58 protein-coding genes and 1 pseudogene (1 of these 59 only partly in view) are annotated in these 56230 nt (G+C 72.9%); 41 read left to right on the forward strand and 18 right to left on the reverse strand.

Going from position 1 to position 56230, the window contains the following annotated elements; all coding sequences use genetic code 11:
• The 3 genes from ABD223_RS35905 to ABD223_RS35915 form a co-directional block, all read right to left on the reverse strand.
• Positions 1-475, reverse strand: partial view of a hypothetical protein gene (locus ABD223_RS35905; protein ID WP_344041311.1) — the 5' portion only. 1178 nt of this gene lie to the left of the window's left edge; 475 of the gene's 1653 nt are visible here — the first part of the coding sequence; its start codon is at positions 473-475; its stop codon lies beyond the left edge, outside the window.
• Positions 472-1692: a vWA domain-containing protein gene (locus ABD223_RS35910; protein WP_344041313.1), complete on the reverse strand. Its 1221-nt coding sequence runs from the start codon at positions 1690-1692 to the stop codon at positions 472-474. Before ABD223_RS35910 ends, ABD223_RS35905 begins: the two co-directional genes overlap by 4 nt.
• Positions 1693-1836: 144 nt before the next feature.
• Positions 1837-2517 (reverse strand): hypothetical protein, encoded by a 681-nt coding sequence (locus tag ABD223_RS35915; RefSeq protein WP_344041315.1) that lies wholly within the window; start codon positions 2515-2517, stop codon positions 1837-1839.
• Positions 2518-2583: 66 nt separating this feature from the next.
• Here ABD223_RS35915 and ABD223_RS35920 point away from each other — a divergent pair, with 66 nt between their 5' ends.
• The 11 genes from ABD223_RS35920 (at position 2584) to atpD (ending at position 12416) form a co-directional block, all read left to right on the forward strand.
• The gene (locus ABD223_RS35920; RefSeq protein WP_344041317.1) at positions 2584-3216 is read left to right on the forward strand and encodes a hypothetical protein; all 633 of its coding nucleotides are present in this window, start codon (positions 2584-2586) and stop codon (positions 3214-3216) included.
• A gap of 43 nt (positions 3217-3259) precedes the next feature.
• Positions 3260-3910 carry an L-threonylcarbamoyladenylate synthase gene (locus ABD223_RS35925; RefSeq protein WP_344041319.1) on the forward strand — a complete coding sequence of 217 codons (651 nt, stop codon included), beginning with the start codon at positions 3260-3262 and terminating at the stop codon, positions 3908-3910.
• A 71-nt stretch (positions 3911-3981) separates the two neighbouring features.
• On the forward strand, positions 3982-5142 hold the full coding sequence (locus ABD223_RS35930; RefSeq protein WP_344041321.1) for a glycosyltransferase family 4 protein: 1161 nt from the start codon (positions 3982-3984) through the stop codon (positions 5140-5142).
• Between the two features lie 68 nt (positions 5143-5210).
• Positions 5211-5669: a Cg1360 family ATP-synthase-associated protein gene (locus ABD223_RS35935; RefSeq protein ID WP_344041323.1), complete on the forward strand. Its 459-nt coding sequence runs from the start codon at positions 5211-5213 to the stop codon at positions 5667-5669.
• 151 nt (positions 5670-5820) lie between these two features.
• Complete coding sequence (gene atpB, locus ABD223_RS35940) at positions 5821-6600, forward strand: F0F1 ATP synthase subunit A (RefSeq protein WP_344041325.1); 780 nt, start codon at positions 5821-5823, stop codon at positions 6598-6600.
• 64 nt (positions 6601-6664) lie between these two features.
• Positions 6665-6922 carry an ATP synthase subunit c family protein gene (locus ABD223_RS35945; RefSeq protein WP_344041327.1) on the forward strand — a complete coding sequence of 86 codons (258 nt, stop codon included), beginning with the start codon at positions 6665-6667 and terminating at the stop codon, positions 6920-6922.
• 27 nt (positions 6923-6949) lie between these two features.
• Positions 6950-7495 (forward strand): F0F1 ATP synthase subunit B, encoded by a 546-nt coding sequence (locus ABD223_RS35950; RefSeq protein WP_344041329.1) that lies wholly within the window; start codon positions 6950-6952, stop codon positions 7493-7495.
• A 9-nt stretch (positions 7496-7504) separates the two neighbouring features.
• Positions 7505-8332 carry a F0F1 ATP synthase subunit delta gene (locus ABD223_RS35955; protein WP_344041331.1) on the forward strand — a complete coding sequence of 276 codons (828 nt, stop codon included), beginning with the start codon at positions 7505-7507 and terminating at the stop codon, positions 8330-8332.
• Between the two features lie 59 nt (positions 8333-8391).
• The gene (atpA, locus tag ABD223_RS35960; RefSeq protein WP_344041333.1) at positions 8392-10038 is read left to right on the forward strand and encodes a F0F1 ATP synthase subunit alpha; all 1647 of its coding nucleotides are present in this window, start codon (positions 8392-8394) and stop codon (positions 10036-10038) included.
• 7 nt (positions 10039-10045) lie between these two features.
• Positions 10046-10981, forward strand: a complete 936-nt coding sequence (locus tag ABD223_RS35965) for a F0F1 ATP synthase subunit gamma (RefSeq protein WP_344041335.1) — start codon at positions 10046-10048, stop codon at positions 10979-10981.
• Position 10982: 1 nt separating this feature from the next.
• Positions 10983-12416, forward strand: a complete 1434-nt coding sequence (atpD, locus tag ABD223_RS35970; RefSeq protein WP_344041337.1) for a F0F1 ATP synthase subunit beta — start codon at positions 10983-10985, stop codon at positions 12414-12416.
• Positions 12417-12595: 179 nt separating this feature from the next.
• On the opposite strand, the gene ABD223_RS35975 is transcribed toward atpD, so the two are convergent.
• Positions 12596-13339 carry an IclR family transcriptional regulator gene (locus tag ABD223_RS35975; RefSeq protein WP_344041339.1) on the reverse strand — a complete coding sequence of 248 codons (744 nt, stop codon included), beginning with the start codon at positions 13337-13339 and terminating at the stop codon, positions 12596-12598.
• Between the two features lie 443 nt (positions 13340-13782).
• Between ABD223_RS35975 and ABD223_RS35980 the strand changes: the two genes are divergently transcribed.
• The gene (locus ABD223_RS35980) at positions 13783-14139 is read left to right on the forward strand and encodes a F0F1 ATP synthase subunit epsilon (protein ID WP_344041471.1); all 357 of its coding nucleotides are present in this window, start codon (positions 13783-13785) and stop codon (positions 14137-14139) included.
• 22 nt (positions 14140-14161) lie between these two features.
• The gene (locus ABD223_RS35985) at positions 14162-14593 is read left to right on the forward strand and encodes a DUF2550 domain-containing protein (RefSeq protein WP_344041341.1); all 432 of its coding nucleotides are present in this window, start codon (positions 14162-14164) and stop codon (positions 14591-14593) included.
• Positions 14594-14652: 59 nt separating this feature from the next.
• On the opposite strand, the gene ABD223_RS35990 is transcribed toward ABD223_RS35985, so the two are convergent.
• Positions 14653-15225, reverse strand: a complete 573-nt coding sequence (locus ABD223_RS35990) for a cob(I)yrinic acid a,c-diamide adenosyltransferase (protein ID WP_344041343.1) — start codon at positions 15223-15225, stop codon at positions 14653-14655.
• A 103-nt stretch (positions 15226-15328) separates the two neighbouring features.
• On the opposite strand from ABD223_RS35990, the gene murA reads away from it, so the two are divergent.
• Positions 15329-16588 (forward strand): UDP-N-acetylglucosamine 1-carboxyvinyltransferase, encoded by a 1260-nt coding sequence (murA, locus tag ABD223_RS35995; RefSeq protein WP_344041345.1) that lies wholly within the window; start codon positions 15329-15331, stop codon positions 16586-16588.
• A 72-nt stretch (positions 16589-16660) separates the two neighbouring features.
• On the opposite strand, the gene ABD223_RS36000 is transcribed toward murA, so the two are convergent.
• On the reverse strand, positions 16661-16957 hold the full coding sequence (locus ABD223_RS36000; protein ID WP_344041347.1) for an SPOR domain-containing protein: 297 nt from the start codon (positions 16955-16957) through the stop codon (positions 16661-16663).
• Between the two features lie 91 nt (positions 16958-17048).
• Between ABD223_RS36000 and ABD223_RS36005 the strand changes: the two genes are divergently transcribed.
• Positions 17049-19040, forward strand: a complete 1992-nt coding sequence (locus tag ABD223_RS36005) for a protein meaA (protein WP_344041349.1) — start codon at positions 17049-17051, stop codon at positions 19038-19040.
• A gap of 78 nt (positions 19041-19118) precedes the next feature.
• On the opposite strand, the gene ABD223_RS36010 is transcribed toward ABD223_RS36005, so the two are convergent.
• Positions 19119-19676: a cysteine hydrolase family protein gene (locus ABD223_RS36010; RefSeq protein ID WP_344041351.1), complete on the reverse strand. Its 558-nt coding sequence runs from the start codon at positions 19674-19676 to the stop codon at positions 19119-19121.
• Between the two features lie 72 nt (positions 19677-19748).
• Between ABD223_RS36010 and ABD223_RS36015 the strand changes: the two genes are divergently transcribed.
• Both ABD223_RS36015 and ABD223_RS36020 read left to right on the forward strand, forming a co-directional pair.
• Positions 19749-20696: a GlxA family transcriptional regulator gene (locus ABD223_RS36015; RefSeq protein ID WP_344041353.1), complete on the forward strand. Its 948-nt coding sequence runs from the start codon at positions 19749-19751 to the stop codon at positions 20694-20696.
• Positions 20697-20879: 183 nt separating this feature from the next.
• Positions 20880-21653, forward strand: coding sequence for an enoyl-CoA hydratase-related protein (locus tag ABD223_RS36020; protein ID WP_344041355.1), 774 nt, complete (start codon positions 20880-20882; stop codon positions 21651-21653).
• A gap of 50 nt (positions 21654-21703) precedes the next feature.
• Here ABD223_RS36020 and ABD223_RS36025 read toward each other — a convergent pair whose 3' ends face one another.
• From ABD223_RS36025 to ABD223_RS36035, 3 genes are read right to left on the reverse strand one after another with little or no spacing between them, the layout of a single operon-like run.
• On the reverse strand, positions 21704-22228 hold the full coding sequence (locus ABD223_RS36025; protein WP_344041357.1) for a GNAT family N-acetyltransferase: 525 nt from the start codon (positions 22226-22228) through the stop codon (positions 21704-21706).
• Positions 22225-22761, reverse strand: coding sequence for an NUDIX domain-containing protein (locus tag ABD223_RS36030; RefSeq protein ID WP_344041360.1), 537 nt, complete (start codon positions 22759-22761; stop codon positions 22225-22227). The genes ABD223_RS36025 and ABD223_RS36030 overlap by 4 nt, the downstream gene beginning before the upstream one ends.
• Before the next feature lie 2 nt (positions 22762-22763).
• On the reverse strand, positions 22764-24146 hold the full coding sequence (locus ABD223_RS36035; RefSeq protein ID WP_380645786.1) for an amino acid permease: 1383 nt from the start codon (positions 24144-24146) through the stop codon (positions 22764-22766).
• A 56-nt stretch (positions 24147-24202) separates the two neighbouring features.
• On the opposite strand from ABD223_RS36035, the gene nucS reads away from it, so the two are divergent.
• From nucS to ABD223_RS36105, 14 genes and pseudogenes are all read left to right on the forward strand, one after another.
• Positions 24203-24862, forward strand: a complete 660-nt coding sequence (gene nucS, locus ABD223_RS36040; RefSeq protein ID WP_344041362.1) for an endonuclease NucS — start codon at positions 24203-24205, stop codon at positions 24860-24862.
• A gap of 165 nt (positions 24863-25027) precedes the next feature.
• Positions 25028-26086, forward strand: a complete 1059-nt coding sequence (locus tag ABD223_RS36045; protein ID WP_344041364.1) for a cyclic nucleotide-binding domain-containing protein — start codon at positions 25028-25030, stop codon at positions 26084-26086.
• Positions 26087-26096: 10 nt separating this feature from the next.
• Positions 26097-26477: pseudogene (locus ABD223_RS36050) on the forward strand (toll/interleukin-1 receptor domain-containing protein); the annotation flags it as partial.
• A 228-nt stretch (positions 26478-26705) separates the two neighbouring features.
• Positions 26706-28562 carry an NB-ARC domain-containing protein gene (locus ABD223_RS36055; protein WP_344041366.1) on the forward strand — a complete coding sequence of 619 codons (1857 nt, stop codon included), beginning with the start codon at positions 26706-26708 and terminating at the stop codon, positions 28560-28562.
• 94 nt (positions 28563-28656) lie between these two features.
• Positions 28657-29106, forward strand: coding sequence for a hypothetical protein (locus ABD223_RS36060; protein ID WP_344041368.1), 450 nt, complete (start codon positions 28657-28659; stop codon positions 29104-29106).
• A gap of 150 nt (positions 29107-29256) precedes the next feature.
• Complete coding sequence (locus tag ABD223_RS36065; RefSeq protein ID WP_344041370.1) at positions 29257-30942, forward strand: sodium:solute symporter family protein; 1686 nt, start codon at positions 29257-29259, stop codon at positions 30940-30942.
• 25 nt (positions 30943-30967) lie between these two features.
• The gene (locus tag ABD223_RS36070; protein WP_344041372.1) at positions 30968-31225 is read left to right on the forward strand and encodes a hypothetical protein; all 258 of its coding nucleotides are present in this window, start codon (positions 30968-30970) and stop codon (positions 31223-31225) included.
• Positions 31226-31422: 197 nt separating this feature from the next.
• Positions 31423-32421: a DUF3558 domain-containing protein gene (locus tag ABD223_RS36075; protein WP_344041374.1), complete on the forward strand. Its 999-nt coding sequence runs from the start codon at positions 31423-31425 to the stop codon at positions 32419-32421.
• A gap of 106 nt (positions 32422-32527) precedes the next feature.
• Complete coding sequence (locus tag ABD223_RS36080) at positions 32528-34033, forward strand: aldehyde dehydrogenase family protein (protein ID WP_344041376.1); 1506 nt, start codon at positions 32528-32530, stop codon at positions 34031-34033.
• A gap of 93 nt (positions 34034-34126) precedes the next feature.
• Entirely contained in the window at positions 34127-35128 is a 1002-nt protein-coding gene (gene dhaK, locus ABD223_RS36085; RefSeq protein ID WP_344041378.1) for a dihydroxyacetone kinase subunit DhaK, read from the forward strand.
• 13 nt (positions 35129-35141) lie between these two features.
• Complete coding sequence (gene dhaL / locus ABD223_RS36090) at positions 35142-35771, forward strand: dihydroxyacetone kinase subunit DhaL (RefSeq protein ID WP_344041475.1); 630 nt, start codon at positions 35142-35144, stop codon at positions 35769-35771.
• A complete protein-coding gene (locus tag ABD223_RS36095; protein ID WP_344041380.1) occupies positions 35768-36586 on the forward strand; it encodes an HPr family phosphocarrier protein in 819 nt (272 codons plus the stop codon). The genes dhaL and ABD223_RS36095 overlap by 4 nt, the downstream gene beginning before the upstream one ends.
• A gap of 134 nt (positions 36587-36720) precedes the next feature.
• Positions 36721-38499, forward strand: a complete 1779-nt coding sequence (locus ABD223_RS36100; RefSeq protein WP_344041382.1) for a 3-hydroxyacyl-CoA dehydrogenase family protein — start codon at positions 36721-36723, stop codon at positions 38497-38499.
• A gap of 38 nt (positions 38500-38537) precedes the next feature.
• Entirely contained in the window at positions 38538-39152 is a 615-nt protein-coding gene (locus ABD223_RS36105) for a DUF3558 family protein (RefSeq protein WP_344041384.1), read from the forward strand.
• Between the two features lie 463 nt (positions 39153-39615).
• On the opposite strand, the gene ABD223_RS36110 is transcribed toward ABD223_RS36105, so the two are convergent.
• Both ABD223_RS36110 and ABD223_RS36115 read right to left on the reverse strand, forming a co-directional pair.
• On the reverse strand, positions 39616-39828 hold the full coding sequence (locus tag ABD223_RS36110) for an FmdB family zinc ribbon protein (protein WP_344041386.1): 213 nt from the start codon (positions 39826-39828) through the stop codon (positions 39616-39618).
• A 4-nt stretch (positions 39829-39832) separates the two neighbouring features.
• Positions 39833-40249, reverse strand: a complete 417-nt coding sequence (locus ABD223_RS36115) for a hypothetical protein (RefSeq protein WP_344041388.1) — start codon at positions 40247-40249, stop codon at positions 39833-39835.
• Positions 40250-40300: 51 nt separating this feature from the next.
• Between ABD223_RS36115 and ABD223_RS36120 the strand changes: the two genes are divergently transcribed.
• Positions 40301-40594, forward strand: a complete 294-nt coding sequence (locus ABD223_RS36120) for a hypothetical protein (RefSeq protein WP_344041390.1) — start codon at positions 40301-40303, stop codon at positions 40592-40594.
• A 470-nt stretch (positions 40595-41064) separates the two neighbouring features.
• Positions 41065-41823, forward strand: coding sequence for an alpha/beta hydrolase (locus ABD223_RS36125; RefSeq protein ID WP_344041392.1), 759 nt, complete (start codon positions 41065-41067; stop codon positions 41821-41823).
• On the opposite strand, the gene ABD223_RS36130 is transcribed toward ABD223_RS36125, so the two are convergent.
• On the reverse strand, positions 41799-42329 hold the full coding sequence (locus tag ABD223_RS36130; protein WP_344041394.1) for a GNAT family N-acetyltransferase: 531 nt from the start codon (positions 42327-42329) through the stop codon (positions 41799-41801). The two genes, ABD223_RS36125 and ABD223_RS36130, sit on opposite strands and share 25 nt — an antisense overlap.
• Here ABD223_RS36130 and ABD223_RS36135 point away from each other — a divergent pair.
• Entirely contained in the window at positions 42328-43077 is a 750-nt protein-coding gene (locus tag ABD223_RS36135) for an alpha/beta fold hydrolase (RefSeq protein ID WP_425564075.1), read from the forward strand. The two genes, ABD223_RS36130 and ABD223_RS36135, sit on opposite strands and share 2 nt — an antisense overlap.
• Before the next feature lie 196 nt (positions 43078-43273).
• Here the strand turns inward: ABD223_RS36135 and ABD223_RS36140 are convergent, their stop codons facing one another.
• The 3 genes from ABD223_RS36140 to mce all read right to left on the reverse strand — a co-directional run bounded on the left by ABD223_RS36140 (position 43274) and on the right by mce (position 46714).
• The gene (locus ABD223_RS36140) at positions 43274-44524 is read right to left on the reverse strand and encodes a chromosome segregation protein (RefSeq protein ID WP_344041398.1); all 1251 of its coding nucleotides are present in this window, start codon (positions 44522-44524) and stop codon (positions 43274-43276) included.
• A gap of 65 nt (positions 44525-44589) precedes the next feature.
• Positions 44590-45903 carry a crotonyl-CoA carboxylase/reductase gene (ccrA, locus tag ABD223_RS36145; protein ID WP_344041400.1) on the reverse strand — a complete coding sequence of 438 codons (1314 nt, stop codon included), beginning with the start codon at positions 45901-45903 and terminating at the stop codon, positions 44590-44592.
• 367 nt (positions 45904-46270) lie between these two features.
• The gene (gene mce / locus ABD223_RS36150) at positions 46271-46714 is read right to left on the reverse strand and encodes a methylmalonyl-CoA epimerase (RefSeq protein ID WP_344041402.1); all 444 of its coding nucleotides are present in this window, start codon (positions 46712-46714) and stop codon (positions 46271-46273) included.
• Positions 46715-46839: 125 nt separating this feature from the next.
• Between mce and ABD223_RS36155 the strand changes: the two genes are divergently transcribed.
• The 6 genes from ABD223_RS36155 to ABD223_RS36180 all read left to right on the forward strand — a co-directional run bounded on the left by ABD223_RS36155 (position 46840) and on the right by ABD223_RS36180 (position 52410).
• Positions 46840-48027: an acetyl-CoA C-acetyltransferase gene (locus ABD223_RS36155; protein ID WP_344041404.1), complete on the forward strand. Its 1188-nt coding sequence runs from the start codon at positions 46840-46842 to the stop codon at positions 48025-48027.
• Between the two features lie 21 nt (positions 48028-48048).
• Complete coding sequence (gene meaB / locus ABD223_RS36160) at positions 48049-49014, forward strand: methylmalonyl Co-A mutase-associated GTPase MeaB (RefSeq protein ID WP_344041406.1); 966 nt, start codon at positions 48049-48051, stop codon at positions 49012-49014.
• Complete coding sequence (locus ABD223_RS36165) at positions 49011-49592, forward strand: hypothetical protein (protein WP_344041408.1); 582 nt, start codon at positions 49011-49013, stop codon at positions 49590-49592. Before meaB ends, ABD223_RS36165 begins: the two co-directional genes overlap by 4 nt.
• Before the next feature lie 121 nt (positions 49593-49713).
• Positions 49714-50130 (forward strand): pyridoxamine 5'-phosphate oxidase family protein, encoded by a 417-nt coding sequence (locus tag ABD223_RS36170; RefSeq protein WP_344041410.1) that lies wholly within the window; start codon positions 49714-49716, stop codon positions 50128-50130.
• Positions 50131-50174: 44 nt separating this feature from the next.
• Positions 50175-51746, forward strand: a complete 1572-nt coding sequence (locus ABD223_RS36175; protein WP_344041412.1) for a GAF domain-containing protein — start codon at positions 50175-50177, stop codon at positions 51744-51746.
• Between the two features lie 10 nt (positions 51747-51756).
• Positions 51757-52410 carry a response regulator gene (locus ABD223_RS36180; RefSeq protein ID WP_344041414.1) on the forward strand — a complete coding sequence of 218 codons (654 nt, stop codon included), beginning with the start codon at positions 51757-51759 and terminating at the stop codon, positions 52408-52410.
• Between the two features lie 115 nt (positions 52411-52525).
• Here ABD223_RS36180 and ABD223_RS36185 read toward each other — a convergent pair whose 3' ends face one another.
• Entirely contained in the window at positions 52526-54058 is a 1533-nt protein-coding gene (locus ABD223_RS36185) for an alpha/beta hydrolase (RefSeq protein ID WP_344041416.1), read from the reverse strand.
• Positions 54059-54186: 128 nt separating this feature from the next.
• Between ABD223_RS36185 and ABD223_RS36190 the strand changes: the two genes are divergently transcribed.
• Positions 54187-55212, forward strand: coding sequence for a hypothetical protein (locus ABD223_RS36190; protein WP_344041418.1), 1026 nt, complete (start codon positions 54187-54189; stop codon positions 55210-55212).
• 39 nt (positions 55213-55251) lie between these two features.
• On the opposite strand, the gene ABD223_RS36195 is transcribed toward ABD223_RS36190, so the two are convergent.
• Entirely contained in the window at positions 55252-56217 is a 966-nt protein-coding gene (locus ABD223_RS36195) for an ABC transporter substrate-binding protein (RefSeq protein ID WP_344041420.1), read from the reverse strand.
• Positions 56218-56230: the final 13 nt, after the last annotated feature.

Here is a 56230-nt window from a genome sequence, read left to right on the forward strand (position 1 = left end):
CGGCCACGCGTTCGCGGATGGCGCGGGAGGCCTCCTGGGGGTCGGTGGTGCAGGCGTCGACGCCGGTGGAGGAGACCACGATGATCCGGTTGCGCTGCGAGCCCCGGAACGGGTAGATCCCGGAGTAGTCGTCGATGGCGGCCAGCACGCCGCTGAGCAGCGTGGCCCGCCCCGACGGGGCCAACCCGCGCACCGCGCCCGGCACCTCGTCGGCCTCGTCGGCGACCTCGGCGGTGTTGTCGGCGGCCCCGCACTCCCCGCCGAACCTGCGCAGCGCCAGCGCGTCGCCGCTGCCGGTGTTGTGCGCGACCGCCTCCACCGCTTCGGCCACGGCCCCGAACCCGCTCCCGGGCGCGGAGGTGTCGACCAGCAGCGTGGTCCGGTGCTCGGGCGCCGACCGCACCACGACATAGACCACCACGCACGCCGCCAGCACCACCGCGACCACCGCGCCGATGATCAGCTCCCGCTTCACCTGGTCGCCCCCGGGCTCGTGGCGCGCAGCGCGGCGAGGACCTCGTTGACCGCGTCCACCTGCGCGTTGTAGTCCTCGGCCGCCCGCCGGAACGCCTCGAACCGCTCGTCGAACGGCGTGCCGGACCTGGCCGCGTCGAGCAGCTGCCGCGCCGCCTCGATGACGCGGGCCTGCCGGTCGCGCAGCTGGACGGCCTTCGCGTGCAGGTCGACCGCGGCGGGTGTTCGCGCCCGGCTGCGCAGGTTCTCGAACTCGGCCTCCGCGGTGATCGGGGCGACGTCGTCGATGGCCCGGTCGGCCACGTCCAGGCGGCCGTCCACGATCGCCTGGACGGCCTCGTCGAGCCTGGCCACGGTCGGGTCGAAGATGTCGATGACCTGGCGCGCGGACCGCAGCACGGGTTCGACGTTGGTCACCCACTCCAGCGCGGCGCGCAGCTCGTCGGGCGAGTCGGGCAGCAGCGGCGGCGGCGCGGCCGCGCCGGTGGCGAGCTTGCCCAGGTTGTCCCGGTGGTCGTCGTCGAGCTGGTAGCCCACGAACCGGAACTCGATCGCCAACCCGGCGGCGGCGACCCGGTCGCGCATCTCCTCCTCGACGAAGCCCCGGTCGTCGTCGCAGGCGTCCACGCCGTTGCGGGTGACCACGATGATGCGGTTGACCTGCTTGGCGTCCTGCGAGAACGGCTCCGAGAAGTCGGCGGTGGCCTCCACGACGCCGCGCAGCAGCGTGGCCCGGCCGGACGGGGAGGCGGCGCGCACCGCGTTCCCGACCTCGTCCCGGTTGCCCTTGCCGAACCCGACCAGCTGGGTCGTGTTGTCCTCCGCGCCGCACTCGCCGCCGAACCCGCGCAGCGCGATCGCGTCGTCGTCGCCGGAGTTGCCCAGCGCCTTGCCCAGGGACTCGACGCTCGCCGCGAAGTCCTCCGACGCGGCGCCCGCCCCGGACAGGTCGACCAGGAACTCGGTCTTGTACGTCGGCGCGAACTGCGGCAGCACCCAGGTCAGCGCGGCGTGCGCGCCGCCGGCCAGCAGGGCGGCCACGAGCAGCGCGACCACGGCGTTGCGCACCGCCGGTGGCATCTCGACGGTGAAGCGGTAGAGCCGCCCCGTGACCCCGCCGCGGATGGTGTTCGCCTGGACGACGGTCTCGACGGTCGTCGCCTCCACCGTGTTGTGACTGCCGCCGTTGTGCCTGCCGCCACCCTCCGGCTGCTCCATGCGCCCTGCCCCCTCGGGTGCGCGGAGCCGGGAACCGGCTCCGCGCACCGCATCACCCCTCGGTACCCCGACATGATCGACCGGTGGGCGGCGATCCGATCCGCAGGATTGCGGTCCGGCGGTGGTGCGTTCGGGGGACGAGGGTCAGGGGCGGGCCGCGTCGACCATCGCGGCGAGCAGCGCCCGCGTGTCCGACCAGGCCTCGACCGGCCCGGACGCGTAGACCACGTACTCGATCCCGCCCGTCTCCCAGTACGCGACCGCGACCCGCCCGGCGGCCTCCGCGAACTCCCACCGCACGCCGGGGTGGCCCCGGACCGGGGTCTCCGCCAGCGCCAGCCGCGCGTGGCCGGGTTCCCGCTCCCGGTCCGCGGCCGCCGCGGTGATGCGCTCCAGCAGCGTCCGGCCGGGGTCGGTCACCGGCGCGCCGCCGAACCGGGCCTCCCGCCGCCCGTCCGGCGCGGTGGCGACCAGGGTCGTGGCCACGGTGCCGGGCCCGACCGCCCAGTCGTCCGGCACGACCGTGACCAGGCCGCCGGGCGCCTCCACGGCGCGGAAGCCCGGCGGCGGCGCGGGGGCGGCGGGCGACGACGAGGGCCGGGGCGCCGGGGGAGCGGCCGAAGGGGGAGCGGTCTCCCCTGGCGTGGTGATGACCGGCAACCGCGGCGTCGTGCTCACCCGCGCGACCGGCTGCCCGGACGTGCCCGCGCGCAGGGCCAGCACGCCCGCGCCGCCGCCCACCACGACGTACGCGGCCGTGATCGCGAACGCCAGCGGGAGCGCGCCGAGGCGTCCGGCGCGGGCGTCCCCTGAACGCCTGGCCATCGTGTCTTCCCCCTGCGGCTAGCCTCTGGTGGTCCCAGTCCGCAGCAGTAAACCGGAGGGTCGGCGGTGCCCGTCAACAGCCCGGCCGGATGGGCGCCCGGTGAGCACGAGGAGCTGCGCGAACGCCTCGCCGCGCTCGCCGCCCGCCCCACCGGCCCCGACGACGACGCCGCCGCGCGGTCCCGGGCCGCGCTCGCCGACGCGTTCGCGGGGGGCCGGGCGGCCACGGCGGTGGAGCGGGTGCGCCGCGAGCTGCGCCACGCGGGCCCGTCGCCGGTGCTGCGCGACCACCTGGCCATCGCCCTGGCCGCCCGCAGCGCCGAGGTGCGCGGCGTCGCGGCGGACGGCGCGCTGGTGGTGACCGACCGCGGGCAGCTCGACGCGTGCCGCGCCCTCGCGCACGAGGTCCTGGAGCTGCGCCCGCACCCCGAGCTGGCCGCGTTCGCCTCGGACCTGCTCGACCGGCTGGACCGGGCCGAGCGCCGGCGCTGGGTGGCGCCGGCCTCCCCGCTCGGCGCCGCGGTCGTCGCGCTGGCGGTGCTGGTGCTGCCGTTCGTCGGCGCGGCGGTCGGCAGCGCCGCGGTGACCGCGGGCGGCGTGGCCGCGGGCGCGGCGCTCGTGTTCGGCTCGGTGCTGGCGCACCGCAGGCCGGGGTGGGTCGCGGACGCCGGCGGACCGCTCCGGAGGCCCGGTCCGTGACCTCCGCCGCTGGGCTCCGCCGCGCTGTGCTTGGATCAACCAGGTGAGCACGATCTACGACTGCGCGGTCCAGGACGACCGTGCCGCGGGTCTCTCCGCCGCCGCGGGCGCGGTGCGCTCCGGGCGCCTCGTCGTCCTCCCGACCGACACCGTCTACGGCATCGGCTGCGACGCGTTCGACGCGACCGCCGTGCGCTACCTGCTGGAGGCCAAGGGCCGGGGCCCGGACATGCCGGTGCCCGTCCTGGTCGGCTCCTGGACCACGGTCGACGGCCTGGTGCTGAGCGTGCCCCGCCAGGCCCGCGCGCTGATCGAGGCGTTCTGGCCCGGCGGCCTGTCGCTGGTCCTCCAGCACGCGCCCTCGCTGAACTGGGACCTCGGGCACACCCGCGGCACGGTGATGCTGCGGATGCCGCTGCACCCGGTCGCCCTGGAGCTGCTGCGCGACGTCGGCCCGATGGCCGTCTCCAGCGCCAACAAGTCCGGCTTCCCGCCCGCGGGCACCGCGCAGGAGGCGTGGGACCAGCTCGGCGAGGACGTCGGCGTCTACCTCGACGGCGGTCCCGCGACCGAGAACGTCGCCTCCACCATCGTCGACCTGACCGGGCCGGACCCCGTCGTGCTGCGCGAGGGCGCGGTGCCGGTGTCGGAGGTGTCCGAGGTGCTGGGCGCCGAAGTCGAGGTCGCCCGCTAGTGGATCTTCCCGATCGGAGTAGCGTGGTGCCCACTCCGCCCGACACCCCGTCCCCGAGGGGCTAGTTCACCGTGGGCCAGTTCCCCGCCGTCTCCAACGTCCTCCCCGTCCGGGAGTACCTGCTCGTCGCGCTGACCGCCGCCGTCGTCACGTTCCTGCTCGTGGGGCTGGTCCGCGCGCTGGCGTTCCGGATCGGCGCGGTCGCCTACCCCCGGACCCGGGACGTGCACGTCAAGCCCATGCCCCGGATGGGCGGCCTCGCCATGTACGGCGGGGTGCTCGGCGGCATGTTGCTGGCGCACCAGCTACCCGTGCTGCGGTCGGCGTTCGACTTCTCCAACGACCCGTACGCGGTCATCGTGGGCGGCGGCGTGATCGTCCTGGTGGGCGTGCTCGACGACCGGTTCGAGCTGGACTCGCTGACGAAACTCGCGGGTCAGGTCACCTCGGCGGGCATCCTGGTGCTCTTCGGGCTCCAGTGGCTGCTGTTCTGGGTGCCGTGGGGCGACGACGGCGAGGGCACCGGCTCGCTGCTGTCGCTGGACCAGAACCAGGGCGCGATCCTGAGCGTGCTGCTGGCCGTGACCATGATCAACGCGATGAACTTCGTGGACGGCCTGGACGGGCTGGCCGCCGGCATCGGCCTCATCGCCGCCGCCGCGACCTGCGTGTTCTCCATCGGCCTGCTCGGCAACAACGGCGGTGACGTCGGCGCGTACCCGCCCGCGCTGATCGCCGCCACGCTGGCCGGCGCGTGCCTGGGCTTCCTGCCGCACAACTTCAACCCGGCGCGCATCTTCATGGGCGACTCCGGGTCGATGCTGATCGGCCTGATGCTGTCCGCGGCCACCATCTCGGCCTCCGGCAAGATCAACTACGAGTCGGTGCGCGCCACCGACGTGCTCGGCCTGCTCTCGCCGCTGGTCGTGGTGGCCGCGGTGCTGTTCGTGCCGATGCTCGACCTGCTCATGGCCATCGTGCGGCGCACCCGGCGCGGCGAGAGCCCGTTCTCGGCGGACAAGATGCACCTGCACCACCGCCTGCTGGAGATCGGCCACTCCCAGCGCCGCGCCGTGCTGCTCATCTACCTGTGGGCGGGCGTGCTCGCGTTCGGCGCGGTCGCGCTCACCCTCTTCGACGTCGTGGCCGTGGTGTGGTGCCTGGCCATCGCGCTGCTCCTCGCCCTGCTGGTCTCGCTGGTACCCAGACTTCGCGAAGTGCGACGATCCTGACCCCCGATTGAGGGGTGTCGATCACGCGCCTTTTACACTCGGTGTCGACCGGTGGGAAGGGGTGACACATGAGCCAGGACGAACCTGCGTCGACCGCTGAGTGGACGCACGAAAAGGTCGTGCAGCGCCTCGCGGGCGAGATGTTCCGCGGCGCCCTGTGGGCGGCGCTCGGGACGGTCGTCGTCGCGGCCGCGCTGTGGACCGTGCTCGAAGGGGTCCCCGGCCTGGTCAGCGCCCTCATCGGCGGCGCGCTCGCCTGCCTGTCGTCGGTCGCCACGCTGCTGGTGATGCGCAAGACCGCCGCGCTGCCGCTCCAGTTCATCATGATCGCCGCGTTCGCCGGCTTCCTCGGGAAGCTGCTCCTGCTGATCGCGGTCATGCTGCTCGTGCGGCGGTTCCCCGCGCTGGACGACAACGCGCTGGCGCTCACGATGGTCGCCACCATCGTGGTCGCGACCTTCATGGAGGTGCGCGCTTCCAAGCGCAGTCGCAGTCAGATGGTGGTGCCCACCCCCGGCAACACCTGATCTACCGGCTGGTACGGTGCGCGCAGACGGGACACCCAGGTAGGCGGGGTGCCTCTCGCGGGCGCTTGCGGTCCGTAAGGTACGTTAAGTCCCGATCGTGACGATTCCCCCGGCGGAGTGAACGCCGGCCGGGAGAACCGGAAGGAACACAGTGACCATGACGGTGCTGGCCGCGGGCGATGAGTTCGTCGCTCCCGGCACGAAGGACTTCTTCCCGCCGGCGATCTTCGGCGACGTCACCAAGCCCATGGTGCTGCTGGTGCTGTCGATCGTCATCATCGGGGCGTTCTTCCTCGCCGCGACCCGCAACCTCAAGCTCGTCCCGGGCAAGTTCCAGTTCCTCGGGGAGTCGGCCTACGACCTCGGTCGCAACTCGATCGCCCGCGAGCAGATCGGCGCCAAGGACTTCCAGCCCTTCGTGCCGCTGATCCTCACGGTCTTCAGCTTCATCCTGGTGAACAACCTGTTCGGCCTCGTTCCGTTCATCCAGTTCCCCACGATGTCGCACATCGGGTTCCCGCTCGCGGTCTCCGTGCTGGTGATCTACCCGGTCTACCACTTCGTGGGCTTCCGGCGCCACGGTTTCCTCGGCTACCTGAAGAACCAGACCATGCCGCCCGGCGCGCCGTGGTACGTGCTGATCCTGCTGGTGCCGATCGAGTTCTTCCAGAAGTTCATCCTGAACCCGCTCACGCTCGCGATCCGAGTCTTCGCGGCCATGTTCGCGGGTCACCTGCTCCTGTTGGTGTTCACCTTGGCGGGTGAGTACCTCCTCTTCGCCGGCGGCGTCACCGTGGTGGTCGCGCCGATCGCCTTCGCCTTCGCCATCGCGCTGACCTTCCTGGAAGCGCTGATCATGGTGCTGCAGGCGTACATCTTCGCGCTGCTGTCCGCCAACTACATCGGCGCGGCGCTGGCCGAAGAGCACTGAGAAACCACTCAAAGCCTCCGATCCGCGGGTGTTCCGCGGACCGAAGTGAAAGGGAACAGCACAAGTGAGCGCTATCGTTCTTGCCCAGGAAGCCGCCACCAGTGGTGTCACCAACGCCGGCCTCGCGGCGATCGGCTACGGCCTCGCGGCGATCGGTCCGGGCATCGGCGTGGGCCTGATCTTCTCCTCGGTGATCAGCGGCACCGCCCGCCAGCCCGAGGCCCGCGGCGTGCTGCTCGGCCTCGCCTGGACCACCTTCGCCATCGTCGAGGTCCTGGCGCTGCTCGGCTTCGTCGTCTACTTCCTCGCCTCCGCCGCCTGACGTTCTTCGCCCTAGGAGAAGTCTGAGATGAATACCCTCATCCTGGCTGCGGAAGGCGAGATCAACCCGGTCCTTCCGCACACGTCCGAGATCATCCTCGGTCTCGTCGCGTTCCTGCTGCTGCTCTTCGTCATGAAGAAGTTCGTGGCGCCGCGTTTCGAGGCGCTGTACGCGGAGCGTGCCGCCAAGATCGAGGGTGGCATCGAGAAGGCGGAGCAGGCGCAGGTCGAGGCGCAGAAGCTGCTCGAGGACTACCGCGCGCAGCTCGCCGAGGCCCGTGCCGAGGCGGCCCGCATCCGCGACGACGCCCGCATCGAGGGCGAGCAGATCATCAGCGAGCTGCGCGCCAAGGCCCAGGAGGAATCCGCGCGGATCGTCGCGCAGGGGCAGACCCAGCTGGAGACCCAGCGGTCGCAGATCGTCGCGGAGCTGCGCGGCGAGCTGGGCCGGCTGGCCATCGACCTCGCGGACCGGGTGGTCGGCGAGTCGCTGGAGGACGAGGTGCGCCGCCGGGGCACCGTCGACCGCTTCCTGGCCGACCTCGACGGCACGTCGGCCCCGGCCGCCAAGTGAGGAACGCCGATGACGCTGCACGCCGCTAGCCGAGACGCCCTGGCCGCCGCCGAACTGCGGCTGCTGGAGGTCGTCGACGCCACGAAGAACAGCGCGGCCCTGGGCGAGCTGGGTGACGAGCTGTTCGCGGTCGTCGGCCTGCTGGTCGGCCGGCCCGCGCTGCGCCGCGCGCTGGCCGACAACGCCGCCGAGCCCGCGGTGCGCGAGCAGCTGCTGCGCGGCCTGCTCGGCGACAAGGTCACCGACCCGACGCTCCAGGTGCTGGGCACGGTCGTGACCAGCCGCTGGTCGAGCCCGCGCGAGCTGGTCGACGGCGTCGAGTCCCTGGCCCGCACCACGCTGCTGGTGCGGGCGGAGCGCGACGGCCGGCTCGACGCGGTCGAGGACGAGCTGTTCCGGCTCGGCCGCATCATCGCGGGCAACCACGAGCTGGAGCTGGCCCTGTCCGACCCGGCGGCCGAGCCGGCGGGCAAGGTGGCGCTGGTCGACGGCCTCATCGCGGGCAAGGTCGACGGCACCACCAAGTCCCTGGTCGACCAGCTCGTCCGGGAACCACGGGGGCGGAGCCTCGTCGCCGGTCTGAGCGACCTCGCGGCGCTCGCGGCCAAGCGCCGGGAACGTTCGGTCGCCCACGTCCGTTCTGCTGTTGAGCTCGATGCGGCGCAGCAGGACCGCCTGGAGGCCACGCTGACCCGGATCTACTCGCGACCCATCGCCCTCCACGTCGAGGTCGACCCCGCCCTGCGCGGCGGCCTGCTGATCAAGATCGGTGACGAGGTCATCGACGGCAGCGTGGCGGGTCGGCTCGCGGCACTGCGCCGCGACCTCGCCGGCTGACCGACCGGAACCGCGGCCCACAAGCCCCTTTCCCAGAACGAAGTGAGAGCAGGAACGACATGGCGGAGCTGACGATCTCGTCGGACGAGATCCGCAGTGCGATCGAGAAGTACGTCTCGACCTACTCCCCGGAAGTCAGCCGGGAAGAGGTCGGCGTCGTCGCGGAGACCTACGACGGCATCGCCATCGTCGAGGGTCTGCCCGGCACCATGACCAACGAGCTGCTGGAGTTCCCCGGCGGCGTGCTCGGTGTCGCCCTGAACCTGGAAGTGCGCGAGATCGGCGCCGTCATCCTGGGTGACTTCGACAAGATCGAGGAGGGCCAGGAGGTCAAGCGGACCGGCCAGGTGCTCTCCGTGCCGGTCGGCGACGGCTTCCTGGGTCGCGTGGTCAACCCGCTCGGCCAGCCGATCGACGGCCTCGGCGACGTCGTCGCCGACGACAACCGCGCCCTGGAGCTCCAGGCGGCCTCGGTGCTCCAGCGCCAGCCGGTGGGCGAGCCGATGCAGACCGGCATCAAGGCCATCGACTCGATGACCCCCATCGGCCGCGGCCAGCGCCAGCTGATCATCGGCGACCGCAAGACCGGCAAGACCGCGGTCTGCATCGACACGATCATCAACCAGAAGAAGGCCTGGCAGAGCGGCGACCCGCAGCAGCAGGTCCGCTGCGTCTACGTCGCCATCGGCCAGAAGGGCTCCACCATCGCGGGCGTCAAGACCGCGCTGGAGGAGGCGGGCGCGCTGGAGTACACCACGATCGTGGCGGCGCCGGCGTCGGACTCCGCGGGCTTCAAGTGGCTGGCCCCCTACACCGGCTCCGCCATCGGCCAGCACTGGATGTACCAGGGCAAGCACGTCCTGATCATCTTCGACGACCTGACCAAGCAGGCGGAGGCGTACCGCGCCATCTCGCTGCTGCTGCGCCGCCCGCCGGGCCGCGAGGCGTACCCCGGCGACGTCTTCTACTTGCACTCCCGCCTGCTGGAGCGCTGCGCGAAGCTGTCGGACGACATGGGCGGCGGCTCGATGACCGGCCTGCCGATCATCGAGACCAAGGCCAACGACGTGTCGGCGTACATCCCGACCAACGTCATCTCGATCACCGACGGCCAGTGCTTCCTGGAGTCGGACCTGTTCAACGCCGGTGTGCGCCCGGCCGTCAACGTGGGCATCTCGGTGTCCCGCGTGGGTGGCGCCGCGCAGATCAAGGCGATGAAGACGGTGTCCGGCTCGCTGCGCCTGGACCTGTCCCAGTTCCGCGAGCTGGAGGCGTTCTCCGCGTTCGCGTCCGACCTGGACGCCGCGTCGCGCGCGCAGCTGGACCGCGGCGCCCGCCTGGTCGAGCTGCTCAAGCAGGGCCAGTACCAGCCGGTCCCGGTCGAGGAGCAGGTCGTCTCGATCTACCTCGGCACCAAGGGCCACCTCGACTCCGTCCCGGTCGGCGACGTCCGCCGGTTCGAGTCGGAGTTCCTGGAGCACGTGCGCCGCAACCACGAGGCCATCCTCTCCGGCATCCGCGAGTCCAAGGTGCTCTCGGACGACGCCGAGAAGGGCATCGTCAACGCGGTCGAGTCGTTCAAGCAGCAGTTCACCCAGTCCGGCGGCACCCCGGCGGTCAACGACGCGCCGGCCACCGCCATGGACGCCGACAAGGTCGGGCAGGAGTCGGTGAAGGTCAACCGACCGGCTCCGACCGAGAAGTGACGTAGGCATGGCGGCACAGATCCGAGAGCTGCGCCAGAGGATCCGCACGGTCAACTCGACCAAGAAGATCACCAAGGCGTACGAGCTCATCGCCACGTCGCGGCTGGCCAAGGCCCAGGGACGGGTCGAGGCGTCGCGGCCCTACGCGGAGGAGATCACCGGTGTGCTCTCCTCCCTGGCCACGGCGTCGTCGAACCTCGACCACCCGCTGCTGACCGAGCGCAAGAACCCCAAGCGGGCCGGCGTGCTGGTCATCACCAGCGACAAGGGCATGTGCGGCGGCTACAACGCCAACGTGCTCAAGGCGGCCGAGGAGCTGTTCTCGCTGCTGCGGTCCAAGGGCAAGGAGCCCGTGCTCTTCGTCGTCGGCCGCAAGGGCGTGGGCTACTACCGGTTCCGCCGGCGGGAGATCGCGGGCGACTGGACCGGCTTCTCCCAGCTCCCGCAGTACGTCAACGCCTCCGAGGCCGGTGACGCGCTGGTGAAGGCGTTCGTCGCGGGCAGCGACGACGAGGGCGACGACCCGGGGCCCGACGGTGTCCTGGGCGTGGACGAGCTGCACGTGGTCTACACCGAGTTCAAGTCCATGCTGAGCCAGCAGCCGGTGGCCAAGCGGATCGCGCCGATGGTCGTCGACTACGACCCGGAGCCGCAGAAGCTCCAGTCGGTGTACTCGTTCGAGCCGAGCGCGGAGACGCTGCTGGGCGCGATGCTGCCGAAGTACGTCAAGACCCGGCTCTTCTCGGCGCTGCTGGACGCGGCGGCCTCGGAGTCGGCGGCGCGGCGGACCGCGATGAAGGCGGCGACGGACAACGCCACCGAGTTGGTCCGCACGCTCAGCCGCCAGGCGAACGCGGCTCGCCAGGCCCAGATCACCCAGGAGATCAGCGAGATCGTCGGTGGCGCCTCCGCGCTTACCGGTGGCGCAGGAAGTGACGAGTGACATGACCGCAATTGCTACTCCCACCACCACCCGCACGGGCCGTGTGGTCCGGGTCATCGGTGCCGTCGTCGACGTGGAGTTCCCGCGCGACGCGGTGCCCGAGCTGTTCAACGCCCTGCACTCCGAGATCACCTACGAAGCGGTGGCCAAGACGCTGACCCTGGAGGTCGCCCAGCACCTGGGCGACAACCTGGTCCGCTGCATCTCCATGCAGCCCACCGACGGCCTGGTGCGCGGCGCGGCCGTGACCGACACCGGCGCCGCGATCAGCGTGCCCGTCGGCGACGTCGTCAAGGGCCACGTGTTCAACGCCCTGGGCGACTGCCTCGACCAGCCGGGCCTGGGCCGCGACGGCGAGCAGTGGGGCATCCACCGCAAGGCGCCGGCCTTCGACCAGCTCGAGGGCAAGACCGAGATCCTGGAAACGGGCATCAAGGTCATCGACCTGCTGACCCCGTACGTCAAGGGCGGCAAGATCGGCCTGTTCGGCGGCGCGGGCGTGGGCAAGACGGTGCTCATCCAGGAGATGATCACCCGTATCGCCCGCGAGTTCTCCGGCACGTCGGTGTTCGCCGGCGTCGGCGAGCGCACCCGTGAGGGCACCGACCTCCTCCTGGAGATGGAGGAGATGGGCGTCCTCAACGACACCGCCCTGGTGTTCGGCCAGATGGACGAGCCGCCCGGCACGCGCATGCGCGTCGCGCTCTCGGCGCTGACGATGGCGGAGTACTTCCGCGACGTCCAGGGCCAGGACGTGCTGCTGTTCATCGACAACATCTTCCGCTTCACCCAGGCGGGCTCCGAGGTGTCGACCCTGCTGGGCCGGATGCCGTCCGCCGTGGGCTACCAGCCGACGCTGGCGGACGAGATGGGCGAGCTCCAGGAGCGGATCACCTCGACGCGGGGCAAGTCGATCACCTCGCTCCAGGCGATCTACGTGCCGGCGGACGACTACACCGACCCGGCGCCCGCCACCACCTTCGCCCACCTGGACGCGACGACGGAGCTCTCCCGTCCGATCTCCCAGAAGGGCATCTACCCGGCGGTGGACCCGCTGTCCTCGTCGTCCCGGATCCTGGAGCCGACCATCGTCGGCGAGGAGCACTACCGGGTGGCGCAGGAGGTCAAGCGGATCCTCCAGAAGTACAAGGAGCTCCAGGACATCATCGCGATCCTGGGCATGGACGAGCTCTCCGAGGAGGACAAGGTCCTCGTCGGTCGGGCGCGTCGACTGGAGCGCTTCCTGGGCCAGAACTTCATCGTGGCCGAGAAGTTCACCGGCCAGCCGGGTTCGTTCGTGCCGATCAAGGACACGATCGAGGCGTTCGACCGCGTCTGCAAGGGCGAGTTCGACCACTACCCGGAGCAGGCGTTCTTCTCCTGCGGCGGTCTGGACGACGTCGAGGCGAACGCGAAGAAGCTCGCGGGCAAGTGAGCTGAGCCCGTTGTCCGGGAGGGCCGTTCCCCACGGGGGAGCGGCCCTCCCGGCTTTTCGGGCCGGAAATTGTCGGTGGGTGCCGGCAAGGTGAAAGCAGGGGTTCCCCGGGCGGGGACTCCTGCGAAGCGCGGCGCGGCTTTTCCGGACCGCAGGGGCCGTGCGGCCCGCCCGGCCCCTCAGGTCATCCAGCCCAGCACCCGCGAGATCGTCAGCCCGCACGCCCGCACGGCGGGCACCACCGCGTCCGTGCCCGTGCCCGCCGGCACCACGACCGACACCGACGCCACCACCTCCCCGCTCGCGTCGCGCACCGGCGCCGCCACCGAGTAGGTGATCATCTCGATCTGCCGGTCGCTGATCGCGTAACCGTCGCGGCGCACCCGGGCCAGCGCCTCCCTCAGGTCCCGCGGCCGGACGAGGGTCTTCGGGGTGAACCTCCGCAGCGGTCCCGCGAGCACCTCCTCCTGCACGTGCGCGGGCGCGGCGGCGAGCAGGACCAGGCCCACGCCGGTGCAGTGCAGCGGCATCCGGCTGCCCACGCGCGTCACCACGTTGACCGCGTCCCGCGCCGAGATCCGCTCGACGTAGACCACGTCCAGCCCGTCCCGCACGGCCAGTTGCACGTTGTGCCGCGTCACCTCGTACAGGTCCTCCAGGAACGGCAGCGCCCGGTCCCGCAGGTCCAGGCTGCCCGGTGACAGCGCGCCCAGCTCCAGCAGCCGCAGGCCGACCGAGTAGCGGCCGTCGGCGTTGCGGGTCAGGGCGCGCAGCTCGACGAGCGCGGCCACCAGGCGGTGGGTGGTGCTCAGCGGCAGGCCGGAGCGGCGGCTCAGCTCCGACAGCGTCATCGCCGACCGGTCCACGGTGAACACCGCCAGCAGCGCGAACGCCCGCTCCAGCACGGACTTCGGCGTCGTCACGCGCCGCAGTCTTCCACCCGCCGGGAAGCGCCCCGCCGGTGCGCCCGTGACGCACCTCACCCCTTCCGCGTGACCGGGCGGGTGCTCCCGTCGGGCCGGCCGGCGGTGCCGGCGGCGGCTGATCCGTGGTCAGTGCGCCGACGACGGGAACCGGGCGGCCGGTCTCGGTCGGACGGCGGGCTTCGGCCTGGTCGGGGCGGTCCGCGGGCCGCCGTGGGGTGGGTAGGTGCTCACGGCGGGGTGTGGCGCACCCGTGGGATTTCCCCGTCTTCTCGCTCGTCGCGGCCCCGGTGGCGGTCGCGGTCGAGGCCGTCCGGGCGCCTGCCGGGAGGGCCGCACCTCACGGAGGAGGCACCTGAGGCCGCCTGGTGCGGCGCTCACCCTCGGCCACCGTTTAGACTGCACCTTGACTCCGTTGAACGAGGGAGATGCGCGTGGCCGAGATGACCGTCCAGTTGGTCGCCGTGGAACGCCGGTTGTGGTCCGGCACGGCCACCTCCGTGGTCGCGCAGACGCTGGAGGGCGAGATCGGCATCCTGCCGGGCCACGAGCCCGTGCTGGGCCAGCTCGTCGAGGGCGGCGTGGTCCGCGTGCGCACCACCGACGGCGAGGTCGTCACGGCCGCCGTCCACGGGGGTTTCCTCTCCGTGACCGGTGAGGGCGTGAGCATCCTCGCCGAGAACGCCGAGCTGTCCGACGAGATCGACGTCGAGCGGGCCCGCGGGAAGGTCTCCAGCGGGGACGACGCGGAGAAGGCCCGGGCGAACGCGCGGCTGCGCGCCGCGGGACACACGGCCTGACGCGGACGAGCGGACGAACGCCGTGGGGATCGCCGAAGTCGTCGGGGTGGTCCTGTTCGTCGCGGTGGTGGTGCTCGGGTACCTCGCGTGGCGCCGCGTCCGCGTCCTGCGCGCCGGTGGCGTGCACGTGGCGCTGAGGTCCCGGGTGGACTCCTCCGGTCGGGGCTGGCACCTCGGTGTCGGCCACTACCGCGGTGACGAGTTCACCTGGTTCCGCGTGCTGAGCCTGCGCACCGGCCCGGACGTGATGATCTCCCGCGAGGGCTTCGAGATCGACGACCGCCGGGAGCCCGCGCCCGCCGAGACCTACGCCATGCCCGCGGGCGCGGTGGTGCTGCGGTGCAAGGGCAGCAGGGGCGAGGTGGAGATCGCCATGGGCCCGGACGCGCTGACCGGGTTCCTGTCCTGGTTGGAGTCCGCGCCCCCGGGCCGCTCCATCCCCTGGGCTTCCTGACCCCGGGCCACCGGCCGGACCCCTCGCGGGACGGCCGGTCGCCCGGACGGGCGGCGCCGTCAGTCGCCGCCGCCCGGCCGCCACAGCACGTCGCCCTCGGGGTTGGCCACCCGCGCCAGGATGAACAGCAGGTCCGACAGCCGGTTCAGGTACTTGGCCGCGAGCGGGTTCGAGACCTCCGGCTCCGCCTCCAGCAGCGCCCACGTCGAGCGCTCGGCGCGCCGGGCCACGGTGCGGGCCTGGTGCAGCAGGGCGGCGCCGGGCGTGCCGCCCGAGAGGATGAACGAGTCCAGCTTGCCCAGCCGGGCGTTGAACTCGTCGCACCAGGACTCCAGCCGGTCCACGTAGGGCTGGGTGACCCGCAGCGGTGGGTGCTCCGGGTCCGGCGTGATCGGCGTGGACAGGTCCGCGCCCACGTCGAACAGGTCGTTCTGCACCCGCCGCACCACGTCGGTGACGTCCGGGGCGAGCTGCCCCAGGGCCAGCGCGACGCCCAGGACGGCCCCGGTCTCGTCCACGTCCGCGTACGCGGCGATGCGCGGTGACGTCTTGGGCACCCGGGAGAAGTCCCCGAGCCCGGTGGTCCCGTCGTCGCCGACGCGGGTGTAGATCTTCGTCAGGTGCACGGCCATGACCGCACTCTAGCCAGGTGCGCACCGCCGAACCCGCCACCGCGAACGGGCACGATCAAGTACCTCCGTAGGATTGCGGAACGACGAGCGAGGAGTTCCTTACGTGAGCGAGCACTTCCGGGTCCAGGGCGGTGGGCGCCTGGTCGGCGAGGTCGACGTCGTGGGCGCCAAGAACAGCGTGCTGAAGCTGATGGCGGCGGCGCTGCTGGCCGAGGGCACCACCACGATCACCAACTGCCCGGAGATCCTGGACGTCCCGCTGATGGCGGACGTCCTGCGCAGCCTGGGCTGCGAGGTCACCCTGTCCGGCGACGTGGCCACCATCACCACGCCGGCGGAGCTCAACCACCGGGCCGACTCCGAGGCGATGGGCAAGCTGCGCGCGTCCGTCTGCGTGCTGGGCCCGCTGGTGGGCCGCTGCAAGCGGGCGGTGGTGGCGCTGCCCGGTGGCGACGCGATCGGCTCCCGCCCGCTGGACATGCACCAGAACGGCCTGCGCAAGCTCGGCGCCCACAGCGAGATCGAGCACGGCTGCGTGGTCGCCGAGGCCGAGGGCTTGCACGGCGCGCAGATCTGGCTCGACTTCCCCAGCGTCGGCGCCACCGAGAACATCCTGATGGCGGCGGTGCTGGCCGACGGCACCACGGTCATCGACAACGCCGCCCGCGAGCCGGAGATCGTGGACATCTGCGTGATGCTCCAAGAGATGGGCGCCAGGATCGAGGGCGCGGGCACGTCCACGCTCACCGTGCACGGGGTGGAGTCGCTCCGGCCGACCGAGCACCGCGTGATCGGCGACCGCATCGTCGGCGCGACCTGGGCGTTCGCCGCCGCCATGACCCAGGGCGACATCACCGTGCGCGGCGTGGACCCGCACCACCTGGACCTGGTGCTGGAGAAGCTGCGCACGGCGGGCGCGGAGGTCACCCTGGAGGGCGACCGGGCGTTCCGCGTGGTCCAGCGCGAGCGGCCCCGGTCGGTGGACTTCGTGACGCTGCCCTACCCGGGGTTCGCCACCGACCTCCAGCCGTTCGCGATCGCGCTGTCCAGCGTGTCCGAGGGCACGTCGATGATCACCGAGAACCTGTTCGAGGCGCGGTTCCGGTTCATCGAGGAGATGGTGCGGCTGGGCGCGGACGCCCGCACCGACGGCCACCACGCGGTGGTGCGGGGCGTGGAGCGGCTGTCCAGCGCGCCGGTGTGGGCCTCGGACATCCGCGCGGGCGCGGGCCTGGTGCTCGCGGGGCTGTGCGCGGACGGCGCGACCGAGGTCTACGAGATCTTCCACATCGAGCGCGGCTACCCCGGTTTCGTGGAGAACCTGCGCAAGCTCGGCGCGACCGTGGAGCGGGTCGGCGCCTGAGGGGCCTGTGGCCTGGGCCCTGCGGTCTGGGCGCTGCGCCCTGGGCGCTGCGCCCTGGGATCTGGGGCCCGGTCAGCTCAGCAGCAGCTTCGCGTCCGGCGCGTCGGCGGGGAACACCAGCAGCAGGTGCGCCCCGCCGCGCCGGACCACGGTCACCCTGATCCCGGCGCGGCGCAGGCGCGCGGCCAGCACGTCCGCCGCCTCGACCGTGGGCGTCGCGGCCACCTGGACCAGCAGCCCGAAGTCGTGGCCCGTGTGGTCGGGCACCCCGCGGCGGTCGTTCCCGAACGCCCAGTAGAGGACCAGGGCGAGCACGCCCAGCACGAACAGGGGCAGCAGGGTCAGCGTGAGGGCGGTCACGCCGCTCATGCTCCTCCGACTTCGATTCAGTGAGCAACGGCACGCCGCGTGTGGGTTACCCGTCAGTACGCTACGGGCAACGACGACGTAGGAGGTTGCCGTGCCGTACCCGGCAGACCGCGAACGCGACCGCCCCTGGGTGATGCGGACCTACGCGGGCCACTCCAGCGCCGCCGCTTCCAACGCCCTGTACCGCCGCAACCTGGCCAAGGGCCAGACCGGCCTGTCGGTCGCCTTCGACCTGCCGACCCAGACCGGCTACGACCCGGACGACGAGCCGGCGCGCGGCGAGGTCGGCAAGGTCGGCGTGCCGATCAGCCACATCGGCGACATGCGGCGGTTGTTCGACGAGATCCCGCTGGGCGGCGCGAACACCTCGATGACCATCAACGCGACCGCCATGTGGCTGCTCGCGCTGTACGTGAGCGTGGCCGACGAGCAGGGCGCGGACCGCGCGACCCTCGCGGGCACCACGCAGAACGACATCATCAAGGAGTACCTGTCCCGCGGCACGTACGTGTTCCCGCCGGGGCCGAGCCTGCGCCTGATCACCGACGTGGTCGCGTGGACCGTGGCGAACGTGCCGAAGTGGAACCCGATCAACATCTGCTCGTACCACCTCCAGGAGGCGGGCGCGACGCCCGTGCAGGAGATCGCCTACTCCCTGTCCACCGCGATCGCGGTGCTGGACTCGGTGTTCGACTCCGGCCAGGTGCCCGAGGAGCGGCGCGGCGACGTGGTCGCGCGCATCTCGTTCTTCGTCAACGCCGGCGTGCGGTTCGTCGAGGAGATGTGCAAGGTGCGGGCGTTCGTCCGGCTGTGGGACGAGATCACCCGCGACCGGTACGGCATCGAGAACCCGGCGCACCGCCGCTTCCGCTACGGCGTGCAGGTCAACTCGCTGGGCCTGACCGAGGCGCAGCCGGAGAACAACGTGCAGCGGATCGTGCTGGAGATGCTGGCCGTGACGCTGTCGCGCGACGCCCGCGCCCGCGCGATCCAGCTGCCCGCGTGGAACGAGGCGCTGGGCCTGCCCCGGCCGTGGGACCAGCAGTGGGCGCTGCGGATGCAGCAGGTGCTGGCCTACGAGACGGACCTGCTGGAGTACCAGGACCTGTTCGAGGGCTCGCACGTGGTCGAGGCGAAGGTCGACGAGCTGGTCGGGGGCGCGCGGGCCGAGATCGACCGCGTGCAGGCGATGGGCGGGGCGGTCGCGGCCGTCGAGTCCGGGTACATGAAGTCCGCGCTGGTGTCCTCGCTGGCCGAGCGGCGGCGGCGCGTCGAGTCCGGTGACGACGTCGTGGTGGGCGTGAACAGGTTCGCCACCACCGAGCCGTCGCCGTTGCAGGCCGAGGGCGCGAACGCGATCGAGCAGATCGACCCGGCCGTGGAGGCGCACGCCGTCGAGGCGGTGCGCGCGTGGCGGGCCGGGCGGGACGACGCGCTGGTCCGGTCCACACTGGACGGGTTGCGGGCGGCGGCCGGGACCGACCGGAACCTCGTGGAGGCCACGCTGGCGTGCGCGCGGGCCGGCGTGACCACCGGCGAGTGGGCGTCCGCGCTGCGCGACGCGTTCGGCGAGTACCGGGCGCCGACGGGCGTGTCCGCCGCCTCGGCCTCCGGTGAGGCGGGCACCGAGGTCGGGCGGGTCCGCGACCGGGTCCGGGCCACCGGGGAGGCGCTGGGCGAGCGCCTGCGCATCCTCGTCGGCAAGCCCGGCCTGGACGGCCACTCCAACGGCGCGGAGCAGGTCGCCGTGCGCGCCCGCGACGTCGGCTTCGAGGTGGTCTACCAGGGCATCCGACTGACCCCGGCCCAGATCGTCGCGGCCGCGGTGCAGGAGGACGTGCACGTGGTGGGCCTGTCCATCCTGTCCGGTTCGCACCTGGAGGTCGTGCCCGCCGTGGTCGACGGCCTGCGGGAGGCGGGCGCGGGCGACGTGCCGGTGGTGGTCGGCGGGATCGTGCCGCCCGACGACGCCGCGAAGCTGCGGGAGCGCGGGGTGGCGCGGGTGTTCACGCCCAAGGACTACGAGCTGACGCAGATCATGGACGAGATCGTGTCGGTGGTGCGCGAGGCGCGAGGCCTCTGACCGACGCGGCATTCCAGCCCGATCGAGTGACGCGGGGCCTTGGCGCGGTGACGCGGGGCTGACCGCGCCCCGGGCGGGTCATCGGCGCCGTGCCAGGTCCTCGATGACGTCGTCGGTCGAGACGACCTCGGCGAACCCGCCGCCGCTCAGGTTGGCGACCGTGGCGCGGGAGAGCTCCTCGGCTGTCAGGCCGCCCAGGCCGAAGGTGAACGTGGCGTCCAGGACGACCGAGACCCGGTAGCCGAGGTTGCCGCCCACGCGGGCGGTGGTCTCCACGCACATGTTGGTCTGGATGCCCGCGAGCACCAGGTCGGTGATGCCGCGCCCGCGCAGCCACGCGTCCAGGTCGACCTCGCCGTGGAACGCGGAGTTCACCCGCTTGGCGAAGACGAGGTCGGGGCGCGCGGCGTCCAGCTCGGGCTTGAACCGGTTGCCGTCCTGACCGGGGCGCAGCGGCGAGCCCGGCTCGGCGGAGTCGTGCCGCACCAGCACCAGCGGGCCGGTCCAGGCGGCGAGGAGGCGGGCGGTGTTGGCCTCCGCGCCGGGGTTGTCGCGCGCGCCCCAGGACGGGTCGTCGAAACCGCGCTGCACGTCGATCAGGACCAGGGCCTTCGTCTTGTCGTCGGTGTTCTCCACGGGCACCAGCCTGCGGCTCCGGGAACGGTCGCGGGGAGTGGCAGATCCGGCGCGACGGGGTACTTTCCTGCCATGCGCGTGGTCGGTGTCCTGCTGCTGCCCGGCACCCGCGCGTTCGACGTGTCGGTGGCCGCCGAGGTGTGGGGCGTCGACCGGTCGGACGCGGGCGTGGGCCCGTTCGAGCTGAGGCTGTGCGCGCCGGGGCGGGCGCGGACCCCGGTGCACCCGGTCGGCGAGGTGGCCGCGACGCACGGGGTGGCCGGCATCGAGGGGTGCGACCTGGTCGTGGTCCCCGGTCGGGTGGACCCGCGCGCGCCGGTGCCGGAGGGCGTCCTGCGCGCGCTGCGGTCCTTCGGCGGCACGGTGGCCGCGCTGTGCTCGGGCGCGTTCACCCTGGCGGCGGCCGGGATGCTCGACGGGCGCGCGGCGACCACCCACTGGCGGCTGCTGGACGAGCTGGAGGGGGCCGCGCCGAAGGCCCGCGTGCTGCGCGACGTGCTGTACGCGGAGGACGGCGTGCTGACGTCGGCCGGCGTGGTGGGCGGGCTCGACCTGTGCCTGCACCTGGTGCGGCGCGCCCACGGCGCGTCGGTCGCGGCGGCCCTCGCCCGGCGCCTGGTGATGCCGCCGAGCCGCGAGGGCGGGCAGCGGCAGTACGTCGACCCGCCGCTGCCGAGCCGCCCCGAGCGGGCCGGGTTGGCGTCCACCGTGGACTGGGCGGTGGCGCGGCTGGGCACGCCCCTGGGCGTCGCGGACCTCGCCGGCCACGCGGGCCTGAGCGAGCGCACCTTCCACCGCGCCTTCCTGGCGGCGACCGGGAGCACACCCGGTCGGTGGCTGCTGGCGCAGCGGGTGCTGCTCGCCCGGAGGCTGCTGGAGACCACGGACCTGCCGGTGCGCCGGGTGGCCGAGCGGGCCGGCCTCGGCACGGCGGCCAACCTGCGGCGCCGGTTGCGGGCGGAGCTGGGCGTGGGACCCGACGCCTACCGCCGCGCGTTCCGGGTGCCGGCCGGGTGCTGAACGCCGGGTGCTGGACACCGGGGTGCCGGACGTCGGGTGCCGGGTGCCGGGTGTCGGACGCAGGACGCCGGGTGCCGGGTGGTGAGTGCTGCTCGCCGCGTGCTCGTCCAGCCGGGCCGGCGGGCGCGTGCCGGGCGCCCGCGACAGGTTTGCCGACCCCGGCCGCCGGGCTACGGTCCCCTCATGGCCGAGCACCAGCACATCCGCGTCGAGCGCACCGACGACGTCGTGCGCATCACCATGGACCGCGCCGCGCGGCGCAACTCGCTGTCCGGCGAGCACCTGACCGAGCTGCTGGCCGCGTTCCGGGAGGTCGCCGCCTCGGACGCGGTGGGGGTGGTGCTGGCGGGCGAGGGGCCGGTGTTCTGCGCCGGGCACGACTTCGCCGACGTGGCGGCGCGCGACCTGGAGGGCGTGCGCGAGCTGCTGACCCTGTGCACGGACCTGATGCGCACGATCGAGTCCGTGCCGCAGGTGGTGATCGCCCGCGTGCACGGCCTGGCCACCGCGGCGGGCTGCCAGCTGGTCGCCTCGTGCGACCTGGCGGTGGCCGCGGAGGAGGCGGGGTTCGCGCTGCCCGGCGGCAAGGGCGGCTGGTTCTGCCACACGCCGGCCGTGCCGGTGGCCCGGTCGATCGGCCGCAAGCGGCTGATGGAGCTGGCGCTGACGGGTGACCCGGTGGACGCGCGGACCGCCGAGCGGTGGGGCCTGGTGAACCGCGTGGTGCCGGCCGCCGAGCTGGACGACGCCGTGGCCGACCTGATGCGCCGGGCCACGCGCGGCAGCCGGGCGGGCAAGGCGCTCGGCAAGCAGACCACCTACGCCCAGCTCGACCGGCCCGAGGCCGACGCGTACGCGATCGCGGTGGAGGTGATGGCGGCGGCCTCGCAGACCGACGCCGCGAAGGAGGGCATGGCCGCGTTCCTGGAGAAGCGCCCGCCGGTGTGGACGGACTGACCGGTCCCGGCGGGCGGCCCCGGTCGCCGCCCGCCGCAAGCGGTTGCGCGTCAGGCGTCGACCTTCTTGTGGAACAGCGTGGTCGGCCGCAGCACGCCGTCCGGGTCGGCCGTGTAGTCCGGGATCACGCCGACCTCCGCCCAGCCCTCCCGCCGGTACAGGCGCTCGGCGGCCGAACCGCTCCGGGTGTCCAGCACCAGCAGCGTCACCCCCCGCCCCGCCGCGCCCCGCTCGGCCACCGCCAGCAGCTCCCGGCCCAGCCCGGCGCCCCGCGCGTCGCGGTGCACCAGCAGCTTCGCCACCTCCGCGCGGTGGACGCCGTTCGGCGTGGAGGCGAACCGCACCTGCACCGTGCCGACCACCCGGCCACCGACCCGCGCCACCCACACCGCGAGCAGGCCGTTGGCCACCGGGGCGGCCCGGGAGCGCCACCACTTCAGCGCCGCCACGCGCGTCAACGGCTTGACGAAGCCCACGGACGCGCCGCCCGCCACCGCGTCCTCCAGCACGTCGGCCAGCGCCTCCGCGTGCGCCAGCAGCCCGGCCGCGGTCAGCTCCTCGACCTCGGCCCTCACGGCTGCGCGTGCTCGTGCAGCAGGAGCAGGGTGTAGGCGGCGATCGACTGGGCGTCGGTGATGTCGCCGCGGGCGATCATCGCCTCGAACTCCGCGCGCGGGAACCACGCCGAGCGCATGTCCTGCTCCTCGTGCTCCCGCTCGTGGAAGCCCTCGACCAGCTCGGTGGCCAGGAACACCCGGCCGCGCTGGCTCGACATGCCCGGCGCGACGTCCAGCACGCCCAGCTCGACCAGCTTCCCGGCGCGCAGCCCGGTCTCCTCCCGCAGCTCCCGCTCGGCCAGCGCCGACGGGCCCGTGTCGGCCCGTTCCGGCGCGGTGCCCTGCGGGAACTCCCACCGCCTCATGCCCAGCGGGTAGCGGTACTGCTCGACCAGCCGCAGCCGCTCGCCGTCCATGGGGATCACCAGCGCGTAATGCGGCTTGTCCACCACGCCGTAGATGCCGGTGGTCCCGTCCGCGCGCCCGATGGCGTCCTCCCGGACCACCATCCACGGGTTCGCGTACACCTCGCGCGTGCCGAGGGTCTCCACGATCACTCTCCCTGTGCCAACTTCGACCGGTGCCGACCGTAGGCGAAGTACACCACCAGGCCCACGGCCGACCACACGCCGAAGGCCGACCACGTCGCGGGCGACAGGCCCGCGACCAGCAGCGCGCACATGCCGAGGCCCAGCAGCGGCACCACCGGCACCCAGGGTGCGCGGAAGGACCGCGGCAGGTCGGGCCGGGTGCGCCGCAGCACCACCACGCCGATGTTGACCAGGCCGAACGCCACCAGCGTGCCGATGCTCGTCGCCTCCGCCAGCTGCCCCAGCGGCACCAGCGCGGCCAGCACCGCCACCACCGCGCCGACCACCAGCGTGTTGGCCGTCGGCACGCGCCGCGCGCCCACCCGCGCGAACACCGGGGGCACCAGGCCGTCGCGGGACATGGCGACCAGCACCCGCGTCTGTCCGTAGAGGACGGTCAGCACCACCGACGCGATCGCCACCACCGCGCCCGCCGCCAGCACCGTCGCGGGCCAGCCGGACCCGGTGACCTGCTGGAGGACCGCGGCCAGCGAGGCGTCCGAGCCGGCGAGCACGTCCACGCCGACCGCGCCGACGGCGGTCAGCGCCACCAGCACGTACACCACGGTGACCAGGGCCAGCGAGATGACGATGGCGCGCGGCAGGTCCCGCTGCGGGTTCCGCGCCTCCTCGCCCGCGGTGGAGGCGGCGTCGAAGCCGATGAAGGAGAAGAACACCAGCGACGCGGCGCCCGTGATGCCCGCCAACCCGGCGGGCGCGAACGGGGCCAGGTTCTCGGCCCGGAACCCGAACACCGCGACCACCACGAAGAACACCAGCACCGCCACCTTGAGCGCGGTGGTGACCGTGGTGACCGCGCCGCTCTCCCGCACCCCGCGCAGCAGCACGGCGGTGGCCAGCAGCACCACCACCGCCGCGGGCAGGTCCACCACGCCGCCGGTCAGCGCCTCGGGCAGCCGCACGCCGAGCGTGGCGTCCAGGAACGCGTCGAGGTACCCGCTCCACCCGACCGCGACCGCGGCCACCGACACGCCGTACTCCAGCAGCAGGCACCACCCGCAGACCCACGCGACCAGCTCGCCCAGCGTGGCGTAGGTGTAGGAGTAGGCGGACCCGGACACCGGCACCGCGCCCGCCAGCTCGGCGTAGGAGAGCGCGGAGAACAACGCGGCCAGCGCCGCCACCGCGAACGACACGGCGACCGCCGGACCGGCCTCCGGCGCGGCCTGCCCGAGCACGACGAAGATGCCGGTGCCCAGCGTGGCGCCGACGCTCAGCGAGATCAGCGGCACCAGCCCGAGGCCGCGGCGCAGCGACGTGCGCGCGCCCTCCTCGGTCATCCGGTCGACGGGCTTGGTGCGCAGGAGCCGGTGCGGAGGGGACACGTCGCCCGACGGTACCTGGCTGTGGTCGGGCACCCGCACCCCGTAGCCTGTCGGCCGTGCGCCTCGTCATCGCTCGCTGCCAGGTCGACTACGTCGGACGCCTCACCGCCCATCTGCCGATGGCGCAGAGGCTGCTGCTGATCAAGGCGGACGGCTCGGTGTCGATCCACTCCGACGACCGCGCGTACAAGCCGCTGAACTGGATGAGCCCGCCGTGCTGGCTCATCGAGGACCCGGACATGTGGGTGGTGCAGAACAAGGCGGGCGAGAAGCTGGTCATCACCCTGGCCGAGGTGCTGCACGACTCCAAGCACGAGCTGGGCCCCGAGCCGGGCCTGGTCAAGGACGGCGTCGAGGCCGACCTCCAGAAGCTGCTGGCCGAGCACGTGACGACGCTCGGCGAGGGCTGGACCCTGGTCCGCCGCGAGTTCCCCACCCCGATCGGCCCGGTCGACCTGATGTGCCGCGACGCGTCCGGCGGGTCGGTGGCGGTGGAGATCAAGCGGCGCGGCGAGATCGACGGCGTGGAGCAGCTGACGAGGTACCTGGACCTGCTCAACCGCGATCCGCTGCTGTCGCCGGTGCGGGGCGTGTTCGCGGCGCAGCAGATCAAGCCCCAGGCGCGGACGCTGGCGGAGGACCGGGGGATCCGGTGCGTGGTCCTGGACTACGACGCGCTGCGCGGCATCGAGCCCGACGAGTTCCGGCTGTTCTGAGCCGTTGGCCGCTGGTCCCGGTGGTCGGTGGGTAATGTGGTTCGAACGCCCCTGTGGCGTTCCCGCAATTTTGCGTGAACGTGCTGCTCCGTCCCCGAACTGCCGTACCTGATGTCGCTGGAGCAGGTGCGGTCCGAATGGGCTGAAGCCCATCGGGACGATTACGTGTTGCTGGAGAAATGCCTTCGTGAGAGGAACGGCTGGGACGTCCTCTATTACGCGAAGAGGATTTCCCGGATCAACGCGAACCACCACAAGGTCGTCAACGCGCTGGACCGGGTCTCCGGAATCCTGAAATCCGACGCCCACGCGGCCCGCAGCTTCCTCGAACTGCTCAGGGCTGATGAGCTGACCGAGGTGCCGAAGCTCGGCCACCTGGTCGAACGCCGTCCCGGCGAGGTGATCTGCCGCGTCGGCGAGTCCGGCAAGTCGACGTTCGCCATCCTGCGCGGCGAGGTCGGCGTCTACAACCTGGAGGGCAAGGGGTTCGGCGGCACGTCCGCGCCGAAGCACACCCGAGGGCCGGGCGAGGTCGTCGGCGAGCTGGCGACGGCGCTGAAGCGCACCCGGACCGCGGACCTGGTGGCGATGGGCGACGTGGCGCTGCTGTCGTTCATCACCGAGGAGGTCGAGGAGAAGCTGTCCGCCACGGAGGCGGGCAAGTTCGCCGCGCGCCAGTACGACCGGTTCATCCTCGACCGGGTGTTGCAGCACACCATCCAGGTCGCGCCGTACCTCCTCGGGCCGAGCCGCCGCGGACCGCTCAGCGTCGTCCCCGCCCACGAACCCATGCGCGTCGGCGAACCGGAGGCGTGGGAAGCCGCGCTGCGCACGCTCCTCCCGCACACCGAACTGGTCACGGTGGACCCCGAGGGGTTCTCCCTCGAAATCGGCCAGGTGACGCGCAAGGTGGACGCGAGCGACCCGGAACGCGGGTTGTTCGTCCTCGTGTCGGGCAGCGTCGAGTCACCGGCCCCCGCGGCCGCGAACCTGGTAGGGGCCCAGTGCCCACCCCTCTGGGTCAACGTGCCCGAACTCTCCGTCAAGCCGCCGGGCGCCTATGAACGCACCGACGAACCGATCATGGTCCTCTGGATCGGCGCCGAGGGCATCGACCAGCTCTCGTTGCAGCAGCGCGCCGAGCTGCGCCGGGCGCTGGACGACTCGGTGGGCGAGGCGCCGCCCGAGTACGAGTACGACGTGTACCTGTGCCACTCCAGCTAAGGACAAGGCGGTCATCCGCGAGATCAAGGAGCGGCTGGCCGAGCACGGACTCAGGTCCTGGTACGACGACGAGGAACTGCGCCCCGGTGACTCGACCCGCAGGACGATAGAGAAGGGCCTGATGGCCAGCCGGTTCCTGCTCCTGTGCGCGAGCGCGAACCTCGACGACTCGGAGTGGGCCAACCGCGAGATCGACTCGGTCCTGCACCTCGACGTCAAGCGGCAGGGTGACGCGCCCAAGGTGCTCGTGCTCAAGCTCTACGACCAGGAGACCAGCGACGAGGCGATCCCGGAGCTGTTCCGCGGCACCAAGCGGCACCGCTACCGCAGGAACGGCGATCTCGACCGCCTGGTCGAGTACGTCCAGGCCGCTCGGGGGGTTCCGGGGTGAGGAGGGGCGACCAGGTCCACAACACCGTCTCCGCCGCTGCCCCGGTGGTGGTGCAGGCCGGCCGCGTCGAAGGATCCGTGCACGTCCACGCCGACGCGCCGGCGCGGGTCGTGCCGCGCCAGTTGCCTGGTGGCGCGGTGAGGCTGACGGGGCGGAACACCGCGATCACGTGGTTGGAGGACCGGCTGGCGGCCGGGCGATCGGCGCCGGTGGTGGTGTGCGGACCCGGTGGGGTCGGGAAGAGCTCCCTGGTCGTGGCGTGGGCGCGCGCACCCGGGGGATTTCCCCGACGGTCAGCTGTGGGTCGACCTGCGCGGGCACGGGACCGGGCGGCCGCTGGAACCGGACGAGGTGCTCGGCGCGTTCCTGCGTGACCTCGGGGCGCCCGGCGGAGAGGTGCCGCGGACCCGTCACGAGCGTGAGGGGCGTTACCGGAGCCTGCTGCACGGACGCCGCGTGCTGGTGGTGCTGGACAACGCCGCGTCCGAGGAGCAGGTGCGCCCGCTGCTGCCCGGGGCGGGTGCGGTGGTGGTGACCAGCCGCACCGCACCGCTCGGGCTGGTGGTGCACGAGGGGGCCGAGGTGCTCCACCTGGACCTGCTCGACGCCGACCGGGGCCTGTCCCTCCTTCGCGACGTCCTCGGCGAGCGCGTGGACCGGGAGCCCGCGGCAGCGGAGGTGGTGGCGCGCTGCGGTGGGCTGCCGCTCGCACTGCGGATCGTCGCCCGGTTGGCCCGATCGCGCCCCGGCTCCCCGCTGACCGGGCTGGCGGCGGAGTTGCGCCGCGAACGCGACAGGCTGACCGTGCTGGAGGTCGGCGGCGATCCCCGTTCCTCGGTCCGACCAGTGCTGTCCTGGTCGCTGGACCGCCTGCCGGACGAGGCGGCGCGCGCGTTCCGGTTGGTCGGCGCGCACCCGACGGGCGTGGTCGACGCGCCCGCGCTGGCCGCGCTCTGCGGGGTGGAGGTGACCCGGGCGACGCGCTTGCCGCGCGACCTGGTCGGCGCGCACCTGCTCGCCGAACCCGTCCCCGACCGGTTCGCCGCGCACGACCTGCTCCGCCTGTACGCCGTCGAGCTCGCCGAGGCCGACCCTCATGCGCCCGCCGCCCGCATGAGGCTGTTCGACCACGTCCTGCACGCGGCCGAGCGCGCCGACCGGCTCGTCACCCCTCACCGCTACCGGATTCCGCTGGTCGGCGAACCGGGCGGGGTCGAGGACTTCGCCGACTACGACTCGGCGTTGGCATGGCTGCACGGGCACTGGCGCGATGCCGTCGCCCTGTGCGCGCTGGACGAGCCGGAACTCGACGTGCGGCGCCGGCAGCTCGCGTACACGATGCGGGGCTGCTTCTTCCTCGCGAAGCAGTGGGACGGCTGGCTGAGCAGTCACCTGGGCGCGTTGGCCGCGTGCCTGCGGTCGGGGGACCGGCACGCCGAGGCCCGCATCCGGAACGACCTGGGCCGGGTGCTGCTGGAGCTCGGGCGGCTGGACGCGGGCGCCGAGCAGTACGAGACCGCGCAACGCCTGTTCGAGGAAGTCGGTGATCGGCACGGCTGGAGCAACGCGGTCGCCAATCGCGCGGTCCTGCTGCGCCGGTCCGGGAACCTGCTGGAGGCGCTGCGGCTCAACCAGGTGGCGCTCGACCACTACGTCGCCGCAGGAGCGCGGCGCAACACGGGCATCGCGTGGCGCAGCAGGGCGAAGGTGCACGTCGAAATGGGTGACCTCGTCGAAGCCGCCGCGGACCTGGAACGGGCGGTCACGGTGTTCGACGAGCTGGGTCTGCACCTCGACCTGGCCGAGGCGCACAACTCGGGCGGGGTGATCGCCGCACGGCTGGGTGACGCGGTGCGCGCCCGGGAGGAGCACTCGGCGGCGCCGGCCGCGAGTCGTGCCTGCGGCAGCCGGTACGAGGAGGCCGAGGCCCTCCGCCACTCGGGCGGGTTGGCCGCGGCACGGGGCGCGATCGACGAGGCAGTCGCGCACTGGGGTGCCGCGGTGTCCCTGTACCGCGCTCTGGGGTCGCCGAAGGCCGATGGTCTGGCCGCAGAACTGCGGTCCCGCGGCGGCGTTTCCGAGTAGTGCGGTCCGGTCGCCGTGCCCCCGTTCGGGTGCGTGGCAACGGCCGCGTGGCGATATACGCTGACCTCCCCTTTTCGCAGGGCAGGGAGGCGTTGTGCGCAGGCGAAGACCCCGTTCGGCCGCCCCGTCGTGGGCTGTCCTGCCCACCGCGCTGGCCCTGGCGCTCACGGGCTGCGCCGAGACGCCCGGGCTCCCCCCGATGCCCACGCCCACCGGTCTGCCGGTGCCCACCGCGGTGCCCCTCCCGGCCGGCTCCACCGCGCTCGCCCCGCCCACCGCGCACCTGGTGGCCCGGCCCCTCGCCGGCCCGGTCGGCGGCGAGGTGCGGCTCAGCGGCGACGGTTACCCCGCCCACGGGCGCGTGGTCTTCACCTTCCGCGGCGAACGGGTCGGCGACACGACCGCCGACGCCGTCGGGCGGTTCGACGGGGTCCCGGTCCGGGTGCCCGACGCGTTCCGCGACGCCGAGCCCGGCGACCGGATCGCCCTCGGCGCCACCTCCGGTCCCTCCCACGCCGAGGTCCTGTTCGTCCTCACCCGGTAGAGGGCACCTCCCGCACGTATCCCCACCTGAGGTTTAGCTCGGGGTAGTTCAAACCGGCGAAGCGCGCCGCAGTGCACTACGGTCACCTTGATCGGTGTGGAGTAGTGTTCGTTGGTGTTTGAGGGTGTTGGATCGGGGAGGTGGGCGAGGGTGCCCGTACTGGCACAGGCGGACCTCCGGCTGGATGCCGGAGCACTGGACTACGCCCTGTTGGCGATCTACTTCGTGTTCGTGCTGGGCATCGGTTTCCTGGCCCGCCGCTCGGTGTCGTCGAGCCTGGACTTCCTGCTCTCCGGCCGGTCGCTGCCCGCGTGGGTGACCGGTCTGGCGTTCATCTCCGCCAACCTCGGCGCGATCGAGCTGCTGGGCATGGCCGCGAACGGCGCCCAGTACGGCATGGCGACCATGCACTACTACTGGATCGGCGCGATCCCGGCCATGGTCTTCCTCGGCCTGGTGATGATGCCGTTCTACTACGGCTCGAAGGTCCGCAGCGTCCCCGAGTTCCTGCGCCGCCGCTTCGGCAAGGGCGCCCACCTGGTCAACGCGATCAGCTTCGCGGCCGCCCAGGTGCTGATCGCGGGCGTCAACCTGTACGCGCTGGCGTTCCTGCTCAACCTGCTGCTCGGCTGGCCGATCCCGTTCTCGGTGGTCGCCGCCGCGCTGATCGTGCTGGCCTACACCACCCTCGGCGGCCTGTCCGCGGCCATCTACAACGAGGTGCTCCAGTTCTTCGTCATCATCGCCGCGCTGCTGCCGCTGACCATCGTCGGCCTGCACAAGGTCGGCGGGTGGGACGGCCTGGTCGAGCGGGTGAAGGCCGGTCCCGGCGGCGAGGAGCAGCTGTCGTCGTGGCCCGCGACCGAGCTGACCGGCATCGAGAACCCGGTGCTCAGCGTCATCGGCATCGTGTTCGGCCTGGGCTTCGTGCTCTCGTTCGGCTACTGGACGACGAACTTCGCCGAGGTGCAGCGCGCGCTGTCGGCCAAGAGCATGTCGGCGGCCCGGCGCACGCCCATCATCGGCGCGTACCCCAAGGTCCTGATCCCGTTCGTGATCATCATCCCGGGCATCATCGCGGCCCTGGTCGTGCCGGAGCTCCAAGCGCTCAAGGCGGGCGGCGAGAGCCAGGGCGTGGTCTACAACAACGCCCTGCCCGCGCTGATGGAGCAGCTGCTGCCCAACGGCATGCTCGGCGTCGCGATCACGGGCCTGCTGGCGTCGTTCATGGCCGGTGTGGCGGCGAACGTGTCCTCGTTCAACACCGTGTTCACGTACGACCTGTGGCAGGACTACGTCAAGAAGGACCGCCCGGACGAGTACTACCTGCGGGTCGGTCGCCTGGCCACGGTCGGCGGCACGGTCATCGCCATCGGCACGGCGTTCCTGGCCGCCGGCTACGGCAACATCATGGACTACATCCAGGCGCTGTTCTCGTTCTTCAACGCGCCGCTGTTCGCCACGTTCATCCTGGCCATGTTCTGGAAGAGGATGTCGGCGGCGGCGGGCTGGATCGGCCTGGTCGCGGGCACGCTCGCGGCGGTGCTGGTGTTCGTCCTCGCCGAGACCGGCGTGCTGGACCTGCCGGGCCAGGGCGCGAGCTTCGTCGGCGCGGGCGCGGCGTTCGTGGTGGACATCGTGGTCAGCGTCGCGGTCACCATGGTGACCAGGCCGGTGCCCGAGGAGCGGCTGCGCGGGCTGGTCTACAGCCTGACGCCCAAGGAGGACCGCAAGCACTCCACCACCGGCGACGACGCCGGGTGGTACCGCTCGCCGGCGCTGCTGGGCGCGGGCGTGCTGGTCCTGACCGTCGTGCTCAACATCGTCTTCGCCTGACACGGGCTGGAGGGAGGAGGTCCCCATGGCGCACAAGGCCGGTCTGTTCGACCTGCGGCTGGTGATCGCGATGCTCTTCGCGATCTACGGTGCGGTGGTGCTGGTGGTCGGACTCGGCTTCACCGACGAGTCCGACCTCGCCAAGGCCGACGGGCTCAACATCAACCTCTGGTCGGGGGTCGGGATGCTCGCCCTGTCCGCGGCGTTCGCGGCGTGGGCGTTCCTGAGGCCCGTCGTCGTGCCGGACGAGGAGCCGGCGGGCGAGGGTCAGCGCCGGGGGTAGACCGGGTTGAACGCCTCGACCGTCCAGGCGTCGAACAGGCGGATGGCGTGTCGGATGCGGTTGCGCACTCGGTGGTCCTCTCGTGGGGGTCACCGGGTACAGCGCGACGACCTTCTGAATCGTTCCCGAAAGGTGCCGTGAGGACGGACACAGGGTTCCCGCCACGCAGGTCGCACGCGGGAGCTACCGTGCACGTCGTGACCCGTCTGGTGGCCGTCCTGAGCGCGTTCCTCCTGCTGGCCGGCTGTGCCGGGCCGGACCTGGAGAAGCGGAACTTCCCGCGCAGCACCATCGCGGCGGAGGTCGGGAACACCACCGCCACCTCGGGCGCGTCGCCGACCTCCAGGGTGCCCGCGGGCAAGGCCGTCGACCCGGCTTTCGCGGCCGACAAGCTGCGGTTGGTCGACCCGTGCGCGCTGCTCACCCGGGACCTGCTCGCCCGGCTCGGCGAGCCGGGCGCGGAGTCCCGCAGCGGGTTCAGCCGGTGCTCCAACTTCATGAAGGACGGCTCCGGCAAGGACCTCGGCGTCACCGTGGAGCTGGGCCAGACCATGACCGTCGAGCTGGAGGACGCCGACAAGGAGCTCGCCGGGCTGCGCAGCCACGAGCAGGTGCTGGAGAACAGCGCCTGCTTCGTCTCGGTGATCACCCAGGACGCGCCGGGCCTGGGCATCACCGTCCAGATCGGCTACGAGGACGGCGACGCGTGCGCGCTGGGCCGCCAGGTCATGGAGTCGGTGGTCGAGCAGGTCAAGGCGCGCAAGGGCGTGATCACCCCGGCCCAGGGCTCGCTGGTCGCCCTCGACCCGTGCGCGCTGCCGGACGAGGCGGCGGTCCAGGCGGCGATCGGCCGCGGCGGTCACCGGGTGTTCCCGTACGGGCTGCACAACTGCTCGTGGACGGGCACGGACCGCGAGGTCACGCTGGACCTGCGCCGCACGTTCGTGCCCTCGGACCGGAAGTTCGAGGACGAGCAGACCGAGGTCGACCTCGGCGACGGCGTCAAGGGCTACCAGGTCTCCGCCGCCACGGCGTTCCCGTCGTGCGAGGTGCTGTGGGTGCAGCGGACCGAGCAGGACCGCGAGGGCGAGGTGGTCAAGGTGAAGGCGGCCGGGCCGGAGGAGTCGGAGTTCGACCGGTGCGCCGCCGCGGTCGCCTTCGCCAAGACGCTGCTGGGGAAGATCCCCCGGGCCTGAGCCGTCCGGCGGGGGCCGGGGAGGTCGGGTGCCTGACGGGGGCTGTCGTCACGAGCAGTTACCCGTTACTGTTCGGTAACACGTAGGTCGTCGCCTGGAGGTCCCGATGACGCAGACCGCTTCCACCACGTCCGCGCGGGCCGACGACGAGCGCGACCGGTTCACCTCACTCGACCCGCGCACCGGCGAGGTCGTCGGCGACCACCCGGTCGCCGGCGAGGACGACGTGCGCGAGGCGGTGCGGCTGGCGCGCGACGCGGCCGGGTTCTGGGCCGGCCTGGGCTTCGACGGCCGCCGCGCGCGGCTCGACGCGTGGCGAAAACTGCTGGTCAAGCGGTTGGACGAGCTCCAACAGCTGATCAGCGCCGAAACCGGCAAGTCCGCCGACGACGCGCGCACCGAGCTGGCCCTGGTCATCGACCACCTGCACTGGGCCTCCAGGCGCGCCGCCAAGGTGCTGGGCAGGCGCAAGGTCTCGCCGGGGGTGCTCATGTACAACCACTCGGCGACCCTGGAGTACCGGCCGCTCGGCGTGGTCGGCGTGATCGGGCCGTGGAACTACCCGGCGTTCACCCCGATGGGCTCCATCGCCTACGCGCTGGCCGCCGGCAACGCCGTGGTGTTCAAGCCCTCCGAGCTCACCCCCGGCGTCGGCGCGTACCTGGCCGCCTCCTTCGCCGAGGTGGTGCCCGAGTTCCCGGTGTTCCAGGTGGTCACCGGCTTCGGGGACACCGGCGCGGCCCTGTGCCGGTCCGGGGTGGACAAGATCGCGTTCACCGGCTCGACGCCCACCGGGAAGAAGGTCATGGCCGAGTGCGCCGCGTCGCTGACGCCCGTGCTGGTCGAGTGCGGCGGCAAGGACCCGCTGATCGTGGCCGAGGACGCCGACGTGCGCGCCGCGGCCGAGGGCGCGGTCTGGGGCGGCATCTTCAACTCCGGGCAGACGTGCGCGGGCGTGGAGCGGGTCTACGTCGCGGAAGCCGTGTACGACGAGTTCATCGCGCTGGTGACGGAGAAGGCCGCGAAGCTGCGGCCCGGCGGCGAGCCCACCGCGGACTTCGGGCCGATCACCATGCCCAAGCAGGTCGAGGTCATCCAGTCGCACGTCGCCGACGCGCTGGAGCGCGGCGGGCGGGCGGTCGTCGGCGGCCTGGAGTCGATCCGGCCGCCGTACGTGGAGCCCGTGGTGCTGGTGGACGTGCCGGAGGACTCCGCGGCCGTCACCGAGGAGACGTTCGGGCCGACCCTGGTGGTCAACCGGGTCGCGAACGCCGACGAGGCCGTGCGGCGCGCCAACGCCGTGTCCTACGGGCTGGGCGCCACGGTGTTCTCCCGCAACCGGGGTGAGGAGCTGGCGGCCCGGCTGCGCTGCGGCATGGTGTCGATCAACTCGGTGCTGGCCTACGCGTCGATGCCCGGCCTGCCGTTCGGCGGGGTCGGCGACTCGGGGTTCGGCCGCATCCACGGCGAGGACGGCCTGCGCGAGTTCACCTACGCCCACTCCGTGGCCCGCAAGCGGTTCGGCGCCCTGCTCAACCCGATGACCTACGACCGGGGTTCGCGGACCATCAGGCACGTGCTCCGGCTGGTGCGCCTGCTCCACGGCCGCTGAGCTCCCGGCCGGTCCCTCCCGGCTGGTCCTCCGGCTTTCCGCCACCAGTCCGGCGGGGTAGGAATGGGTGACCGGCCCCGAGGAGGTCACCCCGTGAAGAAGATCGTCAACGATCCGTCGACCGTGGTGGTGGACGCGTTGCGCGGCCTGGCGCTCGCGCACGCCGACCTGCTGGACGTCCAGTACGACCCGGCCGTGGTGGTGCGCGCGGACGCCCCGGTGCCGCGCAAGGTGGCGGTGATCTCCGGCGGCGGGTCCGGGCACGAGCCGCTGCACGCCGGGTTCGTCGGGCGGGGGATGCTCGACGCGGCGTGCCCCGGCGCCGTGTTCACCTCGCCGACGCCCGACCAGGTCGCCGCGGCCGTGTCCCGCACCGACGGCGGCGCGGGCGCGCTGCTGATCGTCAAGAACTACACCGGCGACGTGCTGAACTTCGAGACCGCCGCCGAGCTGGCCGCCGCCGACGGGGTGGACGTGCGCACGGTCGTGATCGACGACGACGTGGCGGTCCAGGACTCGACCTACACGGCGGGCAGGCGCGGCGTCGGCGGGACCGTGCTGCTGGAGAAGCTCGTCGGCGCGGCCGCCGAGCGCGGCGTGGACCTCGACGGGTGCGAGGCGCTGGCGCGGCGGGTGGTCGGGCAGGTGCGGTCGATGGGGCTCGCGCTGACCGCGTGCACGGTGCCGCACGCGGGCGAGCCGTCGTTCACGCTGGGCGACGACGAGATGGAGCTGGGCATCGGCATCCACGGCGAGCCGGGGCGGCGGCGGGTGCCCGTCGGACCCGCCGACGAGCTGGTGGCGGCGCTGCTGGAGCCGGTCCTGGCCGACCTGCCGTTCTCCGCCGGCGACCGGGTGCTGCTGTTCACCAACTCGATGGGCGGCACGCCGCTGGTCGAGCTGTACCTGGCGCACGGCATCGCGGAGCGGCTGCTGGCCGAGCGGGGCGTCGTGGTGGAGCGGCGGCTGGTCGGGCCCTACGTCACCAGCCTGGAGATGCAGGGCATGTCGCTGACGCTGCTCAAGGTCGACGACGAGCTGCTGGAGCTGTGGGACGCGCCCGTCCGCACGGCGGCCCTGCGGTGGGGGATCTGAGGTGGGTGAACCGGTGGCGTGCACGGCGGAGTCGGTGGCGGCGGCGCTGCGGGCGGCGGCGGGGGCGGTGGTCGCGCACCGCGACGAGCTGGTGCGGCTGGACCGCGAGATCGGCGACGGCGACCACGGCGAGAACCTCAAGCGCGGGTTCGACGCGCTGGTGTCCAAGTTGGACGCCGGGGTGCCCGCCTCGCCGAGCGCGGTGCTGCGGCTGGCCGCGACGACGTTGATCTCCACGGTCGGCGGCGCGGCCGGACCGCTGTACGGGACGGCGTTCCTGCGGGCGTCCACGGCGGTCGGCGACGTGGCGGTGCTGGACGGGCCGGGGGCGGCGGCGGCGCTGCGGTCGGCGCTGGACGGCGTGGTGGCGCGCGGGAAGGCCGAGGTGGGGGACAAGACGATGGTGGACGCGCTCACGCCCGCCGTGGTCGCCGCGGCGTCGGTGGCGGCGGGCGGCGGCGGGGTGGCCGAGGTGCTGGAGGCGGCGGCCGAGGCGGCCGAGCAGGGCGCGGCGTCCACGGTGCCGCTGGTGGCGCGCAAGGGGCGGGCCTCGTACCTGGGCGAGCGCAGCGCGGGGCACCTGGACCCCGGCGCGCGGTCGACGGTGCTGCTGCTGCGGGCGTTGGCCGGCGCCGCCCGGTGATCGGCCTGGTGGTGGTGTCGCACAGCGAGCGGTTGGCGGCCGGGGTGGCGGAGCTGGCCGGGCAGATGGCGCCGTCGGTGGCGATCGTGGCGTGCGGCGGCGACGGCGCCGGTGGGCTGGGGACCGACTACGCGGCGGTGGTCGAAGCTTTGGCGGCGGCCGACTCCGGTGACGGGGTGGTGGTGCTGTTCGACCTGGGCAGTGCGCGGATGGTCGCGGAGATGGCGGTGGAGGAGAGGGCTGGGGCGGAGGGGGCTGGAGCGGCGGGGGCTGGGGAGGCCGCATCGGAAGGGGCGGTGGTCGGGCCGGTGTTGGTGGTGGACGCGCCGCTGGTGGAGGGAGCGGTGGCGGCGGCGGTGCGGGCGCAGGGCGGAGCGTCGTTGGCCGAGGTGGCGGCTGCTGCCGCGGAGGCTGCCGGGGCTGCTGGCTCTGGCAGCGCCGGCCCTGGCATGGCTGGCTCTGCCGGCGCAGAGGCCGGGTCCAGTCTCGTCCCCGCCACCGGCTCGCCAGAACACGCCGGCTTGCCTGAGCACGTCGGCGTCCCCGAGGAGGCCGTCCGAGCCGAGTTCCGCCTCCTCAACGAGGTCGGCCTGCACGCGCGGCCCGCGGCCCTGGTGGTGCGCGCCCTGGACCCGCTCGACGCCTCCGTCGTGGTGCGGTTCGGCTCGGCGGAGGCGGACGCCAAGAGCGTGTTGGCCCTGATGGGACTGGGTGCGCCCGGCGGTGCGCCGGTCGAGGTCGTCGCGCGCGGCGCGGACGCGGCGGAGGCCGTGCGGCGGGTGCGGGAACTGGCGGAGCGGCGCTTCGACGAGTGATTTCGCGGGACGCCGCTGGACCGATCACTTGCTCGATACCGATGGTGAAGCTCACGCGAACGGTGCGTGACCACCGTGGGATAGTCGCGACAAGTTACCGTCTGGTAGCCACTCCGGTGAGTGGGAGGTCAACAGTGACGCGGCAGTTCAGCACGGTGGGAATCGTCGGTCTCGGCACGATGGGCGCCGGTGTCGCCGAAGTGCTCGCCCGCACCGGGGTCACTGTCGTGGCGGTCGACGTGGACGACGAGGGCCTGGCCCGCGGGCGCGGTCACCTGGAGCACTCGACGGACCGGGCGGTCGCCCGCGGCAAGCTCACCGCCGCCGAACGCGACGAGCTGCTGTCCCGCATCTCCTACGACACCTCGCTGATCGCCCTCGCGGACGTCGACCTCGTCGTCGAGGCCGTGCCGGAGCGGATGGAGCTGAAGGCGGCCGTGTTCGCCGAACTGGACCGGATCTGCGGCCCGGACACGGTGTTCGCGTCCAACACGTCCTCGCTGTCGATCACCGAGATCGGCGTCCACACCGGACGCCCCGGCAAGGTCGTCGGCCTGCACTTCTTCAACCCCGCGCCGGTGCTGAAGCTGGTCGAGGTGGTCCGCACGGTCGTCACCGAGCCGGACGTGGTGGCCGACGTCGTCGCGTTCACCGAGGGGCTGGGCAAGGCGCCGGTCGTGATCGGCGACCGGGCCGGGTTCATCGCCAACGCGCTGCTGTTCGGCTACCTCAACCACGCCGTGCGCATGTACGAGTCGCGCTACGCCACGCGGGAGGACCTCGACGCGGCCATGCGCCACGGCTGCGGCTACCCCATGGGGCCGCTCGCGCTGCTGGACCTGATCGGGCTCGACACCGCGTACGAGATCCTCGACACGATGTACCACCAGTCGCGCAACCGGCTGCACGCGCCCGCCCCGCTGCTCAAGCAGATGATCACGGCGGGGCTGCTGGGCCGCAAGAGCGGGCGCGGCTTCTACACCTACGACGGCGCCGACTCGCCGGTCGTCGTGGCGGACGCGCTCACCCCCGCGGCGACCTCGGACGCCGTCGCCGCGCGGGAGGTGCGGCGGGTCGGCGTGATCGGCACCGGCACCATGGCCACCGGCATCGTCGAGGTGTTCGCCAAGCGCGGGTACGACGTGGTGCTGCGCGCGCGGTCGGCGGACAAGGCGTCGGAGGCGGTCGCCAAGGTGCGCAAGTCGCTGGACAGGGCCGTGTCGCGCGGCAAGCTGGCGGAGGCCGACCGCGACGCGGCGCTGGCCCGCGTCACGCCCGTCGTGGAGTTCAGGGACCTGGCCGACTGCGACCTGGTGGTCGAGGCCGTCGCCGAGGAGCTGTCGGTCAAGAAGGACGTGTTCCGGGCGCTGGACGAGGTGTGCAAGCCCGGCGCGGTGCTGGCGACCACCACGTCGTCGCTGCCGGTGATCGAGTGCGCGGCGGCCACCCGGCGACCCGGCGACGTCGTCGGCCTGCACTTCTTCAACCCGGCGCAGGTGATGAAGCTGGTGGAGGTCGTGGAGACCATCTCGACCGCCGCGGACGTCGTCGCCACGGCCCGGCGGGTGTGCCTGGACCTGGGCAAGGCGCCGGTGCACTGCGGCGACCGGGCCGGGTTCATCGTCAACGCGCTGCTGTTCCCGTACCTCAACGACGCGGTGAAGATGCTGGAGGCCCACTACGCCTCGGCGGACGACATCGACGAGGCGATGAAGGTCGGCTGCTCGCTGCCGATGGGCCCGTTCGAGCTGCTGGACGTGGTGGGGCTGGACGTGTCGCTGGCCATCGAGCGGACCCTGTACCTGGAGTTCCGCGAAGCGGGCTTCGCCCCCGCGCCGCTGCTGGAGCACCTGGTCAAAGCGGGCAGGTTGGGGCGGAAGACGGGCAAGGGTTTTCGCGATTACGCAGCCTGAGTAGGTGTCGGCGTTCGGCGTTTGGCATCGTGGGCACCATGCGGCGTGTGGTGATCTCGCTCCTGGTGGCGGCGCTCGGTGTGACGAGCGCCTGTGCGTACACGGTGAACGGCACCGCGGTGTCGGAACAGGTCCTCGACATCGATCCGCCGTTCACCACGGAACAGCCGGCGCCGTCCACCGACTCGTCCGACCCCTCCGACCCGTCGAGCACGTCGGAGCCGGACGACGACTCGGACACCGGGACGGTCGGCGACATCTGCGCGTTGGTGGGGTGGAAGGACCTGCCCTACGACGTGCCGGACAAGGACGCCGAACCGACCGAGACCGGGTACGACGCGAAGTTCGACCAGTCGTGCAAGTGGCAGACCGCGGTCGGCGACCTGGACGTGGGCGTGACCCTGCGCTTCCGCGAGGGGCAGCCGATCACGCTGGAGCAGAGCAACGGGGAGTTCGAGGTCGAGGGTCGCGCGGTGACCTACTTCGACCGGACCACGGACACCTCGGTGCAGCCCTCGTGCGTGCTGGTGATGGACTACGCCGGGGGTGGCATCGGCATCATCGTGATCGACGGGTCGGCGCGGTTCGGCGCCATCTGCGACCAGGGGAAGAAGGTCGCCGAGGTGCTGCTGGCGAACGAGCCGACGGGCTGAGCGGACGGGCTGAGCGGATGGGTTGAGCGGGCGGGCACAGGACGGACTGAGCACAGGACGGGCTGGCCGGGCTGGGCGAGCCGATGGGCTGAGCGGGCCGATGGGCCGGCCGGGCCAATGGGTTGAGCGGGCTGATGGGCTGATCCCTGCGGGACCTGCCCGACCCGGCGGCCTGGCCTGACCCGGCGGCCTGGCCCGACCCGGCGACCCGGCCCGACTCGGCGACCCGGCCCGACTCGGCGGCCTGGCCGGACCCGGCGACCCGGCATGACCAGGCATGACTCGGCCCGGCCCGGTGGCTTGGCTCGGCGACCTGTCCCGGTGGCTCGGTCACCGTGGCCGACCACCCCGCCGTGCTCACGCCGGCCCGGAGGTGCCTCCATGGGTGGGCCCGGGAGTGGCTCTCGGGAGTTGAGACCAGGAGTCCGTCCGGGTAGGTCCTCAGGGCGGGACTGGTTCCCGCTCAGCCGCAGCAGCCCCCGCCGCAGCAACCGCCCCCGCCACCCCCGCCACCGGCGGGCGTGTCGGCCTTGCCGCCGAGACCGGCCATGGTCAGCAGCTTCACGGTGTCATCGTGGCCGTTCGGGCACGGTGCGGGCGCGGAGGCCTGGTCCATCGACCGCTTGACGTCGAAGGTCGACCCGCACGCCTTGCAGCGGAACTCGTAAGTGGGCACGGCCTCATTGTCCCTGCCGCCAGGGCGCCAGCGCCACCAAGGGCACGGCCACCGCCGACACGGTCGCGAGCAGCGTCAACAGCGGCAGGCTGTGCACCCAGCCCAAGCCGGCCGCGGCGACGTGGGTGCCCCCGAACATCACCAGCCACGCCCGAGCCCGAGGCCGCGACCAGATCACCACCAGCGCCGATGCGGCCATGACCAGCATCAACGCCGTGGTGGCCAGCAGAACGCCCTGGCGGAGGCCTCGAGGTTGACCGATCGGCACATCGGGTTCCCGAAGCACGACCTCGACCGGGCGGTCGGCCGGAAGCCCGCTCGGAGGCGCCTCGAACAGCAACCCGCGCACCACCGGCAGCAAGGTGATCAGCGCCTCCACCACCAGCAACACGGTTAATATGCTTCTTTGCCACTTGCTCACCCCGTGGACCGTAGGCGATCACGGGTGGGCACCCGGATACCCTGGTATCTCGTGCCCCGCCGCAACCGCCCGGAACGCCGTGACGAGCCGCCACCCCTCGGCGGCCACGGCTGGGCGCGCGCCGAGAGCGGCCCGGACGGGGAGTGGCTGGTCCGTTCGGTCTCCGGCACCGCCACCACCAAGACCTACCGCTGCCCCGGCTGCGACCACGAGATCCGCCCCGGAACGCCACACGTGGTCGCCTGGCCCGCCGCCGACCACGGCTCGGTGGAGGACCGCCGCCACTGGCACCAAGGCTGCTGGACGTCACGACGCCGGAGAGGCCCCACCTCCCGTCGCTGGTGACCAGCGCCAGCGCTCGGCAAAGCCGGCGAGCCGGCGCCACCGGGCCCGACAGCGCCACCGGGCCCGACAGCGCCACCGGGCCTGACAGAGCCACCGGGCCCGACAGAGCCACCGGGCCCGACAGCGCCGGCGAACCCCGCAGGGCCGGCGGACTCAGCAGGACCGACAGGGCAGGCCGGTGACCTGGCGGCCTGGCCGGGCAGGTCAGGCGATCAGGTGTCGGGCAGCCGGGCGTTGGCCTGCCCTGCACCGGTTGGCAGGTGGCACAGGTGGCAGGCGCCAGTTTGGCACCTGGGCGTTGGGCGACCGGGTGCCGTTGTGGCGGGTGACCGCATGGCCAAGCGGCCGTGTGCCGTGACCTGGCACGCTGTCGGGCCGGCTCGCTGTCGCCTGGCTCCTGTTGGCTTGGCTCCTGTCGGCTTGGCTCCTGTCGGCTTGGCCGGTTCCCGCCGGGTGGCAGGATCGGCGGTGTGGGCGAGGACGTTCCGATCAAGGCCAACACCGTGCTCCCGGCGCGCCGGGAGGCGGTGACGTTGCGGACCGACGACGGGCTCGCGTTGGTCGGCGAGCTGTCGTTGCCACCGGTCCGCGAACCTCGGGCGACGGTGGTGCTGCTGCACCCCCTGCCCACGCACGGCGGCATGATGGACTCCCACCTCTACCGCAAGGCGGCGTGGCGGTTGCCCGCCCTGGCGGACCTCGCGGTGTTGCGGTTCAACACCCGCGGGACCGCCAGTGAGGCCGGGCGCAGTGAAGGGGCGTTCGACCACGCGGTCGGGGAGCGGCACGACGTGGCCGCCGCCCTGGCGTTCGCGGTCGAGCGCGGGCTGCCCTCGGTGTGGCTCGTCGGCTGGTCGTTCGGAACCGACCTCGCGCTGATGCACGGGTGCGACCCGGTCGTCCGTGGTGCCGTGTTGATCTCACCTCCGTTGCGTTGGAGCACAGGTGATCACTTGCGCGCCTGGGCGCGTTCGGGCCGGCCGTTGGTGTGCCTGGTGCCGGAGTTCGACACCTACCTGCCACCGACCGAGGCCAGGCGGCGGTTCGGCGCGGACATCCCGACCGCGGACGTGATCGACTTCCCGGGGGCCGAGCACCTCATGGTCGGGCAGTCCGAAGAGGTGCTCGACGCGATCGTGTCCGCGGTCGTGCCCGAGGTGCCCACGCCGTTGCCGCGCACCTGGTCCGGCCCTCACGAGCAGCGTCAGGTGACCATCGCGACCTCCTGACGCCGCCAGACCAGCACCGGGCCCTCGACCGTCGTGCGGTCGCCCACGTGCGCGAAGCCCAGCTTCTCCGCGACGCGCTGGGAGGGCTTGTTGTCGAGGTCGGTGATGATCACCACCGGACGGCCCGGCCGGGACCGGCTCGCCCAGTCGATGGCCGCGCGTGCCATCTCCGGTGCGTAGCCGCGGCCCCAGTGCCGGGGGCGGAACCGGTAGAACAGGTTGAACGTCGGTTCCCCGTCCAGGTCGTGGTGGCGCAGGCCGCCGAAGCCGATGACCTCCCCGGTCCCCGGCAGCTCCACCGCCCAGTACCCGATGCCGTCGCGCGCCCAGTGGGCCTGCCACTCCACCAGCAACTTCGCCGCTCCCTCCGCGGACGGCGGACCGGCCGGGTTGAAGCGGTTCGTCCCCGGATCGGACAGCACGGCGATCGCGGAGCGCACGTCACCCGGGCCGACGCGCCGCAGCAGGAGGCGGTCGGTGCGGATCTGATCCGGGTCGGAGGTCATGGTCGCGACGGTAGCGACGGGGTCCGACAATCCAGGGGTGGATTCCTCGCCTTTGGTGCTGCTGCACGCTTTCCCGTTCGACTCGCGGATGTGGGACGGCGTGCGTGACCTGCTGAAACCGATCACGATCGACCAGCGCGGAGGTGATCGTTCACCCGATCTGGTGGCAATTGCGGACGACGTGGTCGAGCTGCTGGACCGGCGCGGGATCGAGCGGGCGGTGCTCGGCGGCTGCTCGATGGGCGGCTACGTGGCGATGGCCGTGCTGCGCCGTGCGCCGGACAGGGTGGCGGGGCTGGTGCTGGCCGACACGCGGGCCGGGGCGGACACCGAGGAGGCGCGGGCGAACCGCCTGGCGATGGCCGCGCGGGTGGAGGCCGAGGGCGTCGGGTGGGTGCCGGACGCCGTGGCGGCCGGGTTGCTCGGGCCCTCGCCGGACGCGGCGGTCCTCGGGCGGGTGCGGGAGCTGATCCTGGCGCAGGACCCGGCCGAGGTGGCGTGGGCGCAGCGGGCGATGGCGGCCCGACCGGATTCGACGGACGTGCTCGCGGCGGCTGGTGTGCCGGCCCTGGTGCTGGTGGGGGAGCACGACGCCCTCACGCCGCCCGCGTTGGCGCGGGAGCTGGCCGGGGTGCTGCGGCGGGGCGAGTACGTCGAGGTGGCCGGGGCCGGGCACCTGACGCCGCTGGAGGCGCCGGACGCGTTCACCTCGGCGGTGCTGGGGTGGCGACGCCGAGTCGGGGTCTGACCGCGCGGTTCACGGTGTCGGAGTGGACGACACGCGGTGCCCGAGTGGAGGACACGCGACACCGGACCGGAGGACACGCGATGCCCGAGTGGAGGACACGCGGTGTCGGAGTGGAGGACACGCCCTGTTCTGAGGGTTGAACTCGGGGGTCCTGGACGTACGACACGGTGGGTCTGGGCGTACGACTCGCGTGGTTCTAGCGCTTGCCGGCCCGGGGTTTGGGGGCTGGGCGGGCGATCTTCTGGGTTGGGCCGTCGGGGGACGGCTTGGTGGTCGGTTGGGGGGAGGTGGGCTGGTTGGTGGGTGGGGTGGGGGCGGAGGTGTTGTCCGGGGTTGGTGGCTGGGGCGGCTGGATGGGAGCGGGCTGGGGCGGAGAGGGCTGGGAGGACTGGGGGAGCTGGGTGGGCTGGGAAGGTTGGGAGGACTGGGTGGGCTGGGGGGTGGGGCGTTCCTCGTCCAGGGGGTCCAGGAGGGGGGTTACGTCGTGCAGGGCGGTGCGGACGGCGTGGAGTTGCTGGGACAGGCGGTTGCGCAGTTGCTTGAGGGCGTCCACCTGGGTGCTCGCCTGGCTGACCCGGCGGTTGGACTCCTCGGTGGCCTCGCGCACCCGGCGGTTCGCCTCGTCGGTCGCCTCCTGGACGCGGGCGGTGGCCTCGCTGATCGAGTCGTGCCGCCGGCGGTTGGCCTCTTCGGTGGCCTCGCGGACCAGGCGCTGCGCCTCGGCGCTCGACGCCGCCGCCTCCTGGTTGATCTGCCCCCGCACGCGCGCGGCCTCCTCGGCCGCCTCCCGCACGCGCCGCTCGGCCTCGGCCTTGGACGCCGCCTCCTGCTCGGCGAGGGTCTTCATCGACTCGACCCGGCGGGCCGCCATCGCGATCTCGAAGTCCTCCTCGATCGTGGTGCGGCGCTGGAGGGACTCCTCGTCCAACCGGGTCGCCGCCTCGCGCGCCTCGCCCACGATCCGCTCGGCCTCGGCCCGCGCCCTCTCCAGCACGCCCCGGTGCTCGGCCTCCATCTCGGCGCGGCGCTGGTCCAGCTCGGTGAGCAGCTTCTCGTAGCGGGCGCGCAGCGCGGCCGCGTCGGACTCGGCCTTGGCGCGGATGTGCCCGCCCTCGGCCTCGGCCCGCGCCCGGATCTCGTTCGCCTCGTCCTGCGCGAGCCGCAGCATGCGCTGGAGGCGTTCGCTCAGGCCCTCCAACGTGGTCGGCGGCAGCGACAGCCGCTCGACCTGGCCGCGCAGCTCGGCGACCTCGGAGCGGGCGGCCTCCAGCTGGCGGGCGAGGTCGTTGGTCTGCGACACCGCCGCGTCGCGGTCGGCGGCGAGCAGGCGCAGGTCCGAGTCCAGGCGCTCCAGGTGGTCCTCGACCTGGGCGCGGTCGTACCCGCGCTTGACGATGTCGAAGCCGGATCCCAGGGGGACGAGGTCACGGTCGTCGGCGAGGCCCATGACGTGCACGTTACCCGTTCCCGGTGCGCGGCGGGCACCGGGAACGGGTAGCGCCCGGAAGCGCCTCAGGCGCCCCGGAAGCGGTTGATCCCGGGCAGGTGCCGCTCGCGCTTCTCGTGGTCCCGGACGCCGAGGCCCTCGGCCGGGGCCAGCGTCAGCACGCCGACCTTGCCCTGGTGCGCGTTGCGGTGCACGTCGTGCGCCGCCTGGCCGGTCTCCTCCAAGGAGTACACCTTGGACAGTGTCGGGTGGATCTTCCCCTTCGCGACCAACCGGTTGGCCTCCCACGCCTCGCGGTAGTTGGCGAAGTGCGAGCCGACGATCCGCTTGAGGTGCATCCACAGGTACCGGTTGTCGTACTGGTGCAGGTACCCGCTGGTGGAGGCGCAGGTCACGATGGTGCCGCCCTTGCGCGCCACGTACACCGACGCGCCGAAGGTCTCCCGGCCCGGGTGCTCGAACACGATGTCGGGGTCGTCGCCGCCGGTCAGCTCGCGGATCTTCGCGCCGAGCCGCTTCCACTCGGAGACGTCCTGCTCGTGCTCGTCCTTCCAGAACCGGTAGCCCTCGGCGCTGCGGTCGATGATCAGCTCCGCGCCCATCCGGCGGCAGATCTCGGCCTTCTCCGGGGAGGACACGACGCACACCGGGGTGGCCCCGCCGCCCAGCGCGAACTGCGTGGCGTAGGAGCCGAGGCCGCCGGAGGCGCCCCAGATCAGGACGGTGTCGCCCTGCTTCAGGTTCGCCCCGTTGGCCGACACCAGCTGCCGGTAGGCGGTGGAGTTCACCAGACCGGGTGACGCCGCCTCCTCCCACGTGAGGTGGTCGGGCATCGGCATCAGCTGGTTGGACTTGACCAGCGCGACCTCCGCGAGGCCGCCGTAGTTGGTCTCGAAGCCCCAGATGCGCTGCTGCGGGTCGAGCATGGTGTCGCCGTGGCCGTCGGGGTGCTCCAGCTGCACGTCCAGGCAGTGCGCGACGACCCGGTCGCCGGGCTTCCACGCGGTCACGCCGGGCCCGGTGCGCAGCACCACGCCGGCCAGGTCGGAGCCCACCACGTGGTAGGGCCGGTCGTGCCGGCCGCCGTACTTCTTGAGGAACGCGAACGTCGGCAGCGGCTCGAAGATCGAGGTCCACACCGTGTTGTAGTTGATGGCGCTGGCCATCACGGCCACCAGCGCCTCGCCCGGACCCAGCTCGGGCGTGGGGACCTCGTCCACGTGCAGGGACTTGCGCGGGTCCTTGTCCTTGGTGGCGAGCCCCTCGAACATGCCGACGTCGTCGGCGTGCACCGTCACGCCCCGGTAGCTCTCCGGCACGGGGAGCGATCCGATGGCCTCCAGTTCGTCGGCGAGGATGGCATCGAGGATCTCCTGCACGGCGTTCCCTCCCATTCGGGGGCAAGGGGATGTGGGGCTGGTGCGCTGCGTCCACGCGAGTTGCCGGAGGTTACCCACGGGTAACCGATTCAGATGTCAGACCTGTGAGGCACCGCACGCCGCTTTCCCCTGATCGGCCGTCCTCGACGGGGCGGTGAGCCGAGGGGGGCACCGGCGGTGTTCGAACCGATGAGGTGGCCGCGAGTCGGACTTCTCGGCGGCCGTGCTCCAACACCCGGGCGCGGGTGGTCGACGCCGTGGATGGCCGGGACCGTGAATGGTCGACACCGGCGGTGACCAGGGCTGTCGGTGGCCGGGGCTGTCGGTGGCCGGGCCGGCGGTGGCCGGGCCGGCGGTGACCGCGAGGTCAGTGACCGGTGGCGGGCTCGACCAGTTCGACCAGCACGCCGCCCGCGTCCTTGGGGTGCACGAAGTTCACCCGGCTGCCCGCGGTGCCCCGCTTGGGCGCGTCGTACAGCAGCCGCAGCCCCCGCGCGCGCAGGGCGTCGGTCACCGCGTCCACATCGGACACCCGCAGGGCGAGCTGCTGGAGCCCGGGGCCGGACCGGCCGAGGAACTTCGCGATGGTCGACTCCGGGGTCAGCGGCGCGAGCAGCTGGACGGCGGCGCCCGCGCCGTCGTCGCCGGGCGCGCGCAGCATCGCCTCCCGCACGCCCTGCTCCTCGTTGACCTCCTCGTGGGCCAGCTCCAGCCCGAAGTGCTCGCGGTGGAACGCGACCGCGGCGTCGAGGTCCGGCACGGCGATGCCGACGTGGTCGATGGCGGTTATGAAACCGCGGAGTTCTTCCATGGCCCGGAACGGTAACCGCCGAATCGGTGCAGGTGCCGCTGTGCGACGTCTCACAAGGCTACTGTCGGGTAACCCTGGGTATCGTGGCGTGTTAACAACCGCTTACACCCGCTGTGGAGGCTGCTGTGTCCGGTTCCGTCATCGTCGCCGGGGCCCGTACCCCGATGGGGCGACTGCTCGGATCGCTGAAGGACTTCTCCGGCGCCCAGCTCGGCGGCGTCGCCATCAAAGCGGCGCTGGAGCGGGCCGGGGTGGCGCCCGAGCAGGTCCAGTACGTGATCATGGGCCAGGTGCTCACGGCGGGCGCGGGCCAGATCCCGGCGCGCCAGGCCGCGGCGCACGCCGGCATCCCCATGACGGTGCCCGCGCTGACCGTCAACAAGGTCTGCCTCTCCGGCATCGACGCCATCGCGCTGGCCGACCAGCTCATCCGCGCGGGCGAGTTCGACGTCGTGGTCGCGGGCGGCCAGGAGTCGATGACCCAGGCGCCGCACCTGCTGCCCAAGTCCCGCGGCGGGTTCAAGTACGGCGACGTGACCATGCTCGACCACATGGCCCACGACGGCCTGTTCTGCGCCTTCGACCAGGTCGCCATGGGCTCCTCCACGGAGAAGCACAACGCCCGCCACGGCCTGACCCGCGAGGAGCAGGACGCGTTCGCCGCCCGCTCGCACCAGCTGGCCGCCAGGGCGGCGCGGAACGGCGTGTTCGACGAGGAGATCGCGCCCGTCCCCATCCCGCAGCGCAAGGGCGACCCGGTGCTGTTCGCCACCGACGAGGGCGTGCGCGGCGACACCACCGTGGAGACCCTGGCCAAGCTGCGCCCGGCGTTCGCCTCCGACGGCACCATCACCGCGGGCTCGGCCTCGCAGATCTCCGACGGCGCGGCCGCCGTGGTCGTGATGAGCAAGGCCAAGGCCGAGGAGCTGGGCCTGACCTGGCTGGCCGAGATCGGCGCCCACGGCGTGGTCGCCGGCCCGGACGCGAGCCTGCACGAGCAGCCCTCGAACGCGATCAGGGCCGCGTGCGCCAAGGAGGGCGTCGACCCGGCCGACCTGGACCTGGTCGAGATCAACGAGGCGTTCGCCGCGGTCGGCGTCGTCTCCACCCGTCAGCTCGGCATCGCCGAGGAGAAGGTCAACGTCAACGGCGGCGCGATCGCCCTGGGTCACCCGATCGGCATGTCGGGCGCCCGGATCGCGCTGCACCTCGCCCTGGAGCTCAAGCGCCGCGGCGGCGGCGTCGGCGCGGCCGCCCTGTGCGGCGGCGGCGGTCAGGGCGACGCCCTGATCATCCGTGTGCCGAAGGCCTGAGGATCCCTAAGGTCTTGGGGTGTGGAGCGGACCGTTGACGTAGCAGAGCTGGTCGACCGCGCGCGTGCCGGACAACCGCGCGCGGTCGCCAGGCTGATCTCCCTGGTAGAGGACGCGAGCCCGCTGTTGCGGGAGGTGGCCGCGGCGCTCGCGCCGTTCTGCGGCAACGCCAGGGTGGTCGGCCTGACCGGGTCGCCCGGCGTGGGCAAGTCCACGTCGACCTCGGCCCTGGTGAAGGCCTACCGGGAGCGCGGCGCGAAGGTCGGCGTGCTGGCGGTGGACCCGTCCTCGCCGTTCTCCGGCGGCGCGCTGCTCGGCGACCGGGTGCGGATGGGCGAGCACGCCACCGACCCGGGCGTGTTCATCCGCTCCATGGCCACCCGCGGCCACCTGGGCGGCCTGTCCTGGGCCACGCCGCAGGCGCTGCGCGTGCTCGACGCGGCGGGCTGCGACGTGGTGCTGGTCGAGACGGTCGGCGTCGGCCAGTCCGAGGTCGAGGTGGTGTCGCTGGCGGACACCACGGTCGTGCTGCTGGCGCCCGGCATGGGCGACGGCGTCCAGGCCGCCAAGGCGGGCGTGCTGGAGATCGCCGACGTGTTCGTGGTGAACAAGGCCGACCGCGACGGCGCCGACCAGACCGCGCGGGACCTCAAGCACATGATCTCCCTGGGCCGCCGGGAGCGGGAGGGCGGCCTGTGGCGGCCCCCGGTGGTGAAGACGGTGGCCGCGCGCGGCGAGGGCGTGGCCGACGTGGTGGACGAGATCGAGGCGCACCACGCGTGGCTGGTCGAGCGCGGCGAGCTGGGCCGCCGCCGCGCCGCCCGCGCCGCGCGAGAGGTCGAGGCCATCGCGCTGGAACGGGTGCGATCCCGGTTCGGGGGCTTGCGCGGCGGCGGCGCGCTGGAGACCCTGGCGGAACGGGTCGCGTCGGGCGGGCTGGACCCCTACGCCGCGGCCGACCTGCTGGTCGAGGGGGTGCGTGCGTGACACCGGTCGTGGTCGACATCGGGGCGAGGAGCACCGGGCGGGTGGTCGCGTGCGCGTCCGCGACCGGCGCGCTGGGGGTGGTGGCGCTGGTCGGCGCGGTGGTCGCGTACGCGGGCGGCGAGGCGGCGACCGGCGCGATCGGGCTGGTCGTCGGCCTGGTGCTCGCCGGGATCGCCCTGGTCGCGGTGCTGAACCGGCGGGCGGCGCCCCGGCCGCGCGAGCTCGTGTTCGAGGAGCCGGGCGTGCGCTGGGACGACCCGGACGGCACGCCGTGGGCGGTGGCGTGGCCCGAGCTGGGCGCGGTGCGGCTGTCGCGGACCCGGGAGCGGCTCTTCCACCCCGCGGACTCCTCGGTGCGCAAGACCCGGGTCCGGTTCGACCTGCTGCCCGCCGACCCGGCCGGCTTCCGGGCCTCCCACCCCGACCTGGCGCACCTGGCCCGCGCGGACGGCACCTACCGCCTGCCGCTGGGCGACTCGGCGGGGGTGGTCCGCGCGGTGGAGCGCGGCGTCCTCGGGTTCGCGCCCCACCTGTGGCGCGGCGTCCAGGACGAGGGCGTGGCCACGGCCCTGGCGTGAGCCCCGCGCCACCGGGGCGCGCCTCGCCCCCGGTTCCCCGTTCGGGTAAGCCGTCGAAGCCGGGACTTCCGACCCTAGGCAAGGGGCGGTCGCGCGGCAGAACGTTCTAACCCGGCAACCGGTGGAACAGGGGGGCGCCATGCACGACGCCGCCGGTCTCCAGGTGCTCGCCCGCGACGAGTGCCTGAGACTGCTCGGCTCGACCGCGGTCGGTCGACTCGTCTACACCGATCGGGCACTCCCTGTAGTCCACCCGGTCGTGTACGTCTTGGACGGGGAGTGCGTGGTGCTGCGCGTGCCCGAGGGCAGCGCGACGCTCGTCGCCCGTGACACGATCGTGGCGTTCCAGATCGACGAGGTGGCCCCCGACCTGTCCAAGGGCTGGTCGGTGATGGGGGTCGGGCACGTCACCGAGGTGGACGACGAGCACCGGCTCACCCGGCTCCGGCGGCTGCCGCTGCCGTCCCGCGGCTGGGGCGATCACGACCACTACCTGGTCGTGGATCTCGAGGTGCTGTCGGGTCGTCGCATTCCGTAGCCGGAGGCGTTACCCTCGTGGCCCCCAGTCCTAGGTGGTATCGCGTGGCCGGTTCCCCGGACGACAACGCGGTGCGGCTGGACGGCCTGCTCCGCGAGCTGACCGACCGCACCGCCGAGGTGGTCTTCTCCCAGGAGCGGCTGCACCGGCTGCTCGCCGCGGTCGTGTCCCTCGCCAGCGACCTGTCCCTGCCGGACGTGCTGCGCCGCATCGTCGAGTCGTCGTGCGAGCTGGTCGACGCGCGCTACGGGGCGCTGGCCGTGGTCGGCCCGAACCGGCAGCTGCTGGAGTTCACCCGCGGCGGGGGCCACCACAGCGCGTTCGACGCGCCCGCCCCCGGCGAGGAGACCGCGTTCGACCCGGCCGCGCCCCACTTCCTCGGCGTGCCGGTGCACGTGCGCGGCGAGGTGTTCGGCAACCTCTACCTCACCGACAAGGAGGACGGCGGCGACTTCACCCGCGCCGACCAGGAGGTCGTGCTGGCGGTGGCCGCCGCCGCGGGCATCGCCATCGAGAACGCCCGCCTCTACGAGCAGTCGCGGCAGCGGGAGGTGTGGCTGCGCGCGTCCAACGAGGTGACGAACGCGCTGCTCACCGGCACCCCCGACCGGGACGCGCTGCGCCTGGTCGCGGTGCGGGCGCGGCTGGCCGCCGACGGCGTGGCCGCGCTGCTGGCGCTGCCGGACCTCCAGGGCGAGCTGGCCGTGCGGGTGATGGACGGGCAGCTGAGCGGGTTCGACCCGTCGCGCGAGTGCGGCGAGGTGTTCGACACCGGCCGGGCCAAGGTGTTCGCCGGCCTGCCCGACCACGGCGACCGCATCGGGCCCGCCCTGGCCGTGCCGCTGGCCGCGGGCGAGCGGGTGCTGGGCGTGCTGCTGGTGGCGCGGGCCCCCGACGGGGTCGGCTTCGACGACCCGGACGTGGCCCTGGTCGAGTCGTTCGCGCGCCAGGCCGCGCTGATCCTGGAGTTCACCCGGGCCACCGGCGCGGGGCGGCGGCTGGCCGTGCTGGAGGACCGCGACCGCATCGCCCGCGACCTGCACGACCTGGTGGTGCAGCGGCTGTTCGGCCTGGGACTGGGGCTCCAGGGCCTCAACGGGCTGGTCGAGCAGCCGGTGGTGGCGCAGCGGCTCGCGGACTTCGTCACCGAGGTCGACCAGACCATCCGGGAGATCCGGCGCACCATCTTCTCGCTCCAGGAACCGCCCGCGGGCGCCGCCGACCTGCGGGCCCGGCTGCTCAAGGTCGTGCAGGACTCGACCCGGCTGCTCGGATTCGAGCCCGCGCTGGTCCTGGACGGGCCGGTCGACTCCGTGGTGCCCGACCACCTGCGCCCCGACCTGCTGGCCACGCTGCGCGAGGCGCTGGCCAACGCGGCCAGGCACGCGGGGGCGAGCCGGGTCGACGTGGAGGTCTCGGTCGACCGCGCGGCGACGGCGCTGCGGCTGGTCGTGCGGGACGACGGCTCGGGCCTGCCGGTCGGCCGCGCCCGGCACACCGGCGGCGTGGCCAACATGGTGGCGCGCGCCCAGCGCTGGGACGGCGCCTGCGAAGTTCATTCGGAAGAGGGACGTGGTGTAACAGTGACGTGGTCCGTGCCGTTGATGTCGGGGTAGGGGAGGCGCAATGACCATCTCGGTGCTGCTCGTCGACGACCACGAGATCGTCCGGCGCGGGTTGCAGCAGCTGCTCGCCGTGGAACCCGACATCGAGGTCGTCGGCGAGGCGGAGGACGCGACCTCGGCGGTGACCGCCGCCGCGACCCACCGGCCCGACGTGGCGGTGATCGACGTGCGGCTGCCCGACGGCGACGGGGTCACCGTGTGCCGCGAGATCCGCTCGACCGTCCAGCCGCCGCCCGCGTGCCTGATGCTCACCTCGTACTCCGACGACGAGGCGCTGTTCGGCGCGATCATGGCGGGCGCGGCCGGGTACATGCTCAAGCAGGTGTCGGGCAACGACCTGGTCTCGGCCATCCGCACGCTCGCGGCCGGCGGGTCGCTGCTGCACTCGGGCGTGACCGCGACGGTGCTCCAGCGGTTGCGGGGCGGCCCGGTCGAGGACCCGCGCTACGCGGCGCTGAGCCCGCAGGAGCGGCGGATCCTCGACCTGATCGCCGAGGGCCTGACCAACCGGCAGATCGCCAACCGGCTGTACCTGGCGGAGAAGACGGTCAAGAACTACGTCTCCTCGCTGCTGCACAAGCTCGGCTTCGACCGGCGCACCGAGGCCGGCGTGTACGCGGCGCGGCGGCGGCAGGGCGGTGGTCCGGCGCGCTGAAGCGCCGTGGGGAAGGCGCCGTGGGGAAGGCGCCGGGAGAACGTGACGGGGCCCGACCGCCTCGCGCGGCCGGGCCCCGGTTCACCCCTGCGTCACGGCGTCGTGGGTCACCGCGTCACAGCGGCCAGCCCAGCGGTGTCGGCAGCACCTGCGCGGCGGCGGGCGCCGTCGGGTCCGGCAGCGGGACGCCGGGGCACGTCGACTCCACCGGCGGCACCACGCCGTCGACGACGAACGACTCGACCACGTCGTCCACGCACGCGTTGCCGAAGCCGTAGATGCCGTGGTCGCCCTCGTCGGTCACGGTCAGCAGCCGCGAGCCGGCGAAGTTCCGGTGCGCCCGCTGCGCGCCCTCCAGCGGCGTGGCCGGGTCGCGCACCGACTGCACCATCAGCACCGGCGGCACGCCCCTGCCGTTCGGCTTCTTCAGGTTCAGCGCCGGCCGGTCCCAGAACGCGCACGGCGCCGCGACCTGGTAGTGGCCGAACAGCGGGTACCGCCTGCCCAGGCGCTCGGCCTCCACCGCCAGCGTGGTCCGGTTGTGGCGGAACCGCGTGTCGTTGCACAGGACCGAGTACAGCGTCCCGTTCGCGGCGTCCGGGTACCGGGCGGCGGCGGTCGCGACGGCGGGCGGCGCCGCGACCGCCTGCGCGGCCGTGGCCCGGGCCACGGCGGCGAGGAAGTCCGCGGTCTGCGGGAAGGCCTGCTTGCCGTACTGGCCCTGGATCAGGACGAGGTCCAGCAAGGTCGCGTCCACCACGCCGCCACCCGGGAGCGACAGCGGGGCGGCGGCCAGCTTCGCCCTGGTCGTCTCGTACGCCTGCCGCACCTGCTCGGCGGTCGTGCCCAGGTGGTAGAGGCCGTCGTACTTCGCGACCCACGGCAGGAAGTCGGTGCGGAAGCGCCGCTCGAAGCCGAAGCCGAAGTTGTCGAAGACGTCCTGCCAGGTGCTGGTGAAGTCGACGTTCGAGTCGAGCACGAACCTGTCCACCCGCTCCGGGAAGTAGGTGGCGTAGTAGGCGCCCATCCAGCTGCCGCCGGAGTACCCGATCCAGTTGACCTTCTCCCGGCCCAGCAGGTGCCGCAGCAGGTCGAGGTCGCGGACGGTCTGCTCGGTGTTGACCAGCTTCCCGAACTCGCCCGAGCGGACCTGGCACGCCGTGGCCTGGAGCTCGGCGGCGTCGTAGATCAGCTCCGTGTTGGCCCGGCTGCGGTCGCGCGCGTCGGTGACGGTCAGGAAGTCGAACCCGCCGCAGGTCGTGTTGCTGCTCGCGCCCGTGCCGCGCACGTCGATGCCGACGACCTCCATGGTGTCGACCAGCTTCGACCGGCCCGCGAACAGCCCCGGCAGGGTCCGCCCGGCGGCGCCCGGACCGCCCGGGTTGGTCAGCACGCTGCCCCTGGCCTGCCCGCTCGCGGGCTTGAGCCGGCTCACCGCGATGGTGATCGACCGGCCGTCGGCGGGCGTGCGCCAGTCGAGGGGCGCGGTGAACGAGCCGCACTCCAGGCCCCGGAGCTCGGGCTCGGCGCACGGCGCCCACGCGATGGTCTGGTCCAGGTGCGGGTTGGGCTCGGCGGCCCGCGCGATCGCCGGCGGACCCGCGGCGAGCAGGAGCGCGGACACGGCGACGGCAAGTTCTCTACGCATCTATCCCCCTCCGAACGGAGTGCCCAGCCCACCGCTTGCGTAGTGTGGCGGACAAGCGCGGAAAGGTGTCGTTCGGCACTACGAAAGTCTTGGTTTGGTCCGGCTCGGAGGGAAGTAAAGTCGCTGGAGTGGGGATTTTCCGGAGGAAGCGGCCCGCCGCGGTCGCCCGCGAGGTCGTGCGCGATCACACCTACGACGACGCGATCCTGGACATCGCCGCCGAGGAGATGGACGCGGGCCACCTGAGGGCCGCCACGACCGTGCTGGCGGAGTGCCGGGAGGAGCCCGAGGTGCGGGCGCTGCGCGCCGAGGTGCTGGGCGAGCACGCCATCGGCCACGCGGACGAGCTGCTGGAGCTGGCCAAGGGCAACAGCGACCCCGACCTGTGGCTGCTGGCCGGCACGGCGTTCGTCCGGGAGGCGTGGGCCATCCGCGGCTCAGGCCCGGCGGACACCGTCGGCAAGGACCGCTTCAAGGTCTTCTTCGGGACCCTGCGCAAGGCCGTCGCCCCGCTGCACGAGGCCGCCAGGCTCCTGCCCCGCGACGCCGTGCCGTGGGCGCAGCTCCAGACCGCGGGCCTCGGGCTCCAGGTGGACCGGGAGCAGAAGGACGAGGTGTGGCGGGAGATCGCGGGCCGCTGCCCGACGCTGTACCCGGCGCACTGGACGCGGTTGCAGATCCTGGCCGCCAAGTGGGGCGGCTCGGCCGAGGAGATGATGGCGTTCGCGCAGGGCAGCGTGGACGCCGCGCCGCCGGGCGACCCGGTGGTGGCGATGCTGCCGCTGGCCCACTTCGAGATCTTCCTGGAGCAGTTCGAGGACGCCGTGCAGGCGCGCAGCGCGCTCAAGATCGCGGGTCTGAAGATGCGCTACTTCAGCCGGAACCGGGACGAGATCGCGACCGCGGCGGACAAGTGGGAGGCGGACCGGCGGGACGCGGACCGGCGGGGCCCGGGTGGCAGGCCCCACCCGCGGACCCTCCAGGCGCACAACCTGTTCGCGGCGGCGTTCGCCCTGGCCGACGACGCGCCGCGGGCCAAGCGCCACCTGCTGGGCATGCGCGACCACGTGCACGAGGTGCCGTGGGCCTACGTCGCCTACCTGGCCGACGACCTGGAGAAGGAGTACTCGGAGCTGGCGAACAAGTACCTCTGAGCCGCCGGTGGCCGGCGCCCGGCCACCGGCGCGCCCGCCTCAGCACTCCTGCTTGTAGAAGTACTCCGACTTGGCCTCCATGTCGTCCCGCGTCAACGCCACCAGGTCCGTCTCCACCTCCCGCCGCACCTCGCGGCCCTCCACCGCCGCCACCGCCTGCTCCACGCCCACGCGCCCGATGGTCGCCGGGTCCTGGGCGATCAGCGCCTGCACCGCGCCGGCCCGCAGGTCCGCCACCTGCTTGGGCGAGGCGTCGAAGCCCACCAGGTTCACCGAACCCGTCCTCCCGGCGTTGCGCAGCCCCGTGGCGGCGCCCTCGCCGGTGTTCAGGTTGGTCGCGAACACGCCGACCAGGTCGGGGTTGGCGGCCAGCGTCGCGGTCACCTTGGACGCCGCCTGGTCCGGTTCGTTGTCGGTGTACTGCTGCCCCACGTAGCGCAGGTTGGGGTGCTTCCCGACCTCCTCCTCGAACCCGGCCGCCCGCTCGTCGGTGGTGGAGGTGCCCGCCTTGGTGTTGAGCACCAGCACGGACCCGGTCCGGTCGCCGACCAGCCGGGCCAGGGTCTCGGCGGCCAGGCGCCCGCCCTGGCGGTTGTCCGACGAGACGCTCGACGCGGCGATCGAGGTGTCCTCCAGCCTCGTGTCGACCTCGACGACCTCGATGCCCGCGTCCGCCAACCGCCGGATCGGCCCGGCCATGGCCTTGTCGTCGGTCGGCGCGATGAGCACCGCGCCCGGCTTGTTCGCCAGCACGCCCGTCACGATGGGCGTCTGGAGCGTCGACTCGAACTTCGCGGGCGCCTGCACGTCGACCGAGTACCCGGCCGCCGACGCCGCCTCCCGGAACCCGCACTCCATGGAGGTGTAGAACGGCTCGGCTGCCACACCGGGGATGAGCACCACCCGCTTGGCGTCGCCCGAACCGCCGGTGTCGCCGATCTGCCCGCCTCCGCAGGCCGTGAGCAGCACCGCCGCCGAGACCAGAGCAACCGTCTTCGCTGACATGTCCTCCCCTTCC

This window comes from Saccharothrix xinjiangensis (genome assembly GCF_039527585.1).
GTDB classification, from domain to species: domain Bacteria; phylum Actinomycetota; class Actinomycetes; order Mycobacteriales; family Pseudonocardiaceae; genus Actinosynnema; species Actinosynnema xinjiangensis.

What these genes read in the sequence shown, in the direction of transcription:
- ABD223_RS35910 (WP_344041313.1), bottom strand. Translation starts at nt 1,692, where the DNA reads ATGGAGCAGCCGGAGGGTGGCGGCAGGCACAACGGCGGCAGTCACAAC.
- ABD223_RS35915 (WP_344041315.1), bottom strand. Translation starts at nt 2,517, where the DNA reads ATGGCCAGGCGTTCAGGGGACGCCCGCGCCGGACGCCTCGGCGCGCTC.
- ABD223_RS35935 (WP_344041323.1), top strand. Translation starts at nt 5,211, where the DNA reads ATGAGCCAGGACGAACCTGCGTCGACCGCTGAGTGGACGCACGAAAAG.
- ABD223_RS35950 (WP_344041329.1), top strand. Translation starts at nt 6,950, where the DNA reads ATGAATACCCTCATCCTGGCTGCGGAAGGCGAGATCAACCCGGTCCTT.
- ABD223_RS35955 (WP_344041331.1), top strand. Translation starts at nt 7,505, where the DNA reads ATGACGCTGCACGCCGCTAGCCGAGACGCCCTGGCCGCCGCCGAACTG.
- atpA (WP_344041333.1), top strand. Translation starts at nt 8,392, where the DNA reads ATGGCGGAGCTGACGATCTCGTCGGACGAGATCCGCAGTGCGATCGAG.
- ABD223_RS35965 (WP_344041335.1), top strand. Translation starts at nt 10,046, where the DNA reads ATGGCGGCACAGATCCGAGAGCTGCGCCAGAGGATCCGCACGGTCAAC.
- atpD (WP_344041337.1), top strand. Translation starts at nt 10,983, where the DNA reads ATGACCGCAATTGCTACTCCCACCACCACCCGCACGGGCCGTGTGGTC.
- ABD223_RS35980 (WP_344041471.1), top strand. Translation starts at nt 13,783, where the DNA reads ATGACCGTCCAGTTGGTCGCCGTGGAACGCCGGTTGTGGTCCGGCACG.
- ABD223_RS35990 (WP_344041343.1), bottom strand. Translation starts at nt 15,225, where the DNA reads ATGGCCGTGCACCTGACGAAGATCTACACCCGCGTCGGCGACGACGGG.
- ABD223_RS36000 (WP_344041347.1), bottom strand. Translation starts at nt 16,957, where the DNA reads ATGAGCGGCGTGACCGCCCTCACGCTGACCCTGCTGCCCCTGTTCGTG.
- ABD223_RS36015 (WP_344041353.1), top strand. Translation starts at nt 19,749, where the DNA reads ATGCGCGTGGTCGGTGTCCTGCTGCTGCCCGGCACCCGCGCGTTCGAC.
- ABD223_RS36020 (WP_344041355.1), top strand. Translation starts at nt 20,880, where the DNA reads ATGGCCGAGCACCAGCACATCCGCGTCGAGCGCACCGACGACGTCGTG.
- ABD223_RS36070 (WP_344041372.1), top strand. Translation starts at nt 30,968, where the DNA reads ATGGCGCACAAGGCCGGTCTGTTCGACCTGCGGCTGGTGATCGCGATG.
- ABD223_RS36080 (WP_344041376.1), top strand. Translation starts at nt 32,528, where the DNA reads ATGACGCAGACCGCTTCCACCACGTCCGCGCGGGCCGACGACGAGCGC.
- ABD223_RS36105 (WP_344041384.1), top strand. Translation starts at nt 38,538, where the DNA reads ATGCGGCGTGTGGTGATCTCGCTCCTGGTGGCGGCGCTCGGTGTGACG.
- ABD223_RS36135 (WP_425564075.1), top strand. Translation starts at nt 42,328, where the DNA reads ATGGTCGCGACGGTAGCGACGGGGTCCGACAATCCAGGGGTGGATTCC.
- ABD223_RS36130 (WP_344041394.1), bottom strand. Translation starts at nt 42,329, where the DNA reads ATGACCTCCGACCCGGATCAGATCCGCACCGACCGCCTCCTGCTGCGG.
- ABD223_RS36140 (WP_344041398.1), bottom strand. Translation starts at nt 44,524, where the DNA reads ATGGGCCTCGCCGACGACCGTGACCTCGTCCCCCTGGGATCCGGCTTC.
- mce (WP_344041402.1), bottom strand. Translation starts at nt 46,714, where the DNA reads ATGGAAGAACTCCGCGGTTTCATAACCGCCATCGACCACGTCGGCATC.
- ABD223_RS36180 (WP_344041414.1), top strand. Translation starts at nt 51,757, where the DNA reads ATGACCATCTCGGTGCTGCTCGTCGACGACCACGAGATCGTCCGGCGC.
- ABD223_RS36185 (WP_344041416.1), bottom strand. Translation starts at nt 54,058, where the DNA reads ATGCGTAGAGAACTTGCCGTCGCCGTGTCCGCGCTCCTGCTCGCCGCG.
- ABD223_RS36195 (WP_344041420.1), bottom strand. Translation starts at nt 56,217, where the DNA reads ATGTCAGCGAAGACGGTTGCTCTGGTCTCGGCGGCGGTGCTGCTCACG.